A 56759-nucleotide genomic window follows, 5' to 3' on the forward strand; every position below is an offset into this window, starting at 1 on the left:
GTAGACGATCAGGCGCACGCCGTTGCGCGCCACGGTCACCGGCACCGCGTGGTCGGGGTCGGTCAGCAACAGCACGGTGGAGCTGCCCGCAGTCACGTTGATCACCTGGCCCATCAGGCCGCCGGAATCGATCACCGCCTGGCCGACGTGCACGCCTTCGCGGCTGCCGGCGTCCAGCACCAGGCGCTGTTTGACCGGGTCCAGGTCGATGTCCAGGATCGGCGCCAGCTGTACGTCCAGGCCGCTGCGCTCGGCCACGTTCAGCAGTTCGCGCAGCTGGGCGTTGTCCAGCGCGGCGGTCTGCAGACGGGTCAGGCGGGCGTTGGCCAGCAGCAGCTGGTTGCGCAGCTCGCGGTTCTCGGTCACCAGCTGGCCGTGGCTGGCGGCGGTGTCGCGCACCTGCCCGCCGAGCTTGCCGGGCAGGCCGGCCAGGGCCCACACCGGCTGCACCAGGCTGTTGGCCTGCTCGCGCAGACGCGCCAGCCAGCCGGCCTGGTCGTCGAGGACGATCAAGGTGATTGCCAGTGCGAGATAGGCCAGCAGCCGCAGCGGGCTGGCGGCATCACCGGATCGGGAAGCGACGGGAGGTCCGGCGTAGGGCGGCACGGCAGCGATTCAACTGGCAGAAGGCGGAAGGGAAACACGCGGGCGCCCCGCCGGTGCCGACCCGCCGATGTGGCGGGCCGCACCCCGGAGGGGCGCTGCGGGCGCAGGCAGCCGGGACGGCTTATTCCGGCGCAAAGAACTCGTTGCCGTGCATGTCGACCAGTTCCAGCGCACGACCGCCACCGCGGGCCACGCAGGTCAGCGGGTCGTCAGCCACCTGCACGTGCAGACCGGTTTCCTCGGAAATCAGGCGGTCCATGTCGCGCAGCAGGGCGCCACCACCGGTCAGCACGATGCCGCGCTCGGCGACGTCGGCGCACAGTTCCGGCGGGGTCTGTTCCAGTGCCAGCTTGACCGCGCTGACAATGCCCGACAGCGGCTCGTGCAGCGCTTCAAGCACTTCGTTGGAGCTGATCTTGATCATCTTCGGCACGCCCTCGGCGAGGTTGCGGCCGGAGATTTCCATCTCGATCGCTTCCGCCTGCGGGTAGGCACAGCCCAGTTCGACCTTGATGCGCTCGGCGGTGGCTTCACCGATCAGCATGCCGTGGTTGCGGCGCACGTAGTTGGTGATCGATTCGTCGAAGCGGTCGCCGCCGATGCGCACCGAGGCGGAATAGACGATGCCGTTGAGCGAGATCACCGCTACTTCGGTGGTGCCGCCGCCGATGTCGATGACCATCGAGCCACGGGCTTCGGTGACCGGCATGCCGGCGCCGATCGCGGCCGCCATCGGCTCTTCGATCAGGAACACGTCACGGGCACCGGCCTCCTCGGCCGATTCCTTGATCGCGCGGCGCTCGACCTGGGTCGAGCCGGCCGGCACGCAGACCAGCACGCGCGGGCTCGGGCGCAGGAAGCGCGACTTGTGCACCTTCTTGATGAAGTGCTTGAGCATCGCCTCGGTGTAGGTGAAGTCGGCGATGACGCCGTCTTTCATCGGGCGGATGGTGGTGATGTGGCCCGGGGTACGGCCGAGCATCTGCTTGGCCTCGGCGCCAACGGCTGCCACCGACCGGGTACCACCAATGGCGCGATCCTGGCGCACCGCGACCACGGACGGCTCGTTCAGCACGATTCCCTGCCCACGCACATAGATGAGGGTGTTGGCCGTGCCCAGGTCGATGGACAGGTCATTGGAGAACATGCCGCGCAGTTTCTTGAACATCTGGGAGTTGATCCTGAGGGGTGTCGCGCCCAACGCGGGATGGCGAAAAAATGGGCAGAAATCGAGGTCGACAAGCCTAGCAACCTGCCTGCCGCCGAGCAAGGAGAAATCCAGCTGAACCCGCGCCTTCACAGGCTTTCGGCCTGATCGGGCATCACCCGGTTCTGGCCCTGAGCGGCACCAGCGGGTAACCTTTGCGCCGTCGGGCGCCCAAGGGCGCCGTTTGCTTGCCTGCCGAAGTGGGCCGGCCCATCCCAAAATTCACCGCATAGGCTTACATCGATGTCCGCTCTGATCTGTGGTTCTCTTGCCTTCGACACCATCATGGTGTTCCCGGACCAGTTCAAGAATCACATCCTGCCGGACAAGGTGCACATCCTGAACGTGTCGTTCCTGGTGCCGCGCATGCGCCGCGAGTTCGGCGGCTGCGCCGGCAACATCGCCTACAACCTGCACCTGCTGGGTGGCGATCCGATCCCGATGGGCACGGTGGGTTCGGACTTCGGCCCGTACCGCGAGCACTTCGATGCACTGGGCATCGACCTCACCCGCGTGCGCGTGATCGACGAGCTGTTCACCCCGCAGGCGTTCATCACCACCGACCACGACAACAACCAGATCACCGCCTTCCACCCGGGCGCGATGATGCGTTCCTACGAAAACCACGTGCGCGACGTGCCGGGCGTCAGCCTGGGCCTGGTCGGCCCGGACGGCCGCGAAGGCATGATCCAGAACGCGCTGGAATTCCACGAAGACGGCGTGCCGTTCATCTTCGACCCGGGCCAGGCGATGCCGCTGTTCAACGGCCCGGAACTGCGCGAGTTCATCGAGCAGGCCGATTACGTGGTGGTCAACGACTATGAGTCGAACCTGCTGCAGGAACGCACCGGCTGGAACGAAAAAGAGATCGTCAGCCGGGTCAAGGCCTACATCACCACCCGCGGCCCGAAGGGCGCGGTGATCCACACCCCGGAAAAGAGCTACGACATCCCGCCGGCGCACGAGCGCCGCGTGGTCGATCCGACCGGCTGTGGCGACGCCTTCCGCGCCGGCCTGATCTACGGCATCCAGAAGGGCTTCGACTGGCTGACCATCGGCCGCATGGGCAACCTGATGGGCGCGCTGAAGGTCGAGCACCCGGGCACCCAGAACCAGCGCTTCACCTTCGATGAGTTCAACGAGCAGTTCAAGCAGCAGTTCGGTTACGCGTTGAGCGTGTAACCAAACTGCCCGCGCACCCGCTCGGTGGGTGTCGACCTTGGTCGACACGCTGCGCCCTGGTAGGTGTCGACCTTGGTCGACACTGCCGGCCAGCGGCCGGCACCGCTCTGGTAGCGCCGGCTCAGGGCTTGGCCTTCTCCGGCAAGCGGTACAGCTCTTTTTCGTAGGCCAGCGTGCCCCACATCGCGTAGGCATGTGCGCGTCGTGCCAGTTCCGGCCGCAGCGGCTGCGGCTGCAGCTGGTCGCTGGCCGGGTCATAGCGGAAGCCCTGCGCGGGCTTGTCCGGCTGCAGGATGGCCACATCGTTGCCCTCCATCCACGCCAGGTTGCGGTCGTATTGCATCAGCGCGCGCCCCGGCTGCAGCCGCTGCAGGTCGGTCAGGTCCTGTCCCACCGCCGGCGTGGGATCGGCAATGCCCAGCAGTGACAGCAGGGTCGGCGGCAGATCGATCTGGCTGACGATGCGGGTATCGCGGCGTGCCTCGATGCCGCCGCCGAGGATCAACCCGGGAATATGGAAGTTGCCGATCGGCACCATGTTCTTGCCGAACACCCGCGAATCGTGGTCAGCCACCACCAGGAACACGGTGTCCTCCCAGTACGGTGAGGCCATCGCCTTGCGGAAGAACTCGCCCAGCGCGTAGTCGGCGTACTTGGCAGCGTTGTCGCGGGTCTGTTTCGGCTGCTCGTACAGGTCGATGCGGCCGTCCGGGAACTCGAACGGATCGTGGTTGCTGGAGGTGAACACCAGGCCGAAGAACGGCTTGCCCTGCGCTTTCAGCTGCCGGAACTGCTGGTCGGCGCGGCCGAACAGGTCTTCATCCGACGCGCCCCAGGAGCCGACAAATGCCGGCTTGCGGTAATCCTTGCGGTCCACGATGCGGGTGAAGCCGTTGGCGAGGAAGAACTCGCGCATGTTGTCGAAGTGGCTTTCGCCGCCGTAATAGAAGCCGGTGTCGTAGCCATGCCGCCCCAGCACATCGGCCAGGGTGAAGAATCGCTGGCGGCTGGCGGGCAGCTTGACCACCGATTCGGCCGGCGTCGGCGGAAATCCGGTCAGTACCGCCTCGATGCCGCGTACCGAACGCGTGCCGGTCGCATACAGACGCTCGAACGCCCAGCCCTGTGTGCTCAGGCGGTCGTAATTGGGCGACAACGGCCGTCCGCCAAGACTGCCGATGAACTGCGCGCCCAGGCTTTCTTCCAGCACGATCACCAGATTGCGCGGCTTGCCCTGGTACTGCGGCGGACGCAGCGCCAGGCTCGGCAATGCGTCGGAGACATACGCCGATACCGGCAGGCCGCTGCTGGCGCGCAGTTCGCTGACCACTTCGGCCAGCGGCAGGTCACCGTAGACGCGCGAGGTTTCGCTGCGGGTCGCCAGTTGCCGCGCGGCATAGCCGACGGTGTACAGCGAATTCAGCGGCAAGGCGTTGATGGTCGGGTCGGTCGAGAACGCCACCAATGCAGGATTCAAGGGCCGATGACCCAGGCTGGAGCGCACGCCCAGCGCCGCCAGCAGCAGCACCAGGAACGCCAACGGCAGCCGCCACAGCCATCCCGCTTCGACTGCGACCATCGGGCTGTTGCCGACCCAGCGCCGCGACCCGCGAAGCAATGCCCAGAACAGCACGACCACCGCGGCAACTTCGATCACCACGGCCAGCAGATGGCCGCGCAACAGCGTCATCCCGACTTCTTCGGGATAGATCAGATATTCCAGGAACAGGCGATTGGGGCGCAGGCCGTACTCGGCCATGAAGCTCGGCGTGGCCAGCTCCATGAACACCAGCAGCACGCTGGCCAGGATCAGCCACCACCGCAGCAGATGGCGCCACGCGCGTCCCACGCGTCCTTCCAGCGGCAACAGCAGCGCCAGCACCGCCGGGATGCCGTACAGCAGGCACAGGGTCGACACATCCACCCGCAGCCCCTGCAGGAACACCGTGGCCCAGCCATCAGCAGCACTGACCCGCGCGGCGTGCCACAGCGCCAATCCCAGTCGCGACAACGACAGGGCGACCAGGCCAAACAGGAAGAAGGCGGCAATCGGACACAGACGCCGGTACAGCGACACCCACACAGCTCGGAGCATGAAAGGAATCCAGAAATGGAGCAAAGGACACCCATGCCCCATCCTTGGCAGCGGGCCACACCGTACAACGTGCAACCCGACACAACAGCCAGCGCAGCGAAACCATCCGCCGGCACCTTCAACGCCTACTGCGGCTTCGATCAGGCCTCAGCAGTGAGCGGCGACGGCTCCCCAAGCGCCTGCGCTTCAATCCCTGCCGGGCATTCGAAGCGCGTCCAGCCGGCCTCGCACAATACACTGTGATGACAGTCGAGAGTTGACCGCCGGCGCGGTCCCCAGGTTCCCGCCACAACGCGTACAGGGCGCCGCGCTAGCCTCGCCAGCGCTCCAGCACTGCCGCGCAATCGGCCAGGTGCCAACAGGCCATGCCGGGCCACGGGTTGTCCGGGGCATTGACCAGCAGCGTGCGACTGCCCGCCGCGCGGCCGCATTCCAGATCGAAGCGGTAGTCGCCCACCATCACCACCTGCGAAGGTTCCACCTGCCAGCGCCGCAGGAAGTACTGCAGCCCGGCAGGTGAAGGCTTCGGCTCGGCCTCGTCGCGACCGATGATGTCGTCTTCGGCAAATACGTCGCCCAACCCGATCGCCTGCAGGGTGACCTGCGCGAGGCTGCGCACGTTGCGGGTCAGGATGCCCAGACGGCAACCGGTGCCCTGCAGCGCGCGCACCAGCGCTACCGCCCCCGTCGCCGGCTGGGACGCAGCGGCCAGCGCACGCTCGTGCGCCAGCAGCCAGGCATGCTTGGCGCTGGCCTCCGCGGCCGGCAGCCCGGCCAGGTGGGTGAGGATGTCATCCTCCTGCGGAATCGCCAGTTCGCGCTTGATCCGCGCGAAATCATGCGCTGCCACGGTCAGCGTGCCATCCATGTCGAACACCCAGTGGCGGATCGTCGACAGCGCCGGCGCCGCCACCCGTGCATCCACGGTCAATGCCACCACGCCGGCATGCGGCTGGCATCCACGCCACCGGTCTCGAACACGGCCGTGCGCGTGCCACCGGCTTTGACCGGGAATTCGATGCTGATCGACTTGCCCTTGGCTGCCAGCTTCCACAGCGCCTTCTGGTCGGTGATGAACAGGGCGATCGCCTCGTCGGTCTTCGGCCGCCATGCCGCCATGGAGATCGGCTTGCCACCGTCCACCGTGACCTTCACCGTGCACTGCGGGCAGCGGAAATCGCCGGCCTGCAGCACCAGGTAGGCATGACGCTTCCATTCGGGATGATCGCGGAACACCAGCTGCACCGGCTTGGCGCCGCTGCCATCCACATCCACCCGTTCCTTGCTGAAGATCTGTGCCGACACCTGGTTGCCCTTGCTGCCGACCCGAATCTGGTTGTACTGCCACAGCCCCTGCATGCGGCGCAGATCACGCGCGGCATCACCCTTGGCCTTGACCTCGTCGAAGCCGGCGGCGATGCGCTCGGCGGCGGCGGTGTCCTTGTACTGGTCCAGCAGCGAGGCGCCATGCAGGCGCGCGCGCTCCCAGTCCTGCGCGGCCACGGCCATGTCGTACTGCTTGGCAACGTCTTCGGCCTTGGCTTCCTTCTGCGCCTGCACGGCGGCAGCGGCAGCCTCCTGCGCCTTGCGTTCTTCCTCGGGGTTGCTGCAGGCGGCCAGGGCCAGGGTGCAGGCGGTGAGCAGGATCAGTCGTTTCATGGCGGAGTCCTTTACGGGTGCATGCCGATTCTATCGGCAGCGAAAAGCGGATACAGCAACGGCGGGTTTCCCCGCCGTTGCTGGTGAAGCAGTGTCTGGGTTGCCGGCCAGCGACCGGCACTCCCGTTTACTTCGCTTCAGCCTTGGCCAGCATGTCCTGCACCGAGGCGGTGGTGATCGGGTGGTAGCCCGGCTTGGCCTTCTCGAACGCCTGCTTGGCCAGTTCCAGCCCCTTCGGGGTCTTCACCAGTTCGGCGTAGATCGGCAGGATCAGCTTGCGACGACCGACACGCTCGATGAACGCAGCCGCCGCTTCATTGGCCTGCTCGTAACCGCTGCGGATGGTCAGCGGGTACCAGCGCATGGCGATCTCGCCATTCGGGGTGCCGGTGAAGTGGAAAGCCTTGTCCAGCGTGGCCAGCTTGTCCAGCGGCTGGGTGGCGCCCAGGCCGTCGATGAAGCGCACCCACTCCTGGGTGCTCCACTCAGCGATCACCTGGCTGCTTGGCACGGTGCCGGCGCTGGCGAAGGCGATGCGCGCGGTATCGACGCTGCTGAAGTTGCGCGACTGCGCCTTGGCCGCGAACGCCGGAATGCCCGGCTCGTCCAGCCACGCCTTCAGTTCGGCCTCGGTGACCGCCGACGGATTCTTCGGCAGCAGGTTCTTCTTCAGGTACTCGACGAACTGGTCGGTGTTGGCGCTCTGGAAGGCGTGGTCATCGAACCAGCCGCGCAGGAACGGATCGAAGGTTTCGCGGCCGAAACGCTGTTCCAGGAATTCCAGGAACCACGAACCCTTGACGTAGGCCACTTGGCTCAGGGCTTCGTCCGGGTCACGTTCGTTCAGCGGCGGCAGCGCCAGCGCCTGGTCGGCCGGGCTCATGTCCTTCACTTCGGCCAGCAGATCGGTCTGGTCGATCTGCTTTTCCATCTCGGCCATCTCCTTGCCGTACAGGGCTTCGGTGATGCGGCCCTGGACGTAGGTGGTGAAGCCTTCGTTGAGCCAGATGTCCTTCCAGCTGGCGTTGGTCACCAGGTTGCCAGACCAGCTGTGTGCCAGTTCATGGGCGACCAGCGAGACCAGCGACTTGTCGCCGACGATCACGGTCGGAGTGGCGAAGGTCAGGCGCGGATTTTCCATGCCGCCGAACGGGAACGACGGCGGCAGCACCAGCATGTCGTAGCGGCCCCAGCGGTATTCGCCGTACAGCTTTTCGGCGGCACCGATCATCTTCTCGGTGTCTTCGAATTCCTTGGCGGCCTTGTTGACCATGGTCGGCTCGGCCCAGACGCCGGAACGGCCGGAGATCGGCTCGAACACCAGGTCGCCGGCCGCGATGGCCAGCAGGTAGGACGGAATCGGCTGCGGCATCTTGAAGGTGTAATCACCGTCACGCGCGGCCTTGGGATCGTTGTCGGCGCTCATCAGCACCATCACGTCCGGGCGCGAGACCACGTGCGCGCTGTAGGTGAAGCGCACGCTCGGGGTGTCCTGCAGCGGCACCCAGGAACGGGCGTGGATCGCCTGCGACTGGCTGAACATGAAGGGCAGCTTCTTGCCCTCGGTCATCGACGGCGCCAGCCACTGCAGGCCCGACGCGGTCGGTGCGGTGTGGTAGGTCACCTCGACCTTGGCCGGCTGGTCCGGGGTTTCGATGGTCAGCTTGCTGCCGAACACCTTGTCCACCGGGGCCAGCACGAACTGCAGCGGGCTGCGCGCGCCGTCGGCGGCGATCGCTTCGACCTTGGCGATGCTCAGCTCGCGGGTGTCCAGCACCAGCTGCTTGGCATCCTTCTGCTTCCATTCCAGGGTGTAGGTGGCGGTGCCGCCGATCTGCTTCTGGTCGAAGTCCAGCTTCAGATCCAGCGCGATGTCCTTGACGACGACCTTGTCCGGCTCGGCGTACGAGCTTTCATCGTGGCTGCGGTTTTCGGCGTTCACGGGGGCGGCGGGAGCCTTCTGGGCAGTCGGGGCGGCGGCGGGTGCGGCCGCCTCCTGGGAGCAGCCGGCGGCCAGGGCCACGGCCAGCGGAAGGAGCATCAGCGGATTGCGCATGAATCGGGACCGTTACGGGGATCAAACCCCAATGGTACCTCTCCCCCGGCCGGGAAGCGTTGCGCGGTGCGGGGTAATGGCGGCGGGCGCGCGGTGGGGGCCCATGCCGACCAAGGTCGGCATCTACAGGTAGGTGCCAACCTTGGTTGGCACGGATACATCATCGCTCGCGGCGGGCGTGTGCCAACCAAGGTTGGCACCTACCAAAGCGAGGCTTACAGCTTGTAGCCGGAGTGGATCGAGACGATGCCGCCGGTCAGGTTCTTGTAGTGGCAGCGCTCGAAGCCCGCCTGCCCCATCATCGCCTTCAGCTCTTCCTGCGGCGGATGCTTGCGGATGCTCTCGGCGAGATACTGGTAGCTGTCCGAATCGTTGGCGAACAGCTTGCCCAGCTTCGGCAGGATCTTGAACGAGTGGAAGTCGTAGATCGGCTTGAACCAGTCCGCGGTGACTTCGGAGAACTCCAGCACGCGGGCCTGGCCGCCCACCTTCAGCACGCGGTACATCTCGCGCAGGCCGGCGTCCTTGTCGGTCACGTTGCGCAGACCAAAGGCGATGGTCACCAGGTCGAAGCTGTTGTCCGGGAACGGCAGGGCTTCGGCGTTGCACTGCACGTAGTCCAGGCCGAGCACCAGGCCGCGGTTGGTCAGGCGGTCACGGCCGACCGACAGCATGCCGGCGTTGATGTCGCCCAGCACCACCGAACCCTCGGCACCGACCCGCTCCTTCAGCAGCGCGGCGATATCGCCGGTGCCCCCGGCCAGGTCGAGCACGCGGTCACCCGGCTTCACCTGCGCGGTGGCTACGTAGTAGCGCTTCCATGCCCGGTGCACGCCCATGCTCATCAGGTCGTTCATCAGGTCGTAGTTGCGCGCGACCGACGTGAACACCTGGCCGACCAGCTTCTGCTTGTCCTTGGCGTCAACGTCGCGGAACCCGAAATGGGTGGTACCGGATTTGTAGGGGGATTCGCTCATGCCCCCGATTATCGCACCGCCGGGCCCCTGCGGGGAACGCTGGCCGTATCATGGCGCCCCACGACCTACCGGAGCCCCGCATGATCACCACGCCCGACTACCAGGCCCTGCTGCAGACCGCCATCGCCGAAGCCCGCCAGGGCTTGGCCGAAGGCGGCGTGCCGATCGGCGCGGCGCTGTACCACAACGACGGCCGCCTGCTCGGCTGCGGCCACAACCGCCGCGTGCAGGAAGGCGACCCGTCCGTGCATGGCGAGACCGATGCCTTCCGCAAGGCCGGCCGCCAGCGCCGCTACCAGGACACCATCATGGTCACCACCCTGGCTCCGTGCTGGTACTGCTCGGGCCTGGTGCGGCAGTTCAACATCGGCACGGTGGTGGTCGGCGAGTCGCGCACCTTCCAGGGCGGCATCGACTGGCTGCGCGAAAACGGCGTCAACGTGATCGACCTGGACAGCCAGGAATGCGTCGACCTGCTGGGCGGTTTCATTGCGCAACATCCGGAAATCTGGAACGAAGACATCGGCGAATGAGCATCCGCCACGGCTGATGAGCCCGCCTTGATGAACGCTTCAGTGCCGGCACAGCCTTGTGCCGGCAGCGTCTGCACGCTTCAACGTGAACTGCTGCGCAGTCAGCTGCGTGTAGTCAACACGCGCCACTAACATCCTGCTGCGCAGCCACGTCTAGGGTGGAATGCAAGCGGGGCCCCCGCCCCGGCTTGGAGACGACCATGCAAGCGCATGCCGTACGTCCTCCCAGCGACCCGGCCCTGGCCGTGATCTGGGACCGACTGCAGCAGCAATACGCACTGCACCAGCGCAGTGCCCCGTTCTGGAGCGCCTACCAGGACATGCAGCAGGATCTGCTGCTCGACCATCCCCGCGACCTGGTGCGCCTGTGCAATGCGATGGCCGCCATGGCCGAACGCCTGGGTGCGGTTGAACATGCACAACTGCTGCGCCATCGCCACGCTGGCTGCACATCGCGCTGACGCGGCATGCACCACCGTCCGGGCCAGACTGTAACGGGCCCCACTCCCTTTCACCTTCAACCGATTGGATCGTCATGCACGCTGAAGTTCCCGCCATTCCCCCGGTCATCAATGTCGATGCGGAGCTGGATTACTGGCGCCGCCAGCACGCCGATGGCGCACTCGCGCACACCTCGTTCGGCACCTATGTGCCGTGGATCAAGTTCGCCTGTGATTCGCTGATCACCCAACCACGCGCCAGCAATGCGCAGCGCGATGAGCTGTTCCAGACCCAGTACGCCCTGCAGATCATGCCGCGCATGACCGAAGCGCAGGCCCGCGAATTCGTCGAACGCTGCTGGCAGCACGTCTACCTGGCCAGCCCGGTGCGCAGCCAGGAAGCACCGCGCCTGCGCGCCTGAGCCCACGCTCGACTGCACGGCACCTGCACGGCCACGTGCCGATGATCGTCATCATTCCAGTGGAACGATGACGATGAGCGCAAGGAACCTGTTCAATACGATCGCCAAGAAGGCCGCGGCCGCCACCGGCTCGCCGTGGACCTTCCTGGCTGCGGTGTCGATCGTCGTGCTGTGGGGCATCAGCGGCCCGATATTCAAGTTCAACGATACCTGGCAGCTGGTGATCAACACCGGCACCACGATCATCACCTTCCTGATGGTGTTCCTGATCCAGCACACGCAGAACTCGGACACGGCGGCAATGCAGATCAAGCTGGATGAACTGATCCGCGCCACCGCCGAAGCCAACAACGAGCTGTTGGACCTGGAAGAGCTGGACGAAGAGCGCCTGGAAGAGATCCGCGCCGAGTACGAGAGGATGGCGCGCGAAGCCGGCGACGCGCTGACCCGGGTGCGCTCCTGCCGCAGCGAGCGGCGGGACGACGAAGCGGTGTGACCGGTGGTGCTTGCCCTGAAAGGCCCACGCCAATCCTGATCTGCTCCGGTAGGTGCCAACCTTGGTTGGCACGGATGCGTCAGCGCAGTCGGCTGGCCCTGTGCCAACCAAGGTTGGCACCTACCAGAGGCGCGGCAGGTTGGCACCCACCAGAGGCGCGGCTTACCCGCGCTCGTGCCAGCCGCCGCCCAGCACCTTGTACAGCGTGATGCGGTTGGACTGCTGCGCCAGCTGCGTCTGCAGCTGTGTCTGCTGCGCGTTGTAGGCGGTACGACGTGCATCCAGCAGGGTGACGAAGCTGTCCAGGCCAGCGTCATAGCGTGCCTGCGACAAGCGGTTGGCCTGCTCGGCCGCTTCCACCAGGCGCTGCTGCGAGGCGGCCTGCTCATCCAGGCTGACATTCAATGCCAGCGCATCGGCGGTTTCGCGGAAACCGCTCTGGATCGACTTTTCGTACTGCGCCAGCGCGATATCGCGATCGGCGTTGGCCACTGCCAGGTTCGCGCGCAGCTTGCCGCCCTGGAAGATCGGCAAGGTGATCTTCGGCAGGAAGCTCCACACCCGCGTGCCGCTGTCGAACAGGCCCGACAGTTCACCCGAGCCACTGCCGATGCTGCCGGTCAACGAGATGCTGGGGAAGAAGGCGGCGCGTGCGGCACCGATGTTGGCATTGGCGGCCAGCAGCTGATGCTCCGCCGCCATGATGTCCGGCCGCTGCAGCAGCACGTCACTGGGCAGGCCGGCTGGCGGCGGTGCCAGCGCAAGCACCTGCGGCGCGATGCTGTCCGGCAGCAGCGCCGGATCCAACTGGCCGCCGGCCAGCAGCGCCAGCGCGTTGCGGTCCTGGGCCAGCTGCCCACGCAAGCGTGCGGCATCGGTGCGCGCGGTCTCGACCAGGGTGCGGGTCTGGGTCAGTTCCAGCGCCGAACTGCCGCCACGCTCATGGCGTGCTTCGGCCAGACGCAGCGAATCCTCATAGGTCTTCACCGTGGCTTCGGCGATCGCCAGGCGCTGTTGGTCGGCACCGTAGGTCAACCACGCGGTGGCGGTCTCGGCCACCAGGCTCAGCTGTGCATTGCGACGGTTGGCGGCTACAGCGAAGTACTGCTGCAGCGCGGCTTCACTCAGGTTGCGCACGCGACCGAACAGGTCCAGTTCGAACTCGGCCACGCCGACGCCCGCGCTGAACTGCTCGGTCACCGGCACGTCGCCGCCGCGGCGGTCCATCTGCCCGGTCACGGCAACGCCCGGCACGCGGTCAGCGCGCTGCACGCGGTACTGGCCGCGCGCCTTTTCGACGTTGAGCACGGCCACGCGCAGGTCGCGGTTGTTGTCCAGCGCCTGGCCGATCACCTGTTGCAGGCGCTCATCGGTGAAGAAGTCGCGCCAGCCGACCGCGGCCGCATCGGCCACTTCACCCTGTGCGGCTTCCGCCGGCCACTGCGACGGAATGGCCGGGGCCACTGCGGTGTTCTTCGGCGCGAGGGTGCCGCACGCGCTGAGCGCCAGCGCGGTGGCAAGGGATACTGCAAGAGAAGAGAATTTCATAGCGACACCTTGGGGGTCACGGTGGTAGCGCCGGGCCGGGCCCGGCGACTATGCGGTGAGGCATCCGCCGGGCACGGCCCGGCGCTACCGGTTGTCATCACTCGGTGGCGTTGCGCTTCTTGAACACGCGCTGCACCACGACGAAGAACAGCGGTACGAAGAACACGCCGAGCACGGTGCCGACCACCATGCCGCCGAGCACGCCGGTGCCGATCGCCTGCTTGGCGCCGGAGCCGGCACCGCTGGAGATCGCCAGCGGCAGCACGCCCATGCCGAAGGCCAGCGAGGTCATGATGATCGGGCGCAGACGGTCGCGCACTGCATGCATCGTCGCTTCGATCAGCCCTGCGCCCTTCTCAAGATGCTCCTTGGCGAACTCGACGATCAGGATCGCGTTCTTGCTGGTCAGGCCCACCGTGGTCAGCATCGCCACCTGGAAATAGATGTCGCGCTCCATGCCGCGGAAGGTATTGGCCAGCACCGCACCGAGGATGCCCAGCGGCGCCACCAGCAGCACCGAGGTCGGCACGCTCCAGCTTTCGTACAACGCAGCAAGGCACAGGAACACGATCATCAGCGACAGCGTGTACAGCAGCGGCGTCTGCGAGCCCGCCTGGCGTTCCTGGTAGGACATCGCCGTCCACTCGACGCCGAAGCCCGCCGGCAACTGCTTGGCCAGCTGTTCGATCTCGGCCATGGCATCACCGGAGGCCACGCCCGGGGCCGGTTCGCCCTGGATTTCGGTGGCCGACACGCCGTTGTAGCGTTCCAGGCGCGGCGAACCGTAATCCCAATGCTTGCTGGCGAAGGCGCTGAACGGAACCATCTCGCCCTTGTCGTTCTTCACCGACCAGAGATCGAAGTCCTCCGGCACCATGCGGAACGGCTGGTCAGCCTGCACGAACACGCGCTTGACGCGGCCGCGATCGATGAAGTCATCGATGTACGAGCTGCCCCACGCGGTGGCCAGGGTGGTGTTGACCTGGTCGATCGACAGGCCCAGCGAGCTGGCCTTGGCCACATCGATATCGATGCGGAACTGCGGGGTGTCTTCCTGGCCGTTCGGACGCACGTTGGCCAGCTTCTTGCTGCCGGCCGCCAAGCCAAGCAGCTGGTTGCGGGCCGCCAGCAGTGCCTCATGGCCCTGGCCGCTGTTGTCCTTCAGGAAGAAGGTGTAGCCCGAAGCCGTACCCAGCTCTGGAATGGCCGGCGGCGGGAAGGCAAAGATGAAGGCATCCTTGATCTGCCCCAGTGCAGCCATCGCACGTCCGGTGATCGGCATCACACCGTTGTCGGCGTCACGATCCTTCCAGTCCTTCAGCTTGACGAACGCCATGCCCGCGTTCTGGCCCATGCCGGCGAAGCTGAAGCCCTGCACCGAGAACACCGATTCGACGGCACCCTTCTCGTTTTCCATGAAGTGCTTTTCGAGCGCGGCGATCGATTCCAGCGTGCGCTCCTGGGTTGCGCCCACCGGCGCCTGCACCAGCGCCATCAGCACGCCCTGGTCTTCATTGGGCAGGAACGAGCTGGGCAGGCGCACGAACAGCACGCCCATCAGCAGGAACAGTGCGGCCACGATGCCCATGAACCGCCACGGGCGATGCAGGATGCCGCGCACGCCGCGCTGGTAGCTTTCGCTGGTACGGTCGAAGCCGCGGTTGAAGCCGTTGAAGAAGCGACCGGCAAAACCGCGGTGGGCGACATGGTGCTCGCCCTTCTTCAGCGGCTTGAGCATGGTCGCGCACAGCGCCGGGGTCAGCACGATCGCCACCAGTACCGACAACGCCATCGCCGACACGATCGTCGCCGAGAACTGCCGGTAGATCACACCGGTGGAGCCACTCATGAAGGCCATCGGCACGAACACCGCCGACAGCACCAGGCCGATACCCACCAGCGCACCGGTGATCTGGCTCATCGACTTGCGGGTGGCTTCCAGCGGCGACAGGCCCTCTTCGGACATGATGCGCTCGACGTTCTCCACCACCACGATGGCATCGTCCACCAGCAGGCCGATGGCCAGCACCATCGCGAACATGGTCAGCATGTTCACCGAGAAGCCCAGCACCGACAGCACGCCGAAGGTACCCAGCAGCACCACCGGCACGGCGATGGTCGGGATCAGGGTGGCGCGGAAGTTCTGCAGGAACAGGTACATCACCACGAACACCAGCACGATCGCTTCGAGCAGGGTCTGCACCACGCCCTTGATCGACACGCGCACGAACGGGGTGGTGTCGTACGGGATCTCGGCCTTCAGGCCGGCCGGGAAGAAGCCTTCCAGTTCCTTCAGGGTTTCATCGACACCGGCCGCGGTATCCAGCGCGTTGGCGCCGGTGGCCAGGGTGACCGCCAGGCCGCTGGCCGGCTGGCCGTTGTAGCGGGTGACGAAGTCGTACGACTCGGCGCCCAGCTCGACGCGGGCAACGTCGCCCAGGCGCAGTTCGGCACCGTCCTGCGCGCCGCGCACGATGATGTTGCGGAACTGTTCCGGGGTCTGCAGGCGCGACTGCGCGTTGATGGTGGCGTTGAGCTGCTGGCCCTTCACCGACGGCGCACCACCCAGCTGGCCGATGGCCACCTGCGCGTTCTGTGCCTTCACCGCGGCAACCACTTCCGGCACCGACATGCCGTAGGTGTGCAGCTTGTTCGGGTCCAGCCAGATGCGCATGGCGTACTTGCCACCGAACACCTGGATGTTGCCCACGCCCGGCACGCGGCTGAGACGGTCCACGACATTGGAGCCGACGTAGTCGGCGATGTCGTTGGCATCCATGCTGCCGTCTTCAGACACGAACGCGATGACGTTCAGGAAGCCCGAGCTGGACTTGGCCACGTTGATGCCCTGCCGCTGCACTTCCTGCGGCAGCAGTGGCATCGCCAGCTGCAGCTTGTTCTGCACCTGCACCTGGGCGATGTCGGGGTTGGTACCGCTCTCGAAGGTCAGGGTGATGGTGGCCTGGCCGTTGGACGAGCTGTTGGAGGAGAAGTAGATCAGGCCATCAAGGCCCTTCATGTTCTGCTCGATGATCTGCGTCACCGAGTCTTCGACCACCTTGGCCGAAGCACCCGGGTAGCTGGCGCTGATTTCCACCGCTGGCGGTGCGACGTTGGGGTACATCGAGATCGGCAGCTTGAACAGGGCCAGGCCGCCGGCGAGCATGATGATGATCGCGATGACCCACGCGAAGATGGGTCGATCGATGAAGAAACGTGCCATGGGGTTCTCCGCTTACTTCGCGCCTGCGGCCGCAGCTGCAGGTTGGGCGGCGGCCGGCTTGGCCGGGGCGGCGCCCTGTTCGGTGGCGTTCACGGGCATGCCCGGGCCGATCTTCTGCAGGCCTTCGACGATGACCTTGTCACCGGCCTTCAGACCGTCCTCAACCAGCCACTTGTCGCCGACGGTGCGGCTGACCTTGACCGGGCGCACTTCGACCTTGTTGTCCTTGCCGACCACCATCGCGCTGGTATCACCCTTCGGATCGCGGGCGATGCCCTGCATCGGCACCAGCACCGCGTCGCTGCGCACGCCGCCGCCGATCACCGCACGCACGTACATGCCCGGCATCAACAGGCCGTCGGGGTTGTCGACCTTGACCCGCAGCGCGAAGCTGCCGGTGGCCGGATCGACGCTGACTTCGGAGAACTCCAGCGTGCCCTTGTGTTCGAAGGTGCTGCCGTCTTCCATCAGGATGCTGACCGGCGTCTGCTGGTTGTCCTGCAGGCGGCCGGCGGCCAGTTCGCGGCGCAGCTGCAGCAGCTCGGCCGAGGACTGGGTGAGGTCGACGTAGATCGGGTCCAGCTGCTGCACGGTCGCCAGCGCAGTTGCCTGGCCGGCGCTGACCAGCGCGCCCTGGGTGACGCTGGACTTGCCGATGCGGCCGCTGATCGGCGCGGTGATGCGCGCATAACCGAGGGTCACGTTGGCGGCATCCAGTGATGCCTTGGCGGCGCCGACATCGGCCTCGGCCTGCTTCTGCGCGGCCACGGCGTTTTCCAGATCCTGCTGGCTGACCGCGTCGACCTTGGCCAGCTCGGTGATGCGCTTGGCGCTCAGGCGCGCCGCATTGGCGGTGGCTTCGGCGCGGGCCAGCTGTGCACGCGCACTGTTGGCCTGGGCGCGATAGCTGGCGTCCTCGATCTGGTACAGCGGCTCGCCGGCCTTGACCATCCCACCCTCGGTGAACAGCCGCTTGGCGACGATGCCGTTGACCTGCGGGCGCACTTCGGCCACCAGGAAGGCATTGGTGCGGCCCGGCAGCTCACGGGTCAGGCCGACGGTTTCGGACTTCAGCGTGACCACGCTGACCTGGCCCGGCCCCTGTTCGGGCGCCTGGGGTTGGCCGCCGCAGGCAGCGACGGTGGCAGCGATCGCCAGCGACAACGCGAAGGGTCGGATTCGGCTCAGCAACATGATGGGAATGGCTCTTGAAGGGAGGGATCTCAGCAGGCGCTGATACGACGGACCCTCCCCTTGCAGGAGCGGAGACCGCGCGGACAGCGCCCACCCGGGTGGAGTGGGAGCCAGGACAGGCCTGCCACGCACACGACGGGAATGATGGGAGGGAAATATACATACATGCGTGTTTGTTTGTAAACCGGTACAATTCAGCCACGTTTCACGCTAACTCGTACCCACTCATGGCCCGCAAGACCAAAGAGGACACCCAGGCGACCCGGGAAGGCATCCTGGACGCCGCCGAAACCTGCTTCCACGAGCATGGCGTCGCCCGCACCACGCTGGAGATGATCGGCGCCCGCGCCGGCTATACGCGCGGTGCGGTGTACTGGCACTTCAAGAACAAGGGCGAAGTGCTGGCGGCGATGATCGAACGGGTACACCTGCCTTTCATGCAGGAACTGGAGCGCACCTCCAGCGACCAGCGCGATACCCCGGTGCACGATCTGCGCGCGGTGATGATCCACTCGTTCATCGAGCTGTCCGAGGACGAGCGCCTGCGCAAGACCATGGAGATCATGCTGCGCAGCGATGCCTCGGCTGATACCAGGGTACTGACCGAACTGCAGCAGGCCGGCTTCCGCGATGCCCTCGACCGGATGGAACGCGCCCTGCGCCGTGCCCAGGACCTCGGCCAGCTGCGCGACGGCGCCGACCCGAAGATCGCAGCGCGCATGCTGCACGCCACCGTGCTCGGCGTACTGCATGGGGCGATGGTCGAGCCGGACCTGATGGACCTCAAGCGCGATGGCATGCTGGCGCTGGACATGACCCTGGCCGCCTACGTGAAGGAAGGCGTGTTCGTACCGGGTTCGGTACCGGAGCCGCTGCCGGAGCGGTAGATGCCGACCTTGGTCGGCGAGCCATTTGTATGCCGACCAAGGTCGGCTACTACCAGAGCAACGCACCTCAAAGAAAAGGCCGCCTTTCGGCGGCCTTTTCGCATTCCCGGTTACAGGATGTAACGGCTCAGGTCCGGGTCCTGCACCAGCTCACCCAGATGCGCATCGACATAGGCTCTGTCGATGGCCAGGGTTTCACCATCGCGGTCCGGTGCTTCGTAGCTGAGCGAATCCAGCAGTCGCTCCAGCACGGTGTGCAGACGGCGCGCACCGATGTTCTCCTGGCGCTCGTTCACCTGGAACGCGATCTCGGCCAGGCGATCGATGGCATCGGTGGTGAAGCTGACCTTGACGCCTTCGGTGGCCAGCAGCGCTTCGTACTGCTTGGTCAGCGCAGCCTTCGGTTCAGTCAGGATGCGCACGAAATCGGCCTTGCTCAGCGCACCCAGCTCCACGCGGATCGGGAAGCGGCCCTGCAGCTCGGGGATCAGGTCGCTGGGCTTGGCCAGGTGGAAGGCGCCCGATGCGATGAACAGGATGTGGTCGGTCTTGATCGTGCCGTACTTGGTGGACACGTTGGACCCTTCCACCAGCGGCAGCAGATCGCGCTGCACGCCTTCGCGCGAGACATCACCGCCAGACGAGCCTGCATCACCCCGCTTGGCGACCTTGTCGATCTCGTCGATGAACACGATGCCGTGCTGTTCGCAGGCTTCGATCGCGGCGGTGCGGATATCGTCCTCGTTGACCAGCTTGCCGGCTTCTTCTTCCTGCAGCAGCGGGCGCGCGGCCTTGATGGTCAGCGTACGCTTGTGCGCCTTGGCGCCACCGCCGAGGTTGGCGAACATCGACTTCAGCTGCTGGCCCATTTCCTCCATGCCCGGCGGGGTCATGATGTCCATGCTGACGTTGGCGGTCAGGTCCAGCTCGATCTCGCGATCGTCCAGCTCGCCGTTGCGCAGCATCTTGCGGAACTTGATGCGGGTCTCGTTGTCCTGGGCCGACGGTTCGTTGCGCGCCGCCTCCGGGTCGAAGCCGATGCCACCGCTGCGGCGCGGCAGCAGCGCATCGAGGATGCGGTCTTCGGCGCGCTCTTCGGCCTGCGTGCGCACGCGCACCTTGGCCTGCTCGCGGTACAGCTTGACGGCGGTATCGGCGAGGTCGCGGATGATCTGCTCAACGTCCTTGCCGACGTAGCCGACTTCGGTGAAGCGGGTCGCTTCGACCTTGACGAACGGCGCGTTGGCCAGCGTGGCCAGGCGGCGCGCGATCTCGGTCTTGCCGACGCCGGTCGGGCCGATCATCAGGATGTTCTTGGGCATGACCTCGTTGCGCAGCTCGGGCTGCAGCTGCATGCGGCGCCAGCGGTTGCGCAGGGCGATGGCGACTGCGCGCTTGGCGTCATGCTGGCCGACGATGTGCCGGTCCAGTTCCTGCACGATCTCGCGCGGGGTCATGGTGGCGGAGGAAACTTCGATCTTGTGCGGCATGGGTGTGCTCACGAATTCGTTGTCGGTAGCGCCGGGCCATGCCCGGCGGATCGGGAATGCCTGTGACGGTTCCCCGTCACAGCTCCTCGACCACCACGTTGCGGTTGGTGTAGATGCAGATGTCGCCGGCGATGTTGATCGCTTCACTGGCGATGGTGCGTGCGTCCAGTTCGGTGTGCGCCATCAGCGCGCGTGCAGCGGACAGTGCATACGAACCACCGGAACCGATGGCGATGATGCCGTCCTCCGGCTCGATCACATCGCCGGTGCCGCTGATGATCAGCGAGGTTTCCTTGTCGGCCACGGCCAGCAGGGCTTCAAGCTTGCCGAGGCGACGCTCGGTGCGCCAATCCTTGGCCAGTTCCACCGCAGCGCGCTGCAGCTGGCCGTGTTTTTCCAGCTTGGCTTCGAACAGCTCGAACAGGGTGAAGGCATCGGCGGCGGCACCGGCGAAGCCGGCCAGCACCTGCCCATCGCGGCCGAGGCGGCGGACCTTGCGTGCGTTGCCCTTCATCACCGTGTGGCCGAGGGTGACCTGGCCGTCGCCGGCAATGGCCACGTGCTCGCCGCGACGAACGCAGACGATGGTGGTGGCGTGGAAAACGGTGGGATTCTGACTGGGGTCCATGATGCCTCCGGGGTGACAGAACCAGAGGTGGGGACTGCCCTGCGCCCTTCAAGCCACCCGCGACCGGCTGCCGCAGGGGCAGCGTTCAGCTTTGTTCGCCGCTGCCGGTGTCACTGCGGCGCTTCGCGCGCGGATGCGCCGCATCGTAGACCTTGGCCAGGTGCTGGAAATCCAGGTGCGTGTAGATCTGCGTGGTGGCGATGTCGGCATGGCCGAGCAGTTCCTGCACACCGCGCAGGTCGCCGGAGGATTCCAGGATGTGGCTGGCGAAACTGTGCCGCAGCATGTGCGGGTGTACGTGCTTGAACAGGCCTTGGCGCTGCGCCAGCTGGCGGATGCGGATCTGCACCGCACGCTGGCTGATCGGCCCGTTGCGGCCGGGAAAAACCGGTGTAGTGGCACCGCCGCCGCTTTCGCTGCGCCAGGTCAACAGCGCCTCGCGTGCCGGCTTTCCGAAGGGAACGCGACGTTGCCGGTTGCCCTTGCCCATCACGTTGACCAGGCCACTGGCGAAATCCAGGTCGCGCCAGGTCAGCGCGCAGACTTCGCTCAAGCGCAGGCCGGAGGAATAGAACAGTTCCAGCAGCGCGCGGTCACGACGACCCAACTCGCCTTCCGGTTCCAGTTCAACCAGCTGCACGGCTTCGTCGGCGTCGAGTACCTGCGGCAATCGTCTCGGTGCGCGCGGTGCCTTCAGCGTCGCTGCGGGGCTGGCCTCGATACGGCCATGCTTGAGCAGCCAGGCGTAGAAGCTGCGGCAGGCCGACAGCCTGCGCTGCAGGCTCTTGGCCGACAGGCCACGGCGGTGTTCGTCGGCAACGAACTGGCGCACCGCGTCGATATCCAGCGCCTCCACGGCCACGCCGCGGGGTTCGGCCCACACCGACAATGCGTCCAGGTCACGGCGGTAGGCATCGAGCGTATGCGCCGACATCCGCCGCTCCACCTGCAGGTGCTGCAGGAACGCCTGCACCGCGCTCATCGTCGTCGTTTCCCGCTCAATCCGCGAAGCGCTTGAGCCCGGTCACCAGCGCCTCGCCCATCATCCGCAGGAACAGCGTGCCCATGCCGGGATAGAAACGGTTCGGATCATGGCTGCCCACCGCGATCAGGCCAACGCCCGGCAACGGCAGCAGCGCGGTGGTCTGCACTTCCTCGCTGCGCGCGCCGTACAGCACCGCGTTCTTGTCGCTGTGCAGGCGGCCACAGATCGGCTCGCCATCCTTCAGGCAATCGCGGAACGGGCCCAGCTGCGCATCATCGGCAGCCAGCACCTGCAGCCACTCGGCCTGCTCCAGCCCGGCCACCGGCGCATGCACCACCAGCCGCACCAGATCGCCGGCGAAGTCTTCCTGCAGCGACGCCGCCATCGCGCGCAGCGTGTCGGCGGCGTTGTCCTGCTTCATCAGGGCCAGGGTGAGCTGATGCGTGCGCACCGCCAGCCGCTCGTTGACCTGCGCGGTCGCGCCCAGGTCGGCCAACCGTCGCGCCAGCTCGCGGTTCTTCTCGCGCAGCACTTCCAGCTGGTAGCTGGCCAGCGATGCGGTCGGGCCGTCATCGCGTGGCACCACCAGGGTCAGCGCCAGGTCCGGGAACTGCTTGAGGAAGCCCGGATGACGCCGCAACCAGGCGGCGACTTCATGGGCACCGAGCTTGTCGACGGTCTCAGTCATGCGATCCACTCCCCTTCGAAGACGAATGCGGTCGGGCCCGCCATCACCACAGGCTGGCCATCGCCCGGCCACTGGATGCGCAGGTCGCCACCGGGCAGGCTGATGCGCGCATCGCGCTGCAGGCGGCCGCGATGCATCAGGGTCACCGCAGCCGCGCAGGCGCCACTGCCGCAGGCCAGGGTTTCACCCACGCCGCGCTCGAACACGCGCAGGCGCACATGTTCCGGGCCCATCACCTGCGCGAAGCCCACGTTCACCGACTTCGGGAACGAGGCATGCTGCTGCAGCAGTCCGCCCACGCGCTCGACCGGTGCGGCGTCGACCAGGCCCACCTCGATCACCGCGTGCGGATTGCCCATCGACACCGCCGCGAAGCGCACGGTCTCACCCTGCAGTGGCAGCAGGTATTCCTCGCGCGGGTGGGCGAAGCCGATCAGCGGCACCTGCGCCGGTTCGAACAGCGGCACGCCCATTGCCACCGCGTACTGGCCATCGCCGAGGACTTCCACGGCGTGGCTGGCCAGCGGGCTGTCGATCACGAAGCGATCACCCTGCGCACTGCCCTCGCGCACCAGCCAGGCCGCGACGCAGCGCGCGCCGTTGCCGCACTGCTCGGAATTGGAACCATCGGCGTTCCAGATGCGGTACGAGGCGACCGAGCCTTCGGCGCGCGGCGGCTCGATGGTCAGGATCTGATCGCAGCCGACGCCGGTATGGCGGTCGGCCAGGCGTGCGGCCAGTTCCGGGGTGGGCGGCGGGGTGCCGTCGCGCAGGTCGATCACTACGAAATCGTTGCCCGCGCCGTGCATCTTGCTGAAGCGCAGGCCATTGCTACCGGCCTTACTCATTCCCGTCGTCCACCTTCTTGGCCGGGTCCGGGGTTACCGACGGACTGCCGTCACCGGTGCTCTGGGTGGCAGCGGGCGTGGTGTCGGCATCAGCGGCCGGTTCGACGGTTTCTTCCACCGGCACCGGCTTCTGCGGCAGCACCAGCGGGCCCTTGTTGCCGCATGCGGCGAGGAACAGCAGCGAGGCCGCTGCCAGCGGAATCAGGATGACATTGCGATGGGGGATGTTCATGCCCCGAGTATAGCCATTGGCGGCTGAGCGGTTGGTGCAGGGTGCCGCGCCACGCATCCGCCGGGCATGGCCCGGCGCTACCGCAATCCGGCACCCGTGGTAGCGCCGGGCCATGCCCGGCGGGAGAGATCAATCGGCCGGCGGCAGCGGCCGGGTCCACAGCCAGATCGCCACCACGGTCATGCTGCCGATGGAGAACCACTTCACCCAGGCCACCGGCACACACCACAGCATGATGCCGGCACACACGGCCATGGTGATCGTGGCCATCCATTTGCCGTAGCGGCTGACCGCACCATGTGCCTGCCAGTTGGCGATGGCCGGGCCGAAGCGCGGGTGCTGCAGCAGCCAGCCGTGCAGGCGCTCGGAGCCGCGCGAGGCGGCCCAGGCCGAGATCAGGATGAATACGGTGGTCGGCAGCCCCGGCACGAAGATGCCGACGATGCCGGTGCCCAGGCTGGCATAGGCCAGCAGCCACCACGCCCAACGGAACCGCACCGGCCGGGTGGGCGCAGGCAGATCCTGGGTGGCGGGCGGTTCGGGCAGATTCATCGCGCAAGGATACCCAGCGCAGGTGGCGGCGGCGATATCACCGCCGCCACGATGCGTCATTCCGTCGCAGCGCCGGCAGCCGGCGTTTCGATGCCCAGCTGCTGCAGCACGAACGCATACGACTCGGACAGTTCGCGGTAACGCTGGAAGCGCCCGGACTTGCCGCCGTGGCCGGCTTCCATGTTGGTGCGGAACAGGATCGGGAAGTGGCCGGTGTTGTCATCACGCAGCTTGGCCACCCACTTGGCCGGCTCCCAGTACTGCACCTGCGAATCCCACAGGCCGGTACCCACGAACAGCGACGGATAGGCCTGCTTTTTCACGTTGTCGTAGGGCGAGTAGGACAGCATGTACTCGTAGTACGGCTTCTGCTCGGGGTTGCCCCACTCGTCGTACTCGTTGGTGGTCAGCGGGATGGTCGGGTCGAGCATGGTGGTGACCACGTCCACGAACGGCACCTGCGCCACCAGTACACGGTAGTCCTGCGGCGCCTGGTTGGCGATGGCGCCCATCAGCAGGCCACCGGCGCTGCCACCGGAGGCGGCGACACGATCCTTCGCCGCCCAGCCCTGTGCCACCAGGCCACGGGTGACGTCGATGAAGTCGTTGAAGGTATTCTGCTTGTGCAGCAGCTTGCCGTTCTCGTACCAGTCGCGGCCCATTTCCTGGCCGCCACGGATGTGGGCGATGGCATACACCACGCCACGATCGAGCAGGCTCACCGCGGTCTGGTTGAAGTACGGGTCCATCGACATGCCGTAGCTGCCGTAGGCGTACTGGAACAGCGCGCCGGTGCCGTCCTTCTTGTAGCCCTTGCGATAGACCAGCGACACCGGCACCTTCACCCCGTCGCGCGCGGTGATCCACACCCGGTCGGTCTCGTACTTCGAGGCGTCATAGCCGATCACCGGCTGCTGCTTCAGCTGGCGACGCTCGCCGTTGGTGGTGTTCAGTTCGTACACCGTGGTCGGCGTGGTCATCGACGTGTAGACGTAGCGCAGCCACGTGGTGTCAGCCTCGGTGTTGTCGCCCAGGCCCATCGAATAGGCCGGTTCGTCAGCCTTCACGTAGTCGCTGCGACCGTCCTTGAACAGCAGGCGGATGCGCTCCAGGCCTTCGGAACGTTCGGCGATGGCGGTGTAGGTATCGAACAGTTCGAAGCCTTCGATGAACACCGTATCGTCGTGGGCGATCCAGTCCTTCCACTGCGCGCGCGAGGTGGCGTCGGTCGGTGCGGTCACCAGCTTGAAGTTCTTCGCACCATCGTTGGTGCGGATCACCCAGCGGCCATCGTAGTGGTCGGCGTCGTACTCCACGTCGCGCTGGCGCGGGGCGAGCACGGTGAACGTGGTCGGGTCGCTGGCCGGCGCGTAGCGCTCTTCGGAGGACACGGTGCTGTGCACGCCGATGGTGATGAAGCGATCGTCGCGGGTGCGGCCGATGCCCATGTAGAAGCTGTCGTCCTTTTCTTCGTAGACGACGGTGTCGGCGCTGACCGGGGTGCCCAGCACGTGCTTCTTCACCCGTACGGTCAGAAGGGTTTCCGGATCGTTCTCGACGTACAGCACGGTGCGGTTGTCATCGGCCCAGACCAGGTCGCCGGAGGTGCCGGTGATCGTGTCCGGCAGCACCGCGCCGGTGCGCAGGTCCTTGAAGCGGATGACGTACTGGCGGCGGCCCACGTCATCATCGGCCCAGGCCAGCAGCTGGTTGTCCTGGCTGACCTCCATCGAGCCGACGCTGAAATAGCCCTTGCCGGCAGCCATCGTGTTGACGTTGAGCAGGACTTCCTCCGGTGCGTCCATGCTGGCCTTGCGGCGCGCATGGATGGGATAGTCCTGGCCGGTTTCGTAGCGGCTGTAGTACCAGTAGCCGCGCTCGCGCGCCGGCACACTGGCATCGTCCTGCTTGATGCGGCCGACGATCTCGCCGTAAAGCGCATCCTCCAGCGGCTTCAGCGGTGCCAGCAGCTGGTCGGCGTAGGCGTTCTCGGCCTGCAGGTAGGCCAGCATGGCCTTGTCCTCGCGCTTGTCGTCGCGCAGCCAGTAATAGTCATCGTTGCGGGTCGCGCCGAACGGCGCCTTGACCACGTGCGGACGCTTCTCAACATCCGGCGGAACGGGCGGGGTGGCGGCGGTAGCGGTGCTGGTCATCAGGCTCGCAAGCAACAGGCAGAGAGTGGATTTCATGAAATAAGGCTCCTTGATCGGCAATGCAATGGCGTCCTTGCGCCTGAGTCTGGGTTGCAGGGGGGCTGCGGGCAACCCTGCGGATCGTCATGGTGCGCGCCGGTAGTGCCGGCCGCTGGCCGGCAACCTCGGGATAAACAGCCCCATGCGGTTGCCGGCCAGCGGCCGGCACTACCTGGACCGGCGGCGTACCATGTGGGCATGAGTACCCTGCCCCACACGCCGGGCTACAGCCGGCGCAGCCACGAAATCGCTCCCTTCCATGTGATGTCCCTGCTGGCCCGCGCGCAGGCGCTGGAACAGGCCGGTCACGATGTGATCCATCTGGAGATCGGCGAACCGGACTTCACCACTGCCGAGCCGGTCGTGCGTGCCGGCCAGGCGGCGCTGACCGCCGGCCACACCCGCTACACCGCCGCACGCGGCCTGCCTGCCCTGCGCCAGGCGATCAGCGCCTTCTATCGCAGCCACTACGGCCTGGACATCGACCCCGAACGCATCCTGGTCACGCCGGGCGGCTCCGGCGCGCTGCTGCTGGCCAGCAGCCTGCTGGTCGACCCGGGCCGCCACTGGTTGCTGGCCGATCCCGGCTATCCGTGCAACCGCCACTTCCTGCGACTGGTGGAAGGCGGTGCGCAACTGGTACCGGTGGGCCCCGAAACGGCCTACCAGCTGACCCCTTCGCTGGTGCAGCAGCACTGGAACGGCGACAGCGTCGGCGCGCTGGTGGCATCACCGGCCAATCCCACCGGCACCGTGCTGTCCGCCGATGAACTGGCGGCACTGTCGGCGTCGCTGCATGCGCGCGGCGGCCACCTGGTGGTCGACGAGATCTATCACGGCCTGACCTATGGCCTGGATGCAGCGAGCGTGCTGCAGGTGGACGACAGCGCGTTCGTGCTGAACAGCTTCTCCAAATACTTCGGCATGACCGGCTGGCGACTGGGTTGGCTGGTAGCGCCGCCGGCGGCAGTACCCGACCTGGAGAAGCTGGCGCAGAACCTGTACATCAGCGCATCGAGCATCGCCCAGCATGCAGCCCTTGCCTGTTTCAGCGAAGAGGCGATGGCGATCTTCGAACAGCGCCGCCAGGCCTTCCAGCAGCGCCGCGACTTCCTGCTGCCGGCATTGCGCGAACTGGGCTTCCGCATCGAAGTGGAGCCGCAGGGTGCGTTCTACCTGTACGCCGACGTCAGCGCGTTCACCGATGACGCGCAGGCGTTCTGTGCGCATTTCCTGGAGACCGAGCACGTGGCATTCACCCCGGGCCTGGATTTCGGCTTCCATCGCTCGAACCAGCACGTGCGCCTGGCCTATACCCAGGAAGTGCCGCGGTTGCAGGACGCGGTGGACCGTATCGCGCGTGGGTTGAAAAGCTGGGGCGGGTCGCGCTGACGGCATTGCCGGCCAGCGGCCGGCACTACCCATGAAAAAAAAACGCCGCCCGAGGGCGGCGTTTTTCATTTCATCATTTACCGCCCAACCGCTCCCACAGGAAGCTGTAGGCCAGTGCCGACATGTGCGCGGCCTGCGCGTTGTTGGCCGCACCGCCATGACCGCCTTCGATGTTCTCGTAGTAGGTCACGTCCTTGCCGGCATCGATCATCTTCGCGGCCATCTTGCGGGCGTGGCCCGGATGTACGCGGTCATCGCGGGTGGAGGTGGTGAACAGCACCGGCGGGTAGCTCTTCTTCGCGTCGAACAGGTGGTACGGCGAGAAGGTCTTGATGAACTCCCAGTCACTGGTGTCCGGGTTGCCGTACTCGGCCATCCACGAAGCACCGGCCAGCAGGTGGCTGTAGCGCTTCATGTCCAGCAGCGGAACCTGCACCACCACCGCACCGAACAGCTCCGGGTACTGGGTCAGCATGTTGCCGGTGAGCAGGCCACCGTTGCTGCCGCCCTGCACGCCCAGGTGCTTGGCCGAGGTGATCTTGCGGGTGACCAGGTCCTGGGCAACCGCGGCCATGTCTTCATAGGCCTTGTGGCGGTTCTGCTTCAGCGCCGCCTGGTGCCAGCGCGGGCCGTACTCGCCACCACCGCGGATGTTGGCGACCACGTACACGCCGCCCTTCTCCAGCCAGGCGCGGCCCATGCCACCGGAATACGACGGGGTCAGCGAGATCTCGAAGCCACCGTAGCCGTACAGCAGGGTCGGGTTGGAGCCGTCGAGCTTCATCGCCTTGTCGTGCACCACGAAGTACGGCACGCGGGTGCCGTCCTTGCTGGTGGCGAAGTGCTGTTCGATGACCTTGCCGTCGGCATCGAAGAACGCCGGCATGGTCTTCAGCACTTCCGGCGCCTTGCCGATGTCGGCGATGGCCAGGGTGGTCGGGGTCAGGTAGTCGGTGGCGGTCAGCCACACTGCATCGCTGTCATTGCTGTCGACCGCACTGACGCCGAGGGTGCCGAAGGCCGGCGCGCCGACGAAGTCGCTCTTCTGCCAGCCCTTGGCGGTCGGGGTCAGCACCGACAGGCGGTTCTTGACGTCGTCCAGCACGTTCAGCACCAGGTGGTTCCTGGTCCACGAGGCGCTGGCCAGCGAGGTGGTCGCGGTCGGGGTGAACAGCACCTCGAAGTCGCGCTTGCCAGCCAGGAAATCATCCAGCTTGGTCACCAGCAGTGCGCCGGAGGCGTAGGTCTTGCCACCCACGGTCCACGGATCGCGCAGTTCCAGGGTCAGCCACTGCTTGTGCAGGCCCTTCTCGGCCGAGTTCGGCGCATCGATCCGGGTCAGCTTGCCATCGTCGCCGCGCAGGTAGATCTCGTTGTTGTAGAAGGCCAGCGTGCGGCTGACCAGGTTGCGCTCGAAGCCCGGGGTGTCATCGTGCATCGCCGCGATGTACATGTCTTCCGGCTTGCCTTCATACACCACGCTGGCCGCGGACATCGGCGTGCCACGCTTCCACAGCTTGGCCACGCGCGGGTAACCGGAGGTGGTCATCGAACCGCTGCCGAAGTCGGTGTAGACGAACACGGTGTCGCGGTCGATCCAGCTCAGGCCGCCCTTCGATTCGGGACGGAAGAAGCCGTCCTTGATCCAGCTCTTGCTGGCCAGGTCGAATTCGCGGGTGACATCGGCGTCGGCACCGCCGCGCGACAGCGCGATCAGGCAGCGGCTGTAGTCCGGACGCAGGCAGTCGGCGCCGTGCCAGACCCAGTTTTCGTTCTCGGCCTTGTTCAGCGCATCCAGGTCGAGCACGGTCTCCCAGGTCGGCGAGGCCTTGCGGTACTCGGCCAGGGTGGTGCGGCGCCACAGGCCGCGCTCGTGCTGCTTGTCCTTCCAGAAGTTGTAGTAGTAGTCGCCGATCTTCTGCACGCCGGGAATCTTGGCGTCCGAGTCGAGCACCTCGCGGATGCTGGTCTCCATCTGCTTGAAGGCCGGGGTCTGCGCCAGGCGCGCCTCGGACTTGGCGTTCTGTTCCTTGACCCAGGACAACGGCTTGTCGCCGGTGACGTCCTCCAGCCAGGCGTAACGGTCGGTGTCTTCAGCGGCCACGGCGGTACCCACCGAGGCAGCGGTCATCATGCCGGCCAGCAGGCAGGCGGAAGCGAATCGTGACATTGCAGCTCCAGGCAGTCATTAGCCGTGGAACGCTAGCATGGATGACCGGGGCCGCCCCCGTGTCGAAGGTCAGGCCGTGGCGGAGTGCGCCTTGCGCGTACGTGGCTGGGAGCGGCGCCGGGCCTGCCCAGTGTCGCGTCGCAACCAGCGCAGCGCTCCCCGCGTCGGCAACGGGCAGCGCAGCAGGGCCCACCAGGCCGCCAACGGCATGCCGACCAGCCACAGCGGCAACCAACCCAGCCAGGCACTGCTGCCGCGCGCGGCCGGCCACACCAGCACCACGGCCAGCCCGGCCAAGGCGAGCTGCGGCACCACCCGCAGAAGTCGGGGATCAGCACGTTCGCTGACGCGTTCAGCTGGAAGGCGGTGGCGGGGACGTGTGCGCATGCGGATTCTCCGGTGGTCGATGCGGGCCAGCTTGGCTGCGCGGCTTCTCACTGGCTGCGACACCATTGACGGATGGCGTGCACACAGTGACCATGCGCGGGCAAGCCCACTGGAGCCCGCTCCCGCATGACCTCGATCCGCCCGTTCTGCGCTGTGTTGCTGGCCCTGTCCCTGGGCGGTCCGGCAGTGGCTGCCAATTCCCCACCGCCGTCCCGCAACAGCGCCGCGGAAGCCTCTGCAGACGGGGCGATCGACCTGCAGCGCTTCATGGGGACCTGGTACGTGATCGGCCGCGTGCCGAACTTCATCGAACGCGGCCACGTCGCCAGCGTCAACCAGTACGAGCTGCGCGAGGACCACAAGGTCGCCATCACCTATCGCTACCGCGATGGCTTCGGCGAGCCCCTGCAGGAAATCCGCGCGCGTGCCAGTGTCGATCCCGACAGTGGCAACCACGGCTGGCGCACCTGGTTCTACCGGGTCGTGCCGACCCATTCGCGGGTGCTGGAAGTGGCGCCGGATTATTCCTGGGCGCTGATCGGCTACCCGGGGCGCGAGATGGCCTGGATCTTCGCCCGCACGCCTGACATGGACAAGGCCCTGTACAAGGACCTGGCCGAACGCCTGCGCGACGAGTACGGGGTGAACACCGACAAGCTCAAGCGCGTGCCGCAGCACGCCGATCAGGTGGGCAAGCTGGGCTACGAAGTGCCGAACGTGCGTTGAGACGCCGCCGCCGGGCATGGCCCGGCGCTGCCGCGCGAACGTTCCGGTAGCGCCGGGCCATGCCCGGCGGAAGCCCCAGTTATCTGCGGCTGTAATGCGCGACCAGGCGGTCGCCCAGCATCTGCAGCAGCTGCACCAGCACCAGCAGCAGGACCACGGTGACCAGTGCCACGTCGGTATGTGAGCGCTGGTAGCCATCGCGGAACGCCAGGTCACCGAGGCCACCGGAACCGATCGCACCGCCCATCGCCGTGAAACCGATCAGGGCCACGGTGGTCACCGTCGCACCGGCAATCAGGCCCGGCCGTGCTTCGGGCAACAGCACCCGGGTGACCAGCTGCCAGGTGGTGGCGCCCATGGCCTGGGTCGCCTCGATCACCCCGCGATCCACTTCACGCAGCGCGGTTTCCACCAGGCGCGCATAGAACGGCGCAGCGCCGATGACCAGCGGCACGATCGCGCCACGCACACCCAGCGAGGTCCCCATCATGAACAGGGTCACCGGGATCAGCACGATCATCAGGATGATGAAGGGCACCGAGCGCAGCAGGTTCACCACCAGCGCGAGCACGCCGTAGGCGAACGGCCGGCGCTTCAGCTGTGGCGCACCGAACAGGTACAGCAGCACGCCCAGCGGCAGGCCGATGGCCAGGGTCAGTGGCAGCGAACCGGCCAGCATCAGCAGAGTGTCGATGGTGGCCTGGCCGATGTCGGCCCACTTGCCTGCATCCAGGTGGCGGAAGAAGCCGCCGGCAGTGGCGATGATCATCGACGCAGTTCCTCAACGTGCACGCCGGCAGCCACGAATGCGGCCTGCGCGGCGGACTGGTCACCGCCCACCAGGGCGACGATCAGCTGGCCATACGGGGTGTCCTTGATCCGGTCGATACGGCCGGACAGGATGTTGTAGTCGACCCCGGTCTGCCGCGCGACGCTGCCGAGCAGGGGTTCGTAGGTGTCGGCACCGAGGAAGGTCAGACGTACGACACGGCCACCGACAGCGTCGAAATCGCGGTGCAATGTGCCCTCGTCCACCTGCTCCGATTCGCTGACGAAACGGCGGGTGGTCGGGTGCTGCGGATGCAGGAACACCTTGGTCACCGGGCCGGTCTCGACCAGCTGGCCGGCATCGAGCACAGCCACGCGGTCGCAGACGCGACGGATCACGTCCATCTCGTGGGTGATCAGCACGATGGTCAGGCCCAGTTCGCGGTTGATCTTCGACAGCAGCGCCAGCACCGAAGCGGTGGTCTGCGGATCGAGTGCGCTGGTGGCCTCATCGCACAGCAGGATCTGCGGCCGGGTGGCCAGTGCCCGGGCGATGCCCACACGCTGCTTCTGCCCGCCCGACAGCTGCGCCGGGTACTTGTCCGCATGCGCCTGCAGGCCGACGGTCTGCAGCAGTTCGGCCACGCGCGCGTCGATCTCGGCCTTCGGCGTACCGGCCAGTTCCAGCGGGAAAGCGACGTTGCCGGCCACCGTGCGCGAGGACAGCAGGTTGAAGTGCTGGAAGATCATGCCGATCCGGCGGCGCAGCGCGCGCAGGCCCTCCGGCTCCAGCGCGGTTACGTCTTCACCGGCGATCAGCAGACGACCACCGCTGGGCTCTTCCAGGCGGTTGATCATGCGGATCAGCGTCGATTTGCCCGCTCCGGAATGGCCGATGATGCCGAAAACCTCACCAGCCTCGATGGTCAGGTCCAGCGGCTGCAGCGCGCTGACCGCGCGGCCGGCAACGGCATAGGATTTGTGCAGGCGCTGGAACTCGATCACGGGATCAGCTCACCGGGAGGGCGATGGAAGGGGGCGTGCAGCCTACCAGCGCCGGCGCTCGCGCGCCCGCGCCATGGGCCAGAATGTTATTCCTTTTGGTTCTAAGGCGCCCGCACCGGCGCATTGGCCGGGGTCAGAGACCCTGCAGGGATCTGACCCATTCCCCGGCCACACCGGTTCAGGGATGGTCCAACGGTTTCGGCGGCTCCTGCCGGTTCACCCGTTCGCGGTGCAACAGGTACAGGCCCGAGGCGACGATGATCGCCGCGCCCGCCCAAGTGTAGCCGTCCGGCAGCTGCCCCCAGAAGGCCAGGTCCCAGCCGATCACCCAGACCAGGCCGCTGTACTCCAGCGGCGCGATCATCGAGGCCTCGCCCAGCTGGAAGGCCTTGGTCAGCGCGATCTGGCCCAGCGCTCCGGCCAGGCCCATGCCGGCGATCAACGGCGCATGCGCCATCTGCAGCGGCACCCAGCCGGGGATCGCCAGCAGCCCGGCGCCGATGGCCATGATGACCAGGAACCAGACCACCATCGACTGCGAGGTATCGGTGCGGGTCAGCAGGCTGACGGTGATCGCGGCGATGGCATAGGCGGTGGCAGCGGCCAGCACCATCAGCCCCGGCACCGAGATGAAACCGCCCACGCCCGGCCGCAGCACCACCAGCACGCCGACCAGGCCGATGCCGATGGCGACCCAGCGCCGCGGCCCGACCCGCTCGCCCAGCAGCGGCACCGACAAGGCAGCAATCAGCAGCGGCGCGACGAAATAGATGGTGTAGGCGGTGGACAGCGGCAGGTCGCGCAGGGCGAACACGAAGCAGCCGATCATCGCCATGCCCAGCCCGCCGCGCAGCAGGTGCAGGCCCCAGCGGCGCGGAATGAGCGAGCGTGGCCCGGCACTGGCCAGTACCCAGACCAGCACGAAGGGCAGCGACGCCACACCCCGCAGGAAGGTCACCTCCAGCGAGGGATAGCTGGCCGAAAGCTGCTTCATGCCGGCGTCCATCAGCGAGAAACAGGCGACAGCCGCGACCATCCAGGCCACGGCGCGCGAAGGGGAGCGTTGCAGGTTCATGGCCCATTATCACCGACCGCGGACGTTGCCGCCGCGACCGGCGCGATAGAATGAGCGTCACTGATTTCTGCGGAGTAACGCCCATGCCTTCCTTCGACGTTGTGTCCGAAGTCGACACCCACGAACTGACCAATGCGCTCGACCAGGCCAACCGCGAGCTTGCCACCCGCTTCGACTTCAAGGGCGTGGACGCCAGGTTCGAGCGCGACGGTGAAGTGATCACCCAGTCCGCGCCGAGCGAGTTCCAGCTCAAGCAGATGAACGACATCCTGCGCGCACGCCTGGCCGCCCGCAGCATCGACGTGCTCAGCCTGGAATATGGCGACGTGGAAACCAACCTGGCGCAGGCCCGGCAGAAGATCACCGTCAAGCAGGGCATCGAGCAGAAGATCGCCAAAAAGATCGCTGCGGCGCTGAAGGAAGCCAAGCTGAAGGTGGAAACCCAGATCAACGGCGACAAGCTGCGGGTGATGGGCAAGAAGCGCGACGACCTGCAGGACGCCATCGCCGTGCTGAAGGCCGGCAAGTTCGAACTGCCGCTGCAGTTCAACAACTTCCGCGATTGATCGACGCCTGGGTGTAGCGCCGGCTCCGATCGCCGGCCTCACTCGCGCAGCAGTCTGTACAGCGTTGTCCGCGAGATTCCGAGCTGGCGTGCAGCGAGGCTGAGGTTGCCGTCGGCGGCACGTGCGGCGCGGCGCGCTGCATCGCGCTGCTGGTCACGCAGTGGCGCCGCCTGCACGGGCGCCGCGGCCATAGCCGGCGAGCGCGTCCGTGCGGCGCGCGGTGCCTGCAGATGCTGCAGATGGACCGCGCTGCCTTCGCCCAACCGCACCCGATGCGCAGGACCAGGCTGCAGCAGTCGGCGGCGCTGTGCGGCGCTGGCGCCGGCAAACAGCGTATCCAGCGAAAGCAGCGGCAGCGGCCCGCGCCGTGGCAGTCCGAGCAGACGCCGGGCGACGCGGTTGGCGGCAAGTAACTGGCCGTCTTCCTGCACCGCCAACAGGCCCTGCAGCGGTGATGCCAGCCAGCGCGGATCATGCTGCACCGCCAGCAGATGCGCATCGCTGAGCGTGTGCATCAAGCGGTTCTCGATGGCCAGCGCTGCCTGCCGGAAATAGCCCTGCAGCAATGCCGGGTCGCGTTCCCCCAAGCCGGTGATGTCGATCGCACCGCAGACCTGCCCCTGCAGGTCATGCAGCGGCTCACTCAGGCAGAACACGGGGGCAAACCGCTGCAGATAGTGTTCGTTGCCGCGCACCAGGGCGGGCATGTCGTCGGCCAGGCTGACCGCAGGCGCGGTGGTGCCGATCTCGGCCTCGCCCAGCCGCCGGCCCACCTGGATCGGCCGCAGCAGCGGCGCATCTTCCAGGCCATGGGCGCGATGCACGATCACCATGCCCTCGCGGTTGGCGCAGAACATCGTCCATCCCCGCGCACCGAACGCAGACCACAACTGCTCCAGCTCGGGCTGCACGCAACGTGCCAGGCGACGATCGTCGCGGGATTCCAGGTGGTGCCCGTTGCCCTGCAATGGCGGGTAGTACGGCTCCTGGTCGGGGCGCACACCGGCCGCATGCGAACGCTGCCAGGACTGCTGCAACGGCAAGGGCAGCATCGCCAGCGACTGCACGTCGCCCTCGGCAAAGGCGGCACGCGCCGCCACCAACTGCTGTTGCCCGACTGTCGTGGCCATCATGGACGCAGAGTACACCCACACACGCCACGCCCGCGCTACATCCCAACAACGGAGCGTTTCCATTTTCGTCGGGCATTCATCCACGCATGGCGTGGATCCATGTGTCGACCAAGGTCGACACCCACCAACAGCAGCGGAGATCTGTCGAAGGCGGGGTGGGTCCGGTTGCGGGGGTGTCCGCGGCATGGATGCCGCGGCCAAGCCCCCAGGGATGGGTTCACGGCGTCCCCCGCAACCGGACCCACCCCGCCATCCCACGGAATGCCCGCTTTTGCCGTTGCCGTTGCCGTTGCCGTTGCCGTCGATTCGGCGGTTGCAGGGCGCAGCCCTGCAAACCCTCACCTCACGCCGCGATCCGCAGAATCGGCTTCAGGGTAATGCCCCGCGTACTGTCCTCGGCCGCCTGGTTGATCTGCTCCAGCGGATAGAACTTCACCAGCCTGTCGAACGGGAAGCGCCCCTGCTGGTACAGCGTCACCAGCTGCGGAATGAACACCTGCGGCACGCTGTCGCCCTCGACGATGCCGCGGATGCTGCGACCACCCAGCAGCAGGTTGTTCACATCGAAGCTGGCGGTGGTGCCCAATTTCGGCGCGCCAACCACGCCCATCATGCCCAGCCCGCCCAGCGCTTCGATACCTGCGGAGAGAACCTCCGGACGACCAGTGGATTCCAGCGCGAAATCGGCGCCGCCACCGGTGATCGCACGCACGGCCTCGATCACATCGGTCTCGCGGCTGTTGACCACGTGGGTAGCACCCAGCTCCATGGCCAGCTGCAACCGCGAGGGCACCACGTCGATGGCGATGATGGTGGTGGCACCGGCGACCTTGGCCGCCATCACCGCGCTCAGGCCGACCGCACCGGCGCCATAGCTGGCGAAGCTGCTGCCCGATCGCACCTGCAGCGAGTTGAGCACCGCACCGGCACCGGTCTGGATACCGCAGCCCAGCGGGCCGAGCAGCTCCAGCGGCGCATCCTCAGGCACCTTGATCGCGTTGATCTCGCGCGCCAACGCAAACGTGGCAAACGATGACTGTGCAAAGAAGTGATCGTGCAACGGCTGGCCCTGTGCATCGGTGATGGCGGTATGGCCGTGGCCATCAACGCCACCGAAGTTCAGCGCGAAGAAATCGCGGCAATACGCACCATGTCCACCACGACAGGGATTGCAGTGGCCGCACTGGCCGTAGGTCAGCACCACGTGGTCGCCGGCCTTCAGTTCACGCACGTTGGAGCCGACCGCCTCGACGATGCCCGCGCCCTCATGGCCCAGCACCGCCGGCAGCGGCACCGGATAGTACTGGTCACGCACGATCAGGTCGGTGTGGCACAGGCCGGTCGCCACGATCTTCACCAGCACTTCGTCGTCCTGCGGGCCGCGCAGGCGCGCCTGCTCGATGACGAAGGGCTGTTCCTTGCCGCGCACCACGGCGGCGGTGATGTCACGCGATCCACTGTTGCTGCTCATCGTTGCGTTCTCCTCGATCAGATGGGATAGGCCGGGGCTTCCCCCTTGACCGTCATCCATTGCCACTGGGTGAATTCCTCCACGTTGGCCGGGCCGCCGATGCTGGTGCCGTTGCCGGACGCCCCGACCCCGCCGAAGGGATTGATGACCTCATCGTTCACGGTCTGGTCGTTGATGTGCAGCAGCCCGGTACGCAGGCGCTCGCCCAGCTTCAGCGCGCGGCCGACATTGCGGGAGACGATCGCCATCGACAGGCCGTACTCGCTGTCATTGGCCAGGCGCACGGCTTCGTCGTCGTCATCGAACGGCACCACCACCGCTACCGGCGCGAAGATCTCTTCGTTGAAGGCCGGATTGTCCGCGCTGACGTTGCCGAGCACGGTCGGTGCGAAGAACAGGTCCTGGTAGGTGCCGCCGGTTTCGAGGGACGCACCGGCCTTCACTGCGTCGTCGACCACGCGCGCCGCATGGTCGCGTTGCGCGGCATTGATCAGTGGCCCCAGCGCCACGTCCTCGCGTGCCGGGTCGCCCACCTTCAGCGACTTCGCCTTGGCCACCAGCTTCTGCAGGAACGCCTGATGGATGCTTCGCTGTACCAGCACACGGCCGGTGGCCATGCAGATCTGACCCTGGTGCAGGTACACGCCCCAGGCGGTATTGGCCACGGCCAGATCCAGATCGGCATCGTCGAGGATGATCAGCGCGTTCTTGCCGCCCAACTCCAGTGACACTTTTTTCAGATGCTTGCCGGCGGCTTCGCCGACCTTGCGTCCCGCCGCCGTCGAGCCGGTGAACTGGATCATCGCCACATGCGGATCACTGGTCAGCGCGGCACCAGCGGCGCCGTCGCCGGGCAACATGTGCAGCACACCCTGCGGAAGACCGGCCTGTTCGAACAGGCGTGCGATCACCGCACCACCGCACACCGCCGTGCGCGGGTCGGGCTTGAGCACCACGGCATTGCCGAGAGCGATGGCCGGGGCCACTGCGCGCATCGCCAGGTACAGCGGGAAATTGAACGGTGAGATCACCCCCACCACACCCAACGGACGGCGCCGTGCCAGATTCAGCCGCCCGGGCTCGGACGGCAGGATCTCACCCACACTGCGCGAGGGCAGTGCAGCGGCCTCATGCAGCGCCTTGATGGTCACCTTGGCCTCGAAACCGGCCTTCAGGCGGGTGGAGCCGCTTTCGCGGACCATCCAGTCGACCAGCGTGTCGATGTTTTCCTCGGCCAGGCGTGCAGCCTTGCGCAGCACCTCGGCGCGCTGTTCGTATGGCGCCGCCGCCCATGCCTGTTGTGCCTGCGCCGCAGCGGCAGCCGAACGCGCGACCTGCGCCGCGTCGGCCAGGCCGATCTCGCCAAGCGACTGCCCGGTGGCGGGCTCGATCACCGGCTGGCGCTGCTCAGCGGCGCTCCATTGACCATCGAAGAAGGCGCCTGACCAGAGTGCGTCCGGCAGCCATGGGGAAGATGCAGTCATGTGAAGTCCTCCTGTGTCGTGCCGCCATTGCACGCCTGGCCCGCAGCGCCGGCAATCGGCCATTGGCGTGATATCGGCAAGGGATTGAATCAAAGGGAATTTCCAGCATCGCCGTTGTCCAGTTCCTGCACAGTGAACGGCGCCCCCGCACCGGCACGCCTACAATGGCCACCCACGCCAGCCGATGCGCCCGCCATGACCGACACCCCCCTGCCCACCGATGACCCGATCGCCGCCACCCGCCTGTGGCTGGAGCGCATCGTCATCGGCCTGAACCTGTGCCCGTTCGCCAAGGCGGTGTACGTGAAAGACCAGGTCCGCATCGTGCTGAGCGACGCGACCACACCGGAAGCCCTGGTGGAAGAACTGGCCGAAGAACTGGTGCTGCTGCGCGACACGCCGGCCGAGCAGATCGATACCACCCTGATCGTGCACCCGCAGGTGCTGACCGACTTCCTCGACTACAACGACTTCCTCGACAACGCCGATGCGGCGATCGAGGCGCTGGACCTGCAGGGCATCCTGCAGGTGGCCAGCTTCCATCCGGATTATCAGTTCGATGGTGTCGCCGCCGATGACGCCAGCAACTACACCAACCGCGCGCCCTACCCCACCCTGCACCTGCTGCGCGAAGACAGCGTGGAACGCGCGGTGGATGTCTACCCGGACCCGGACGTGATCGTCGAGCGCAACATCCAGACCCTGGACCGGATCGGTGTTGAGGGCTGGCACCGTCGCCTGCGCGGTGAAGACCTGTCATGAGCACGGTGCCGCCGATTGCCACCTGGCCGGTTGCGCCGCTGCGCGGCAGGGTCGTGCTGGTGACCGGTGGAGCCAACGGCATCGGCCGCGGCATCGCCCAGGCGGTGCTCGGGGCCGGCGGCCGCGTGCTGATCGGCGATCTGGATGTGGAGGCAGGCCAGGCCTGCCTTGCCGAATGGCAGCGCGGCGATGATGCGGCGTTCCAGCGGCTGGACATCACCGACGAAACCAGTGTGCGCGGCTTCATCGCGGTGGCCCTGCAACGCTTCGGCCGCATCGATGGCCTGGTCAACAATGCCGGCATCGCCGGGCCGCACGGCACCCTGCTGCAGGACATGGACTGGGAAGAATGGCAACGTCGGCTTTCGTCGCTGCATGGTGCGTTCCTGTGCAGCAAGCATGCGTTGCCGGCGCTGTCGGTCGATGCAGGCGCGATCATCAACATCGCATCGACGCGCGCCTGGCAGTCCGAACCGCACAGCGAAGCCTACGCAGCGGCCAAGGGTGGCTTGGTGGCCTTCACCCATGCGCTTGCGATCAGTGCTGGACCGGCGGTGCGGGTGAACAGCATCAGCCCCGGCTGGATCAGCACCGATGCCTGGCAGGCGCCGTCGCGCCGGCACGTACCGCAGTATTCGGCCAGCGATCATGCCCAGCATCCGGTGGGCCGGGTCGGGCAACCGGAGGATATCGGCGCGCTGGCGGTGTACCTGCTGTCCTCGTTGTCCGGATTCAGCACCGGCCAGGATTTCATCGTCGACGGCGGCATGACCCGGAAGATGATCTACGCCGAGTGATCCCGGGCCACGACACCCGGTAGATGCCAACCTTGGTTGGCATGGTTCCTGTGCCAACCAAGGTTGGCACCTACCAAGGCATCACGCATCGATTTCCAGTAGATCCACGCCATGCGTGGATGGCGGTAGCCTGCTTACGCCATGCCGGAATGCCGCAGCAGCGCGTCGATCTGCGGCGCGCGGCCGCGGAAGGCCTTGAAGTTTTCGGCGGCCGGACGACTACCACCGCGTGACAGCACTTCGTCGCGGAAACGCGCGCCGGTTGCGGCCAGCGCCTGCGGCGCTTCCTCGAACGCGGCATACGCATCGGCGCTCAGCACTTCGGCCCACTTGTAGCTGTAGTAACCGGCAGCGTAGCCACCGGCGAAGATGTGGCTGAACTGATGCGGGAAGCGATTCCAGCTCGGCGGATGGTTCACCGCCACCTCCGCACGCACGCGCTCAAGCAGTGCCAGCACGCTGTCCTGCGCGGCTTCGAACTGACTGTGCAGCAGCATGTCGAACAGGCCGAATTCGAGCTGGCGCACGGTCGCCATGCCGCTGTGGAAATTGCGTGCGGCCAGCATGCGCTCGTACAGCGCGCGCGGCAGCGGCTCGCCGCTGTCCACATGCGCGGTCATGCCCTGCAGGTGGTCCCATTCCCAGCAGAAGTTCTCCATGAACTGGCTCGGCAGCTCGACCGCATCCCACTCCACGCCGTTGATGCCGGCCACGCCCAGCTCGCCGATACGGGTCAGCAACTGATGCAGGCCGTGGCCCATTTCATGGAACAGCGTGGTCACTTCGTTATGGCTGAAGGTCGCCGGCTTGCCGTCGGCACCACGGCCGAAGTTGCACACCAGGTACACCAGCGGCGTCTGCACGCTGCCATCGGCGCGCTCGCGGCGGTTGCGGCAATCGTCCATCCACGCACCACCGCGCTTGCCTTCGCGCGCGTAGAGGTCCAGGTAGAACTGGCCCACCAGCTTGCCCTGCGCGTCCACCAGGCGGAAGAAGCGCACGTCCTCGTGCCAGACCGGCGCGCTGTCTTCCTGCACGCGCAGGCCGTACAGCTGTTCGATCACCGAGAACAGGCCGCCCAGCACCTTGGGTTCGGTGAAGTACTGCTTCACTTCCTGCTCGGAATAGCTGTAACGCGCCTGCTTCAGCCGGTCGGCGGCGAACGCCAGATCCCAGGCCTGCAGGCTGTCGATACCGAGATGCTCGCGGGCGAACTGCTCCAGCTCGGCACGGTCCTTGGCCGCGAACGGCTTGGCGCGCGCAGCCAAGTCACGCAGGAAGCCCAGCACTTCGGCGGGGTCCTTGGCCATCTTGGTGGCTACCGAATAGTCGGCGTAGGAATCAAAGCCCAGCAACGCAGCCAACTCGGCACGCAGTGCAAGGATGCGATCGATGTTGCCGCCGTTGTCCAGTGCATCGTCGCCGAACTCGGAAGCGCGCTGCGCGCTGGCGCGGTACAGGATCTCGCGCAGGTCCCGGTCTTCGCCCCAAGTCTGCACCGGCAGGTAGCACGGCATCTGCAGGGTCAGCTTCCAGCCCGCCTTGCCGTCTTTTTCCGCAGCGGCGCGTGCAGCAGCCTTCACGTCGTCCGGCACGCCAGCCAGGCGCGCCGGGTCTTCGACGATCAGCGACCACGCATCGGTGGCATCGAGCACGTTCTGCGAGAACTTCGCCGACAGCGCCGACAGTTCTTCCTTGATCGCCGCGAAACGCTGCTGCGCGTCCGCATCCAGTTCCGCACCGCCCAGGCGGAAATCACGCAGGGTGTTTTCCAGCACCTTGCGGCGCGCCTCGTCGAAACCGGCCGCTTCGGTGCTGGCAGCCAGGGCCTGATACTGGCGGTACAACGCCAGGTTCTGGCCCAGCGCACTGGCGAAGCGGGTCACCCGCGGCAGGTTGCTGTTGTACGCCTCGCGCAGCTCGGGGGTGTTGATCACGCCCTGCAGGTGGCCGACCAGGCCCCAGGCGCGCCACAGGCGTTCGGTGGCATCGTCCAGCGGGGTAACGAAGGTCTGCCAGCTGACCGGCTGCACCTGCTCGGCAGCGCTGACCGCCGCCTCGGCCTGCGCCAGCAGCACGTCCAGCGCCGGCGCCACATGCTCGGGGCGGATCGCCTCGAAGCGCGGCAGGCCGGAAAAATCGAGCAGGGGGTTGGCAACGGTCACGGCAGGTCTCCAGAGTACGGGCCCGGCAGCGCGGGCAGCCAGATCGATATGGCGCTTGCCGGGCTGGCAGACAAGGGGCGGCAGGCCATTGTTCACGTCGGCCTTACGGCCGTCGGCTGAAGCTTGCGGCGCGGGGGAGACCGCAGCGGAACGTGTCGAGGAGGCCCCACATGGAAGGTCTGGCTCCAGCTCCATCCGCAGTACGTTCACCATCGCTGGCGCTGTCGGCCAGCCCGACCGAACTGGCCTGGATCGCCGCGCTGTGCGATGCGGGCGACGATGCGCCGCGCCACCTGCAGCAGCTGCAGGCACTGCAACACCAGGGCGGCAGGTTCAGCGACGAGCAGGAATGGTATCCGTTCGAGGTGATCGAACGCGGTGCCAGCCAGGTGCGGCTGGGCCACGAGCGCGAGTTCGTCATCTGCGTGCTGCTGTGGCTGCAGGCCCTGGCCCAGGGCCGGGCCAGCAGCCTGGACCCGCGCCTGCACCTGGACGACCGCGCCGTGGAGATCGAGGCCCTGCCCGATGCCCTGCGCGATGCGGTACTGGATGCCTTCATGGCCGCGGGGTATTGAGCGCGATCCAATGCGCCGCTGCGCTCGCCGGGCATGGCCCGGCGCTGCCGACCTGTCCTGGTAGCGCCGGGCCATGCCCGGCGGATGCCTGACGGGCTTACAGCGCTTCCAGACTGCACCACGGCAATCCAGGCAGGCCCTGCCCGGCCGCTGCCGCCGCCACCTGCGCGTCGGCGGTTTCCACATCGATTCCCTGCCGCACATACCAGGCAGGGTCGTAATAGCTGTGCGCGTAGCGATCGCCGCTGTCGCACAGGATGCTGACGATGCTGCCTTGGCGGCCAGCCTCGCGCATCCACTGCGCGGCCTGCAGCACGCCGATGAAATTGGTACCGGTGGAGCCACCGACGCGGCGCCCCAGCTGGCGGCTGACGTGGCGCATCGCGGCAAGGCTCAGGGCATCGGGCACCTTCACCATGGCGTCGACACTGGTCGGAATGAAGCTCGACTCCACCCGCGGCCGGCCAATGCCTTCCACCCGCGAACCGCCGTTGCAGGTCATGCTGCGCCACTCGTTGCCACCGGCCAGGGCGGCCTGATAGCCGTCGAAGAACACCGAGACTTCCGGGTCCGCACACAGGATGCGGGTGTCGTGCCGGCGATAGCTGACGTAGCGCCCGAGCGTTGCGGCCGTACCGCCGGTGCCGGGGCTGCACACGATCCAGTCCGGAATCGGGCTGGGCTCCTCGGCCATCTGCTTGAAGATGGATTCGGCGATGTTGTTGTTGGCACGCCAGTCGGTGGCGCGCTCGGCATAGGTGAACTGGTCCATGAAGTGGCCGCCGGTTTCGCGGGCCAGCTTTTCCGAATCGCAGTTGAGGTCGCAGGCGCGCTCGACCAGATGGCAGCGGCCACCGTGGAACTCGATCGCCGCGATCTTCTCCGGCGACGTCGTGGCCGGCATCACCGCGATGAACGGCAGGCCCAGCAGTCGCGCGAAGTAGGCCTCCGACACGGCAGTGGAGCCGCTGGAGGCCTCGATCACCGGCCGCCCTTCGCGCAACCAGCCGTTGGCCAGCGCGTACAGGAACAGCGAGCGCGCCAGCCGATGCTTGAGGCTGCCGGTGGGATGGCTCGATTCATCCTTCAGGTATACCTCGATGCCATCGAACCCGGGCAAGGCCAGCGGGATCAGGTGGGTATCGGCGGAACGGTTGAAATCGGCTTCGATCTTGCGGATGGCGGCGGCCACCCATTCACGCTGCGACATGGCGGGCAATGGTCATCAGGACGGAACGGTGCGATCCGGCCATTGTACGTCGCGGTGCCGTCAGCTGCCGGCCCGTAGAATGACGCCCATCCGGCCGGCAACGGCCTTGTCTGAAGGACCTCCCCCATGACCATTCCCGCCCTGCGCGATGTCCCCGGCGTCGCCGCCCAGGCCCCGGCCGAAACCACCGGTTTCGTCTTCAACCACACCATGCTGCGGGTCAAGGACGCCACTGCCTCGCTGGACTTCTACACCCGCGTGCTCGGCTACCAGCTGATCGACAAGCGCGACTTCGCCGAAGCCCAGTTCAGCCTGTACTTCCTGGCCTACGTTCCGGCCGGCGCCACGGTGCCGGAAGATGACAACACCCGCCGCCTGTGGATGGCCGGCCTGCCGGGCGTGCTGGAACTGACCCACAACCATGGCACCGAGAACCAGGACGGCGCGGTCTACCATGACGGCAACAGCGACCCGCGCGGCTTCGGCCACATCTGCGTGTCGGTGCCGGACATCGAAGCGGCCTGCCAGCGCTTCGAAGCCCTGGGCGTCACCTTCCAGAAGCGCCTGACCGACGGCCGCATGAAGAACCTCGCCTTCATCAAGGACCCGGACGGCTACTGGGTCGAGATCATCTCCAACGCCTGACCCAGAAAGGGGCACAATTCCGGTAGCGCCGGGCCATGCCCGGCGGCCTTGAGCAGGCCGCGCTGCGCGCTCGCCGGGTACGGCCCGGCGCTACCGACTCCGCCCCCCTTTTTTGCGAGGTTCGTATGGAAACGATGGAACTGCACCGTGGCCGCCTGATCGACCACATCCAGCTGGTCGTGCGCGATCTGGCCGCCAGCCGCCGCTTCTACCAGGCGGTGTTCGACACGATCGGCATCCCGGTGGCCGGTGAAGGCGATGACTACTTCTGGGCCGACGAACTGTTCATTTCCAGCGCCAGCAGCGAGGCCGCCGCCGGCCAGTTGACCGGCCGCCACCACCTGGCGTTCCAGGCTCGCGATACCGCCACCGTCGATGCTTTCCACAGCGCTGCGCTGGCTGCTGGCGGCAAGGACAACGGCGCGCCCGGCGAGCGCCCTTACCATCCCGGCTACTACGGCGCCTTCGTGCTCGATCCAGATAGCAACAACATCGAGGTCGTCTACCACGGCCCGGCGAACTACAGCGCCGACTCGGTCAAGGTCAGTTTCTGATTCCTGCGCTACGCGCTCGCCGGGCATGGCCCGGCGTTACCAACGAAGAAGCCGGGCAATGCCCGGCTTCGTCTCATCGCACTGCGCAGGCCTCAGTGGGCCGCCATGTAGATGTCCTGCAGCACGGCCTTTTCCAGCTCCAGCTCGCCCAGCAGGTTCTTCACGATGTCACCCAGGCTGAGGATGCCGACCAGCTGGTTGCCATCGGTGACCATCAGGTGGCGACGACGCGAGTAGGTCATCAGGGACATGGCCTGCTTCAACGTGGCGTCCGGCGCGATGCCTTCCAGGCCGGTGGACGGTAGGCTGGAAATCACCCGTCGGCCAGCCTGCGGACCATCATCGGCCAGGCTGCGGACGATGTCCTTTTCGGAAATGATGCCGACCGGGGCATCATCCTTCATCACTACCAGTGCGGCGATTTTATTCGCGCTCATCTTGTGCGCGGCGGCACCGATCGTGTCTTCCGTGTCGATGGTGATGACAGCTTCTTTCTTGGATTGCAGGAGCTCGCGGACGTTCATTCTTGTTTCCTGGTGCAGGTCACTCAAGTCAAAAAAGTGTGCTCTGCCGATTCGCCCCCTCCCCGGGAACAGACCCTTCAGCGCACGTCTGGCGCACTTTGCCGGATCTGGCATTTCGCCAGCAGGCGGGCTAGGTGCTGCAACGCGAACGAGGCGGATTCAACGGCTCAACCCGGATCTCGGTCAACTTGATTCTACGACTGCGTCCATCGGTCACTAGCGGCATCGATGGGACAGTACGTCGTAGGAACCTTCGACACTTCCGAGAATCGCACCCGGCCTGAAACCGGCGCTGAATGCAGTGGGTGCCCCGCCCTCAAGTTCGCACGGGGATGGCCGACGCCGGTTCAACCGCCCGACCCTGCAAAGTCAGGCGGTCAGACCCGGCCCGTCGCGGGAGGTACCGATGCCAGAACCCGTAGCGCGCCGACAACACCGGTGCGTAGCATGCGCTGCGGCATGTACGGATGCGCCGGTTCACCACCGGCGCATCCTGCCCGATGCTATCGGGAGCATTGCCCCTTCTGGGCCAGCTTCAACTGCGCCACCTGGCGCCGCCCCTCCGCCTCTGGAACGACAGTGAGTTTGGCGCCACCAACGAACACCCCCATCTTGATGGTCTGCTCGATGAAGTAGTTCTTTCCCGCCTCGACAAGCAGCTTGATGTCATTGGGCGAGAACTCCGATTCCGTCGAGATCGCATGTTCCTGGTTGCCGGACAACAGGGTGTAGAAGAACACCTTGTTCGCGGTCTCACCCAGGCATTCGCCATCGATCCAGAGATCCTTCTTCAGTGCCTGGCCGACAAAACTGTTGCGATAGATATAGACACCTGCCTTGCCTTCCTCCGGCACCGGGAAGGTCTTGGCCAGCTCCATCTGACCCTTGTCCGCTGCCGGGACACTCGCACACGCAGACAACATCGCAATTGACGTTGCCAGTGCAACCACCTGCCACTTCTTCATCTACCGCCCCCTGTTATGCGCGTCGATGCGCGCGGATTGAATCTTCCATGGACCGTGCGGACAGAGGCTCAAGCAGCCTCGCACGGACGTATTGATGAAGCACCGCCTATCCCCCGACATGCGCCGCGTGTACTCCCTTGCCGCCTCGATGCTGACGAACGCCCCCCCTGCGCCTCGTCCGGATCTGCGGCGACTGTTGCGCAGTTGATCACCCCATCGAACACGTCAAGGTGGCGCATGCATCCTCCGTGATGCGTCAGGCCCAGTGGCCGCATCCTGCCACACGGAAACGAAAAAGGGTGGCCGCGATGGGCCACCCTTGCATGCATCACCCGCCAGCCACGTCCGGCCTTACTCCACCGTCACGCTCTTGGCCAGGTTGCGCGGCTTGTCCACGTCGGTGCCGCGCGCCAATGCGGTGTGGTACGCCAGCAACTGCACCGGGATGGTGTGCACCACCGGGCTGAGCACGCCGGCATGGCGCGGGGTGCGGATCACGTGCACGCCTTCGGACTCGTTGAAATTGCTGTCCTGGTCGGCGAACACGAACAGCTCGCCGCCACGCGCACGCACTTCCTGCATGTTGGATTTGACCTTCTCCAGCAGGCTGTCGTTGGGCGCGATCACCACCACCGGCATGTCCTCGTCCACCAGCGCCAGCGGCCCGTGCTTGAGTTCGCCGGCCGGGTAGGCCTCGGCGTGGATGTACGAGATTTCCTTCAGTTTCAGCGCGCCTTCCAGGGCGATCGGATAATGCAGGCCACGGCCCAGGAACAGCGCGCTGCTCTTGCGTGCGAAGCGCTCGGCCCATGCGGCGATCTGCGGCTCCATGTTCAATGCGTGCTGCACGCTGCCCGGCAGGAAACGCAGCTGCTCCAGGTAGTCCGCTTCCTGTGCGGCATCAACGCGGCCGTGCAGCTTGCCCAGCACCACGGTCAGCTGGAACAGCGCGGCCAGCTGGGTGGTGAAGGCCTTGGTCGAGGCCACGCCGATCTCGGCGCCGGCGCGGGTGTAGCAGACCAGTTCGCTGGCGCGCGGAATCGCGCTTTCCGGCACGTTGCAGATCGACAGCGTGTGCTTGTGGCCCAGCGACTTGGCGTACTTCAGCGCTTCCATCGTATCCAGCGTTTCGCCGGACTGGGAGATGGTCACGATCAGGTGCTTGGGATTGGCATACGCGGCGCGATAGCGGTACTCGCTGGCGATCTCCACGCTGCACGGCAAGCCGGCGATGGCCTCGATCCAGTAGCGCGCGGTCAGGCCCGAGTAATAACTGGTACCACAGGCCAGGATCTGCACGCCTTCGATGCCCGACAGCACCGTTTCGGCATTCTTGCCGAACAGTTCAGCCGGGAAGCCACCGGCGTCGATCGCCGCTTCGATGGTGTCGCCCAGTGCGCGCGGCTGCTCGTGGATTTCCTTCTGCATGAAGTGGCGGTACGGGCCCAGTTCCAGCGAGGCCAGCGAGACATCGGAGAGATGCACATCGCGCTCGATCGGCTGATCGTTGCCGTCGAAGATGCTCACCCCATCACGGCGGATCTCGGCGGTGTCACCCTCTTCCAGGAAGATCACCTTGCGTGTGGCCGACAGTACGGCCGACACATCGGACGCCACGAAGTTCTCGCCCTCGCCCAGACCGACCAGCAGCGGGCAGCCCATGCGCGCGCAGACGAAACGTTCCGGCTCGGCACGGCTGATCACGGCCAGTGCATAGGCACCGGTCAGTTCCTTGACCGTGTGCTGCAGCGCGACCAGCAGGTCATCGCCGTTCTTCAGATGGTGATGAATCAGATGGGCGATCACTTCGGTATCGGTCTGCGACTCGAAGGTGTAGCCCAGCGCGCGCAGCTTCTCGCGCTGTTCTTCATGGTTTTCGATGATGCCGTTGTGCACCAGCGCCACGCCATGGCTGATGTGCGGATGCGCGTTCGCCTCGGTGACACCGCCATGGGTGGCCCACCGCGTGTGGCCGATGCCCAGGCTGGCAGTGAAGCCTTCGGCCTCGGCAGCGGTGGCCATTTCAGAGACACGTCCGGTGCGGCGCACGCGGCGCACGTCAGCGCGCTCGGCATGGTCGATCACGGCGATACCGGAGGAATCGTAACCACGGTATTCCAGTCGCTTCAGTCCTTCGATCAGGACCGGCACCACATCCCGTTGGGCGATCGCACCTACGATTCCACACATGTCACGCATTTCCTTGAAGACGGTCGGCGCATTCTAGCCTGCGTGTCCGCCAGCCCCCCCTCCTGTCCGCTTAATGAAAGTGTCCGGAAAGGTGTCCGCGGACACCCGGACAGTAGTGACACCTCTGCAAATCATTGATGGAGAAGGAAATAAAGTTGGCACGCTGTGTGCTTTGTGTAGGGCACCACTCTGGCACCACCGACAGGCACGAACCCGATGATCCGCGACACCTCCGCCCAGGACCAGATCGTTTCCTCCGCTTCGGCCAGTGCTCCCAAGGCCGCATGGCACCGTTACCGCTGGCCGGCGCTGGCTGGCATCGCCCTGCTCGCCGGCATCGGCTGGGCCGTACATGCCTGGTCCAACGCCAGCCGCTCGTTCGACAGCAGCCGGGTACGCGTGGCCGAAGTGCAGCGCGGCGACCTGGTGCGCGACATCGCCGCCGACGGCCGCGTGATCGCCGCCAACAGCCCGGTGCTGTATGCGATCTCCGCCGGCACCGTCGACCTGAAGGTCGTGGCAGGTGACGTGGTCAAGAAGGGCCAGGAGCTGGCGATCATCGACAGCCCCGAGCTGCGCAGCAAGCTCGCCCAGGAGGAGGCCACCCTGGCCGGTCTGGAAGCCGAGGCCAGCCGTGCCAACCTCGATGCCACCCTGGCCCGTGCCAAGTCGCGCAAGGAAACCGACCAGGCCAGCATCGAGCGCCAGGCCGCCGACCGCGACCTGCAGCGCTACCAGCGCGGCTTCGATGGCGGTGCGGTGCCGCAGATCGATCTGGCCAAGGCCCAGGACACCCTCAAGAAGGCCGACATCAGCCTGGCCAATGCCACCACCGATGCGCGCCTGCAGAGCCAGGGCGCGGATCTGGACGCACGCAACAAGCGCTTGCTGGCCGACCGCCAGAAGGCCGTGGTGGCCGAAGTGCAGCGCCAGGTCGATGCGCTGACCCTGCGCGCACCGTTCGATGGCCAGGTCGGCCAGGTGCAGGCTGTGCAGTCCACCAACCTGGCCGCCAACGCGCCGGTGCTGGGCGTGGTCGACCTGTCCAAGTTCGAAGTCGAAATCAAGGTGCCGGAAAGCTTCGCGCGCGATCTGGCGATCGGCATGCCGGCGCAGTTGACCGGTGGTAATGGCCAGCCGTTCCCGGGCGAGATCAGTGCGGTGTCGCCGGAAGTGGTCAATGGCGAGGTCAACGCGCGCGTCCGCTTCGCCGCAGCCCAGCCGGAAGGCCTGCGCCAGAGCCAGCGGATGTCGGTGCGGGTGCTGCTGGATACCCGCAGGAATGTCATGAAGGTCGAGCGTGGCCCGTTCGTGGAACAGGGCAACGGCGTGGCGTACGTGATGGATGGCCGCACTGCGGTGCGCCGTCCGATCGAACTGGGCGTCAGCAGCCTGGGCGAAGTGGAAATCAAGTCGGGCGTGCAGCCGGGGGACCGCATCGTGGTCTCGGGCAGCGACCTGTTCAAGGACGCCGAACGCGTCTCCGTCAACTGACAACCCATACATCCTGGAGAGAGGACACCCCATGTACATGCTCGAAATGCGTTCGGTCGCCAAGGTCTTCCGTACCGAACAGGTGGAAACCCACGCGCTGCGTTCACTGGAACTGCAGGTCAAGGAAGGCGAGTTCGTCGCCGTCACCGGTCCGTCCGGCTCCGGCAAGACCACTTTCCTCAACATCGCCGGCCTGCTGGAAACCTTCACCAGCGGCACCTACATGCTGGATGGCCAGGACGTCAGCAAGCTTGGCGATGATGCGCGCAGCCGCCTGCGCAACCAGAAGATCGGCTTCATCTTCCAGGGCTTCAACCTGATTCCGGACCTCAACCTGTTCGACAACGTGGACGTGCCGCTGCGCTACCGCAAGATGAGTGCCGGCGAGCGCCGCGAGCGCATCGAGAAGGCGCTGAGCCAGGTGGGTCTGGGCTCGCGCATGAAGCACTACCCGAACGAACTCTCCGGCGGCCAGCAGCAGCGCGCGGCGATTGCCCGTGCCCTGGCCGGCAGCCCGCGCCTGCTGCTGGCCGACGAACCGACCGGCAACCTGGACACGCAGATGGCGCGCGGGGTGATGGAACTGCTGGAGGAGATCAACGCCGCCGGCACCACCATCGTGATGGTCACCCACGACCCGGAACTGGCCGCACGCGCGCAGCGCAACGTACACATCGTCGACGGCCAGGTCACCGACCTGGTGCGCGAGCCGGTGCTGGCCACCCCGCGTCGCATCGTCGCCGTCAACGAGTGAGGGCACGACCATGTTCGCCTACTACGCCCGACTGGCGGTGCGCAGCTTCCGCCGCAACAAGGTACTGACCGCACTGATGGTGGTGGCCATCGCGCTGGGCATCGGTGCTTCGATGACCACGCTGACCGTGTTCCATGTGCTGTCCGGCGATCCGATCCCGGACAAGAGCGACCGCCTGTTCTACGTACAGGTCGATCCGCGCCCGCGCTCGGGTTACCTGACCGGCGAAGAGCCGGAAACCCAGATGACCCGTTTCGATGCCGAAACGCTGCTGCGCGAGAAGCGTGGTGAGCGCCAGGCGATGATGAGTGCCGGCGATGTGACCGTCGAGCCGGAAGGCAGCACGTTGAAGCCGTTCAACATCGATACGCGCTGGACCTCGGCCGATTTCTTCCCGATGTTCAACGTGCCGATGCTGTATGGCCGCGCCTGGACGGCCAGCGACGATGACGGCCGCGCCCGCGTGGTGGTGCTGTCCAAGGTGATCAACGACAAGCTGTTCCAGGGTGCGGACAGTGTCGGCCGCCAGGTCCGTGTCGATGGCCATTCCCTGCGCGTGATCGGCGTGATGGACACCTGGAATCCGGAACCGCACTTCTTCGACCTGACCGTGGGCAACTACGGCCGCGAAGAGGATCTGATGATGCCGCTGTCCACCGCGATGGACCTGAAGTTCGGCAGCAACGGCAACATGAACTGCTTCCGCGACGGCGCCCCCGACGACGACAGCAATTCGATCAACGCTCCGTGTACCTGGATCCAGTACTGGGTGGAGCTTGACCCGTCCAAGGCCGAGGACTACCGCCGCTATCTGGTCAACTATTCCGACCAGCAGCGGGCTGCCGGCCGTTTCGAACGCCCTGCCAACGTGCGCCTGCGTAGCGTGATGGAGTGGCTGACCTTCAACAATGCAGTGCCCAGCGACGTGCGCCTGCAGATGTGGCTGGCGCTGGGTTTCCTCGGTGTCTGTCTGGTCAACACCGTCGGCCTGCTGCTGGCCAAGTTCCTGCGCCGCAGCGGTGAAATCGGTGTGCGTCGCGCACTGGGCGCCAGCCGCGGGCAGATCTTCCTGCAGTGCCTGGTCGAAGCGGGTGCGGTGGGCGTGGTCGGTGGCGTGCTCGGCATCGGGCTGGCGCTGCTGGGCCTGTACGCGGTACGCCAGCAGCCGGTGGACTACGCCAAGCTGGCCCACCTGGACGGCAGCATGCTGCTGCTCTCCCTCGGCCTGACCCTGCTCGCCAGCATCGCTGCCGGCTTCCTGCCCGCCTGGCGCGCGATGCAGGTCACCCCGGCCATCCAGCTCAAGTCGCAGTAAGCACGAGAACGAGGACTTCCCATGGACATCCGCCCCATCCTCAGCACCCTGCGCCGGCACAAGACCGCAGCCGCATTGATCGTGCTGGAAATCGCCCTGACCTGCGCCATCGTCTGCAATGCGCTTTTCCTGGTCACCCAGCGCGTGGAAAAGATCAGCCAGCCCAGCGGCCTGGTCGAGAACGAACTGGTGATGGTCCGGGTCAACGGCATCGGCAAGCAGACCAACGCCATGGCCCGCACCAACGAAGACCTCGCGTCGCTGCGCGCGATCCCCGGCGTGACCAACGTGACCAAGGTCAACCAGCTGCCGTTCCGCCGCAACTCGAGCAACACCAGCATCTCGCGCGAACGTGACCAGGAACGCCCCACCGCCTTCGTTTCGCTGTACATGTTCAGCGAGAACGCTTTGCCGACGCTGGGCCTGCAGCTGGTCGCCGGCCGCGATTTCCTGCCCAGCGAGTACATCGACTACGAGGAAGCGCAGAAGAATCCCAAGCCGGACCGCGCCGCGCCGGTGATCATCAACCAGCAGGTCGCTGCAAAGATGTATCCGGACCAGAGCGCGCTGGGCAAGACGTTCTACATGGGCAACCAGGCGCTGCATGTGGTCGGCGTGGTCGCCCACCTGGCCACTCCGACCGACTACAACGACAACAGCACCCTGTCGATGATGCTGCCGGTGCGTACCGACTTCACCCGCGGGCCGTACATGCTGCGGACCTCACCGGAGCGCCGCGATGAAGTGTTGAAGGGCGCGCTGGCTGCATTGGAGCACAACGACCCCAACCGCCTGGTGCGCGAGAAGCTGACCTACCAGGAACAGCGCGCCGACTACTTCAAGAACGACCGCTCCATGGTTGGCCTGCTGGTTACCGTGTGCATCGCGCTGCTGGTGGTCACCGCACTGGGCATCGTCGGCCTGGCCAGCTTCTGGGTGCAGCAGCGCAGCAAGCAGATCGGCATCCGCCGCGCATTGGGCGCCACCCGTGGGCAGATCCTGCGCTACTTCCAGACCGAGAACTTCCTGCTGGCTACGTTGGGCATCGTGCTGGGCATGCTGGCGGCCTACGCCATCAACCTGGCGCTGATGAACATGTACGAGCTGCCGCGCATGCCGCTGCTGTACCTGCCGCTGGGCGCGGTACTGCTGTGGATGCTGGGCCAGATCGCGGTGTTCGGCCCGGCCCGCCGTGCCGCTGCCGTGCCGCCTGCCGTCGCCACGCGGGGGGCGTGAGATGCGCGCCGGCCTGCTGCTGGTGTTGTTGGCCCTGCCGCTGCCGGTACTCGCCGGCAGCAGCAGCGCGCAGACGCTGGAGTGGCGCCAGGACGATGCGCGGCTGGCGCTGCGCTCGACCGAGGGCGTGGTGCGGGTGGATGTGGCCAGCCCGGAAGCCCGCTTCGGTGTGCGCAGCGGCGACCGCATCCTGCGCGTGGACGATTCGCCGGTGCGGCAGATCGAGCAGCTCGCCGATGCCATGCAGGCGGCATCGACGGCCACCGTCTACCTGCTGCTGCGGCGCGATGGGCGGATGCTCACCGTGCCGGTGAACGTGGCCCAGTGGAGCCCGGCGCTGGCGCCGCCACCACCACCGCCGGCTCCCCCGCCTCCGCCTCCGCCACGGCGCTGAGGCCCGGCGGCTCCTGCGCCGCCATCGGTTTGGCTATGCTTGGTGGGTGGCGCCGAAAGCTCCGGCGTCATCCACCCTTTTCCGTGCGCGGCGCCGACGCTTTCCGGCGCTTCCCTGCCCTCCCAGAAGCCGCCGAATGCCCGCGATCCTCATCATCGACGACAACGCCAGCGTGGGAACCGCGCTGGACGTGCTGTTCTCCCTGCACGACATCGACACCCTGCTGGCGCAGAGCCCGGCCGAAGGGCTGGCGCTGCTGGAGTCGCAGGCGGTCGACCTGGTCATCCAGGACATGAACTTCAGCGAGGACACCACCTCCGGCGAAGAAGGCGAGGCGCTGTTCGCGCAGATCCGCGAACGCCACCCCGATCTGCCGGTGATCCTGCTGACGGCCTGGACCCACCTGAGCAGCGCGGTGGACCTGGTCAAGGCCGGTGCCGCCGATTACCTGGCCAAACCCTGGGATGACCGTAAGCTGCTGACCACGGTCAACAACCTGCTGGAACTGTCCGAAGCGCGGCGCGAACTGGACCAGCGACGCCAGCGCGAGCAACGCCAGCGCCATGCACTGGAAGACAAGTACGCGTTGTGCGGCGCGGTGTTCGCCGACCCCGCCAGCGAACGGGTGATCGCCCTGGCCTGCCAGGTCGCGCGTTCGGAGCTGCCCGTGCTGATCACCGGCCCCAATGGCGCGGGCAAGGAGAAGATCGCGCAGATCATCCAGGCCAACTCGCTGGTGGCCAAAGGCCCGTTCGTTGCGGTGAACTGCGGCGCCCTGCCCTCCGAACTGATCGAGGCCGAACTGTTCGGTGCCGAGGCCGGCGCCTATACCGGCGCCAACAAGGCGCGCGAAGGCAAGTTCGAGGCGGCCGACGGCGGCACGCTGTTCCTGGATGAAATCGGCAACCTGTCGCTGGGCGGGCAGATGAAGCTGCTACGCGTGCTGGAGACCGGGCGCTTCGAACGCCTGGGCTCCAACCGTGAACGCCAGGTCAAGGTGCGCGTGGTCAGCGCGACCAATGCCGATCTGCCGGCGATGATCCGCGAAGGTACGTTCCGCGAAGACCTCTACTACCGGCTCAACACGGTGGAACTGGCGCTGCCGCCGCTGGCCGACCGCCCCGGCGACATCGTGCCGTTGGCCGAGCATTTCCTCAGCATCGGCAAGCCGCTGTCCAGTACGGCGGCCGCTGCGCTGCAGCGCCACCTGTGGCCGGGCAACGTGCGCGAGCTGCGCAATGTGATCCAGCGTGCCGAACTGCTGGCCACCGGCAACCGCATCGAAGTTGCCGATCTCAACCTGCCACGCGCGCCTGCTGCGCCGCGCCCGACGCCAAGCGCCGGCAATGATCCCGACCGCGCACGCATCGAAGAAGTGCTGGCGCGCAACCACGGGGTCATCGCCCAGGCGGCCAACGAACTTGGCCTGAGCCGGCAGGCGCTGTACCGGCGCATGGACCGTCACGGCATCCCCCGCGAATGAAACGACGCTCCTTCACCTTCCGCCTGTTCCTGCGCCTGCTGCCGGTGCTGGCGCTGTCTGCTGCGCTGCCGTGGCTGCTGGCCTACTGGATGGACCATGGCTGGGTGGTGACCACGGTCTCTACGATCGTCCTGCTGTCATTGATGTGGTGGACGCTGCGCCGCGCCACCGCACCGGTGCGCTCGTTGATGCGGGCGCTGTCCGGAACCACCAGCAGCTACCGCGACGGTGAGTACAACTTCGGCATCTACTGGCCCGGCAATGACGAACTGGGTGATCTGGTGCAGGCACACCGCGAACTGGGCGAGGTGCTGCGCGCACAGCGCCAGGGCCTGGTGCAGCGTGAACTGCTGCTGGACACCATGGTGCAGAACACACCTGTGGCAATGCTGCTGATCGCTGCCGGTGGCGATGGCATTTCCCGCGTGGTGTTCTCCAACCTGGCGGCGCGCAAGCTGCTGCACGGCGGCTGGAAGCTGGAAGGCCAGCGCATGGAAGACGTGCTCGAGCACCTGCCGGTTGAGCTGCGCGATGCCATCGGCCGCGGCGGCGACAGTCTGTTCGCGGTGAAGTCGGAACACGAAGACGGCGTGGAGGGAGACGAGGACGACGAACAGGTCTATCACCTCTCGCGCCGCGCGTTCCAGCTCAACGGCCGTCCGCATGACCTGCTGCTGGTACGCCAGCTCACTGCCGAACTGCGCCGGCAGGAAGTGCAGACCTGGAAGAAGGTGATCCGGGTGATCAGCCACGAGCTCAACAACTCGCTGGCGCCGATCGCATCGCTGGCACACTCCGGCGGCGAACTGGTCAAGCGCGAACGCTTCGACCGGCTGCCGGAGATCTTCACCACCATTGAAGACCGCGCACGGCATCTGGAAGGCTTCATCCGGGGCTACGCACGTTTCGCCAAGCTGCCGCAGCCGCAGCTGCAGACCGTGCACTGGGCGCCGTTCCTGTCCAGCCTGTGCCAGCAGATTCCGTTCACGATGGAGCGTGAACTCGACGAGGAGCTGAGCAGCCGGATCGACATCGCCCAGTTCGGCCAGGCCCTGCTCAACCTGCTGAAGAACGCGCACGAGGCCTGCGCCGAAGCAGATCCGCCGAACGACGAGGTGCAGGTGCAGCTGACCCGGCTGCCGCAGTGGTTGCGGCTGGATGTGCTGGACCGGGGCAAGGGCATGAACGAGCAGGTGCTGCAGAATGCGCTGATGCCGTTCTATTCGACCAAGCGCAATGGCACCGGGCTGGGGCTGGCACTCACCCGCGAGATCGTCGAGGCGCATGGTGGCCGCGTGTCACTGCAGAACCGCACCGACGGCGGGCTGTGCGTGTCGATCCTGTTGCCGGTGGGGTAGGTTTGTTCTTCCTTCTTCTGT

The 56759-nt window shown here is 66.4% G+C and carries 52 protein-coding genes (1 of these 52 running past the window's edge); 21 read left to right on the forward strand and 31 right to left on the reverse strand.

Going from position 1 to position 56759, the window contains the following annotated elements:
• Both mreC and QP457_RS18555 read right to left on the reverse strand, forming a co-directional pair.
• Positions 1 to 606 carry the 5' portion of a rod shape-determining protein MreC gene (gene mreC / locus QP457_RS18550; RefSeq protein WP_205405498.1) on the reverse strand. 549 nt of this gene lie to the left of the window's left edge, so 606 of the gene's 1155 nt are visible here — the first part of the coding sequence; it begins with the start codon at positions 604 to 606; its stop codon lies beyond the left edge, outside the window.
• Positions 607 to 727: 121 nt separating this feature from the next.
• Entirely contained in the window at positions 728 to 1774 is a 1047-nt protein-coding gene (locus QP457_RS18555; protein WP_025877255.1) for a rod shape-determining protein, read from the reverse strand.
• A gap of 282 nt (positions 1775 to 2056) precedes the next feature.
• Between QP457_RS18555 and QP457_RS18560 the strand changes: the two genes are divergently transcribed.
• On the forward strand, positions 2057 to 2995 hold the full coding sequence (locus QP457_RS18560) for a carbohydrate kinase family protein (RefSeq protein WP_049463859.1): 939 nt from the start codon (positions 2057 to 2059) through the stop codon (positions 2993 to 2995).
• A gap of 121 nt (positions 2996 to 3116) precedes the next feature.
• Here QP457_RS18560 and QP457_RS18565 read toward each other — a convergent pair whose 3' ends face one another.
• The 5 genes from QP457_RS18565 to ubiE form a co-directional block, all read right to left on the reverse strand.
• Positions 3117 to 5090, reverse strand: coding sequence for an LTA synthase family protein (locus tag QP457_RS18565; RefSeq protein WP_205405499.1), 1974 nt, complete (start codon positions 5088 to 5090; stop codon positions 3117 to 3119).
• Between the two features lie 310 nt (positions 5091 to 5400).
• Entirely contained in the window at positions 5401 to 5958 is a 558-nt protein-coding gene (locus QP457_RS18570; protein ID WP_205405578.1) for an HAD family hydrolase, read from the reverse strand.
• A 59-nt stretch (positions 5959 to 6017) separates the two neighbouring features.
• Positions 6018 to 6749 carry a hypothetical protein gene (locus QP457_RS18575; RefSeq protein ID WP_205405500.1) on the reverse strand — a complete coding sequence of 244 codons (732 nt, stop codon included), beginning with the start codon at positions 6747 to 6749 and terminating at the stop codon, positions 6018 to 6020.
• Between the two features lie 127 nt (positions 6750 to 6876).
• Positions 6877 to 8805 carry a M1 family metallopeptidase gene (locus tag QP457_RS18580; RefSeq protein WP_100553587.1) on the reverse strand — a complete coding sequence of 643 codons (1929 nt, stop codon included), beginning with the start codon at positions 8803 to 8805 and terminating at the stop codon, positions 6877 to 6879.
• Positions 8806 to 9020: 215 nt separating this feature from the next.
• Entirely contained in the window at positions 9021 to 9782 is a 762-nt protein-coding gene (ubiE, locus tag QP457_RS18585) for a bifunctional demethylmenaquinone methyltransferase/2-methoxy-6-polyprenyl-1,4-benzoquinol methylase UbiE (RefSeq protein ID WP_032976541.1), read from the reverse strand.
• Between the two features lie 80 nt (positions 9783 to 9862).
• Here ubiE and QP457_RS18590 point away from each other — a divergent pair, with 80 nt between their 5' ends.
• From QP457_RS18590 to QP457_RS18605, 4 genes are all read left to right on the forward strand, one after another.
• On the forward strand, positions 9863 to 10315 hold the full coding sequence (locus QP457_RS18590) for a nucleoside deaminase (RefSeq protein WP_005411083.1): 453 nt from the start codon (positions 9863 to 9865) through the stop codon (positions 10313 to 10315).
• 200 nt (positions 10316 to 10515) lie between these two features.
• A complete protein-coding gene (locus QP457_RS18595; protein WP_180165590.1) occupies positions 10516 to 10776 on the forward strand; it encodes a hypothetical protein in 261 nt (86 codons plus the stop codon).
• A 74-nt stretch (positions 10777 to 10850) separates the two neighbouring features.
• Positions 10851 to 11177 (forward strand): hypothetical protein, encoded by a 327-nt coding sequence (locus QP457_RS18600; RefSeq protein WP_099820615.1) that lies wholly within the window; start codon positions 10851 to 10853, stop codon positions 11175 to 11177.
• Between the two features lie 73 nt (positions 11178 to 11250).
• The gene (locus QP457_RS18605; protein ID WP_099820614.1) at positions 11251 to 11673 is read left to right on the forward strand and encodes a low affinity iron permease family protein; all 423 of its coding nucleotides are present in this window, start codon (positions 11251 to 11253) and stop codon (positions 11671 to 11673) included.
• Positions 11674 to 11835: 162 nt separating this feature from the next.
• Here QP457_RS18605 and smeF read toward each other — a convergent pair whose 3' ends face one another.
• The 3 genes from smeF to smeD form a co-directional block, all read right to left on the reverse strand.
• The gene (gene smeF, locus QP457_RS18610) at positions 11836 to 13221 is read right to left on the reverse strand and encodes a multidrug efflux RND transporter outer membrane subunit SmeF (RefSeq protein ID WP_100553589.1); all 1386 of its coding nucleotides are present in this window, start codon (positions 13219 to 13221) and stop codon (positions 11836 to 11838) included.
• A 97-nt stretch (positions 13222 to 13318) separates the two neighbouring features.
• Positions 13319 to 16444 carry a multidrug efflux RND transporter permease subunit SmeE gene (gene smeE / locus QP457_RS18615; protein ID WP_032976546.1) on the reverse strand — a complete coding sequence of 1042 codons (3126 nt, stop codon included), beginning with the start codon at positions 16442 to 16444 and terminating at the stop codon, positions 13319 to 13321.
• A gap of 12 nt (positions 16445 to 16456) precedes the next feature.
• The gene (gene smeD, locus QP457_RS18620) at positions 16457 to 17638 is read right to left on the reverse strand and encodes a multidrug efflux RND transporter periplasmic adaptor subunit SmeD (protein ID WP_099820612.1); all 1182 of its coding nucleotides are present in this window, start codon (positions 17636 to 17638) and stop codon (positions 16457 to 16459) included.
• 227 nt (positions 17639 to 17865) lie between these two features.
• On the opposite strand from smeD, the gene smeT reads away from it, so the two are divergent.
• On the forward strand, positions 17866 to 18525 hold the full coding sequence (gene smeT / locus QP457_RS18625; RefSeq protein WP_180165584.1) for an efflux transporter SmeDEF transcriptional repressor SmeT: 660 nt from the start codon (positions 17866 to 17868) through the stop codon (positions 18523 to 18525).
• A 110-nt stretch (positions 18526 to 18635) separates the two neighbouring features.
• Here smeT and hslU read toward each other — a convergent pair whose 3' ends face one another.
• From hslU to QP457_RS18665, 8 genes are all read right to left on the reverse strand, one after another.
• The gene (gene hslU / locus QP457_RS18630) at positions 18636 to 20015 is read right to left on the reverse strand and encodes an ATP-dependent protease ATPase subunit HslU (RefSeq protein ID WP_205405501.1); all 1380 of its coding nucleotides are present in this window, start codon (positions 20013 to 20015) and stop codon (positions 18636 to 18638) included.
• 76 nt (positions 20016 to 20091) lie between these two features.
• Positions 20092 to 20643 (reverse strand): ATP-dependent protease subunit HslV, encoded by a 552-nt coding sequence (hslV, locus tag QP457_RS18635; RefSeq protein ID WP_025877284.1) that lies wholly within the window; start codon positions 20641 to 20643, stop codon positions 20092 to 20094.
• 85 nt (positions 20644 to 20728) lie between these two features.
• The gene (xerC, locus tag QP457_RS18640; protein WP_205405502.1) at positions 20729 to 21625 is read right to left on the reverse strand and encodes a tyrosine recombinase XerC; all 897 of its coding nucleotides are present in this window, start codon (positions 21623 to 21625) and stop codon (positions 20729 to 20731) included.
• Positions 21626 to 21641: 16 nt separating this feature from the next.
• The gene (locus QP457_RS18645) at positions 21642 to 22316 is read right to left on the reverse strand and encodes a DUF484 family protein (protein ID WP_025877290.1); all 675 of its coding nucleotides are present in this window, start codon (positions 22314 to 22316) and stop codon (positions 21642 to 21644) included.
• Positions 22313 to 23164: a diaminopimelate epimerase gene (dapF, locus tag QP457_RS18650; RefSeq protein ID WP_205405503.1), complete on the reverse strand. Its 852-nt coding sequence runs from the start codon at positions 23162 to 23164 to the stop codon at positions 22313 to 22315. The genes QP457_RS18645 and dapF overlap by 4 nt, the downstream gene beginning before the upstream one ends.
• Entirely contained in the window at positions 23157 to 23396 is a 240-nt protein-coding gene (locus QP457_RS18655) for a lipoprotein (RefSeq protein WP_100553596.1), read from the reverse strand. The genes dapF and QP457_RS18655 overlap by 8 nt, the downstream gene beginning before the upstream one ends.
• Before the next feature lie 129 nt (positions 23397 to 23525).
• Positions 23526 to 23948 (reverse strand): YbaN family protein, encoded by a 423-nt coding sequence (locus QP457_RS18660; protein WP_180165578.1) that lies wholly within the window; start codon positions 23946 to 23948, stop codon positions 23526 to 23528.
• Between the two features lie 56 nt (positions 23949 to 24004).
• Entirely contained in the window at positions 24005 to 26137 is a 2133-nt protein-coding gene (locus tag QP457_RS18665) for a S9 family peptidase (RefSeq protein WP_205405504.1), read from the reverse strand.
• Positions 26138 to 26338: 201 nt separating this feature from the next.
• On the opposite strand from QP457_RS18665, the gene QP457_RS18670 reads away from it, so the two are divergent.
• Entirely contained in the window at positions 26339 to 27532 is a 1194-nt protein-coding gene (locus QP457_RS18670) for a pyridoxal phosphate-dependent aminotransferase (RefSeq protein WP_205405505.1), read from the forward strand.
• A 73-nt stretch (positions 27533 to 27605) separates the two neighbouring features.
• Here the strand turns inward: QP457_RS18670 and QP457_RS18675 are convergent, their stop codons facing one another.
• Both QP457_RS18675 and QP457_RS18680 read right to left on the reverse strand, forming a co-directional pair.
• Positions 27606 to 29702 carry a prolyl oligopeptidase family serine peptidase gene (locus QP457_RS18675; protein WP_099820605.1) on the reverse strand — a complete coding sequence of 699 codons (2097 nt, stop codon included), beginning with the start codon at positions 29700 to 29702 and terminating at the stop codon, positions 27606 to 27608.
• Between the two features lie 69 nt (positions 29703 to 29771).
• Positions 29772 to 30089, reverse strand: a complete 318-nt coding sequence (locus QP457_RS18680) for a hypothetical protein (protein WP_205405506.1) — start codon at positions 30087 to 30089, stop codon at positions 29772 to 29774.
• A gap of 126 nt (positions 30090 to 30215) precedes the next feature.
• On the opposite strand from QP457_RS18680, the gene QP457_RS18685 reads away from it, so the two are divergent.
• Positions 30216 to 30815: a lipocalin family protein gene (locus tag QP457_RS18685; protein WP_180165568.1), complete on the forward strand. Its 600-nt coding sequence runs from the start codon at positions 30216 to 30218 to the stop codon at positions 30813 to 30815.
• Positions 30816 to 30894: 79 nt separating this feature from the next.
• Here QP457_RS18685 and QP457_RS18690 read toward each other — a convergent pair whose 3' ends face one another.
• From QP457_RS18690 to QP457_RS18700, 3 genes are all read right to left on the reverse strand, one after another.
• Positions 30895 to 31584, reverse strand: a complete 690-nt coding sequence (locus QP457_RS18690; protein ID WP_100553603.1) for a methionine ABC transporter permease — start codon at positions 31582 to 31584, stop codon at positions 30895 to 30897.
• Positions 31581 to 32588 (reverse strand): methionine ABC transporter ATP-binding protein, encoded by a 1008-nt coding sequence (locus QP457_RS18695; RefSeq protein ID WP_205405507.1) that lies wholly within the window; start codon positions 32586 to 32588, stop codon positions 31581 to 31583. The genes QP457_RS18690 and QP457_RS18695 overlap by 4 nt, the downstream gene beginning before the upstream one ends.
• A gap of 178 nt (positions 32589 to 32766) precedes the next feature.
• Positions 32767 to 33663, reverse strand: a complete 897-nt coding sequence (locus QP457_RS18700) for a DMT family transporter (protein WP_089236991.1) — start codon at positions 33661 to 33663, stop codon at positions 32767 to 32769.
• Between the two features lie 83 nt (positions 33664 to 33746).
• On the opposite strand from QP457_RS18700, the gene QP457_RS18705 reads away from it, so the two are divergent.
• Positions 33747 to 34229 carry a YajQ family cyclic di-GMP-binding protein gene (locus tag QP457_RS18705; protein ID WP_099820599.1) on the forward strand — a complete coding sequence of 161 codons (483 nt, stop codon included), beginning with the start codon at positions 33747 to 33749 and terminating at the stop codon, positions 34227 to 34229.
• Positions 34230 to 34267: 38 nt separating this feature from the next.
• Here QP457_RS18705 and QP457_RS18710 read toward each other — a convergent pair whose 3' ends face one another.
• The 3 genes from QP457_RS18710 to QP457_RS18720 form a co-directional block, all read right to left on the reverse strand.
• The gene (locus QP457_RS18710; protein ID WP_205405508.1) at positions 34268 to 35362 is read right to left on the reverse strand and encodes a helix-turn-helix domain-containing protein; all 1095 of its coding nucleotides are present in this window, start codon (positions 35360 to 35362) and stop codon (positions 34268 to 34270) included.
• A gap of 343 nt (positions 35363 to 35705) precedes the next feature.
• A complete protein-coding gene (locus QP457_RS18715; RefSeq protein ID WP_205405509.1) occupies positions 35706 to 36833 on the reverse strand; it encodes an NAD(P)-dependent alcohol dehydrogenase in 1128 nt (375 codons plus the stop codon).
• A gap of 17 nt (positions 36834 to 36850) precedes the next feature.
• Complete coding sequence (locus QP457_RS18720) at positions 36851 to 38317, reverse strand: benzaldehyde dehydrogenase (RefSeq protein WP_180165562.1); 1467 nt, start codon at positions 38315 to 38317, stop codon at positions 36851 to 36853.
• Positions 38318 to 38512: 195 nt separating this feature from the next.
• On the opposite strand from QP457_RS18720, the gene QP457_RS18725 reads away from it, so the two are divergent.
• Both QP457_RS18725 and QP457_RS18730 read left to right on the forward strand, forming a co-directional pair.
• On the forward strand, positions 38513 to 39079 hold the full coding sequence (locus QP457_RS18725) for a DUF1415 domain-containing protein (RefSeq protein ID WP_205405510.1): 567 nt from the start codon (positions 38513 to 38515) through the stop codon (positions 39077 to 39079).
• Entirely contained in the window at positions 39076 to 39876 is an 801-nt protein-coding gene (locus QP457_RS18730; protein WP_180165558.1) for an SDR family oxidoreductase, read from the forward strand. The genes QP457_RS18725 and QP457_RS18730 overlap by 4 nt, the downstream gene beginning before the upstream one ends.
• Before the next feature lie 134 nt (positions 39877 to 40010).
• Here QP457_RS18730 and QP457_RS18735 read toward each other — a convergent pair whose 3' ends face one another.
• On the reverse strand, positions 40011 to 42041 hold the full coding sequence (locus QP457_RS18735; RefSeq protein ID WP_205405511.1) for a M3 family metallopeptidase: 2031 nt from the start codon (positions 42039 to 42041) through the stop codon (positions 40011 to 40013).
• A gap of 170 nt (positions 42042 to 42211) precedes the next feature.
• On the opposite strand from QP457_RS18735, the gene QP457_RS18740 reads away from it, so the two are divergent.
• Entirely contained in the window at positions 42212 to 42616 is a 405-nt protein-coding gene (locus QP457_RS18740; RefSeq protein ID WP_180165554.1) for a hypothetical protein, read from the forward strand.
• Between the two features lie 97 nt (positions 42617 to 42713).
• On the opposite strand, the gene QP457_RS18745 is transcribed toward QP457_RS18740, so the two are convergent.
• Positions 42714 to 43826: a PLP-dependent cysteine synthase family protein gene (locus QP457_RS18745; RefSeq protein ID WP_205405512.1), complete on the reverse strand. Its 1113-nt coding sequence runs from the start codon at positions 43824 to 43826 to the stop codon at positions 42714 to 42716.
• 126 nt (positions 43827 to 43952) lie between these two features.
• Here QP457_RS18745 and gloA point away from each other — a divergent pair, with 126 nt between their 5' ends.
• Together gloA and QP457_RS18755 are read left to right on the forward strand one after the other, a co-directional pair.
• Positions 43953 to 44471 (forward strand): lactoylglutathione lyase, encoded by a 519-nt coding sequence (gloA, locus tag QP457_RS18750; RefSeq protein ID WP_180165550.1) that lies wholly within the window; start codon positions 43953 to 43955, stop codon positions 44469 to 44471.
• A 125-nt stretch (positions 44472 to 44596) separates the two neighbouring features.
• On the forward strand, positions 44597 to 45025 hold the full coding sequence (locus QP457_RS18755; protein ID WP_205405513.1) for a VOC family protein: 429 nt from the start codon (positions 44597 to 44599) through the stop codon (positions 45023 to 45025).
• A 92-nt stretch (positions 45026 to 45117) separates the two neighbouring features.
• Here the strand turns inward: QP457_RS18755 and QP457_RS18760 are convergent, their stop codons facing one another.
• The 3 genes from QP457_RS18760 to glmS all read right to left on the reverse strand — a co-directional run bounded on the left by QP457_RS18760 (position 45118) and on the right by glmS (position 48704).
• Positions 45118 to 45549 (reverse strand): CBS domain-containing protein, encoded by a 432-nt coding sequence (locus tag QP457_RS18760; protein ID WP_049467102.1) that lies wholly within the window; start codon positions 45547 to 45549, stop codon positions 45118 to 45120.
• 503 nt (positions 45550 to 46052) lie between these two features.
• Positions 46053 to 46514 carry a DUF2846 domain-containing protein gene (locus QP457_RS18765; RefSeq protein ID WP_205405514.1) on the reverse strand — a complete coding sequence of 154 codons (462 nt, stop codon included), beginning with the start codon at positions 46512 to 46514 and terminating at the stop codon, positions 46053 to 46055.
• Positions 46515 to 46865: 351 nt separating this feature from the next.
• On the reverse strand, positions 46866 to 48704 hold the full coding sequence (gene glmS / locus QP457_RS18770; RefSeq protein WP_205405515.1) for a glutamine--fructose-6-phosphate transaminase (isomerizing): 1839 nt from the start codon (positions 48702 to 48704) through the stop codon (positions 46866 to 46868).
• 216 nt (positions 48705 to 48920) lie between these two features.
• On the opposite strand from glmS, the gene QP457_RS18775 reads away from it, so the two are divergent.
• The 7 genes from QP457_RS18775 (at position 48921) to QP457_RS18805 (ending at position 56738) form a co-directional block, all read left to right on the forward strand.
• Positions 48921 to 50198, forward strand: coding sequence for an efflux RND transporter periplasmic adaptor subunit (locus QP457_RS18775; RefSeq protein WP_205405516.1), 1278 nt, complete (start codon positions 48921 to 48923; stop codon positions 50196 to 50198).
• Positions 50199 to 50229: 31 nt separating this feature from the next.
• Entirely contained in the window at positions 50230 to 50952 is a 723-nt protein-coding gene (locus QP457_RS18780; protein WP_032976565.1) for an ABC transporter ATP-binding protein, read from the forward strand.
• A 10-nt stretch (positions 50953 to 50962) separates the two neighbouring features.
• Positions 50963 to 52267, forward strand: a complete 1305-nt coding sequence (locus QP457_RS18785) for an ABC transporter permease (protein WP_180165527.1) — start codon at positions 50963 to 50965, stop codon at positions 52265 to 52267.
• A 21-nt stretch (positions 52268 to 52288) separates the two neighbouring features.
• Positions 52289 to 53503: an FtsX-like permease family protein gene (locus tag QP457_RS18790; protein WP_180165525.1), complete on the forward strand. Its 1215-nt coding sequence runs from the start codon at positions 52289 to 52291 to the stop codon at positions 53501 to 53503.
• 1 nt (position 53504) lies between these two features.
• Positions 53505 to 53897, forward strand: a complete 393-nt coding sequence (locus QP457_RS18795) for a PDZ domain-containing protein (protein ID WP_205405517.1) — start codon at positions 53505 to 53507, stop codon at positions 53895 to 53897.
• A gap of 136 nt (positions 53898 to 54033) precedes the next feature.
• A complete protein-coding gene (locus QP457_RS18800) occupies positions 54034 to 55380 on the forward strand; it encodes a sigma-54 dependent transcriptional regulator (protein WP_205405518.1) in 1347 nt (448 codons plus the stop codon).
• Positions 55377 to 56738, forward strand: coding sequence for an ATP-binding protein (locus QP457_RS18805; protein WP_205405519.1), 1362 nt, complete (start codon positions 55377 to 55379; stop codon positions 56736 to 56738). The genes QP457_RS18800 and QP457_RS18805 overlap by 4 nt, the downstream gene beginning before the upstream one ends.
• Positions 56739 to 56759 lie beyond the last annotated feature (21 nt).

Origin of the sequence: Stenotrophomonas sp. As-7, assembly GCF_030291015.1 — a bacterium.
GTDB lineage: Bacteria > Pseudomonadota > Gammaproteobacteria > Xanthomonadales > Xanthomonadaceae > Stenotrophomonas > Stenotrophomonas lactitubi.

Bases quoted from the DNA above. Each gene is read 5' to 3' on its own strand.
- QP457_RS18555 (WP_025877255.1), bottom strand. From the start codon at position 1,774: ATGTTCAAGAAACTGCGCGGCATGTTCTCCAATGACCTGTCCATCGAC.
- QP457_RS18560 (WP_049463859.1), top strand. From the start codon at position 2,057: ATGTCCGCTCTGATCTGTGGTTCTCTTGCCTTCGACACCATCATGGTG.
- QP457_RS18565 (WP_205405499.1), bottom strand. From the start codon at position 5,090: ATGCTCCGAGCTGTGTGGGTGTCGCTGTACCGGCGTCTGTGTCCGATT.
- QP457_RS18570 (WP_205405578.1), bottom strand. From the start codon at position 5,958: ATGGATGGCACGCTGACCGTGGCAGCGCATGATTTCGCGCGGATCAAG.
- QP457_RS18575 (WP_205405500.1), bottom strand. From the start codon at position 6,749: ATGAAACGACTGATCCTGCTCACCGCCTGCACCCTGGCCCTGGCCGCC.
- QP457_RS18580 (WP_100553587.1), bottom strand. From the start codon at position 8,805: ATGCGCAATCCGCTGATGCTCCTTCCGCTGGCCGTGGCCCTGGCCGCC.
- ubiE (WP_032976541.1), bottom strand. From the start codon at position 9,782: ATGAGCGAATCCCCCTACAAATCCGGTACCACCCATTTCGGGTTCCGC.
- QP457_RS18590 (WP_005411083.1), top strand. From the start codon at position 9,863: ATGATCACCACGCCCGACTACCAGGCCCTGCTGCAGACCGCCATCGCC.
- QP457_RS18595 (WP_180165590.1), top strand. From the start codon at position 10,516: ATGCAAGCGCATGCCGTACGTCCTCCCAGCGACCCGGCCCTGGCCGTG.
- QP457_RS18600 (WP_099820615.1), top strand. From the start codon at position 10,851: ATGCACGCTGAAGTTCCCGCCATTCCCCCGGTCATCAATGTCGATGCG.
- QP457_RS18605 (WP_099820614.1), top strand. From the start codon at position 11,251: ATGAGCGCAAGGAACCTGTTCAATACGATCGCCAAGAAGGCCGCGGCC.
- smeF (WP_100553589.1), bottom strand. From the start codon at position 13,221: ATGAAATTCTCTTCTCTTGCAGTATCCCTTGCCACCGCGCTGGCGCTC.
- smeE (WP_032976546.1), bottom strand. From the start codon at position 16,444: ATGGCACGTTTCTTCATCGATCGACCCATCTTCGCGTGGGTCATCGCG.
- smeD (WP_099820612.1), bottom strand. From the start codon at position 17,638: ATGTTGCTGAGCCGAATCCGACCCTTCGCGTTGTCGCTGGCGATCGCT.
- smeT (WP_180165584.1), top strand. From the start codon at position 17,866: ATGGCCCGCAAGACCAAAGAGGACACCCAGGCGACCCGGGAAGGCATC.
- hslU (WP_205405501.1), bottom strand. From the start codon at position 20,015: ATGCCGCACAAGATCGAAGTTTCCTCCGCCACCATGACCCCGCGCGAG.
- hslV (WP_025877284.1), bottom strand. From the start codon at position 20,643: ATGGACCCCAGTCAGAATCCCACCGTTTTCCACGCCACCACCATCGTC.
- xerC (WP_205405502.1), bottom strand. From the start codon at position 21,625: ATGAGCGCGGTGCAGGCGTTCCTGCAGCACCTGCAGGTGGAGCGGCGG.
- QP457_RS18645 (WP_025877290.1), bottom strand. From the start codon at position 22,316: ATGACTGAGACCGTCGACAAGCTCGGTGCCCATGAAGTCGCCGCCTGG.
- dapF (WP_205405503.1), bottom strand. From the start codon at position 23,164: ATGAGTAAGGCCGGTAGCAATGGCCTGCGCTTCAGCAAGATGCACGGC.
- QP457_RS18655 (WP_100553596.1), bottom strand. From the start codon at position 23,396: ATGAACATCCCCCATCGCAATGTCATCCTGATTCCGCTGGCAGCGGCC.
- QP457_RS18660 (WP_180165578.1), bottom strand. From the start codon at position 23,948: ATGAATCTGCCCGAACCGCCCGCCACCCAGGATCTGCCTGCGCCCACC.
- QP457_RS18665 (WP_205405504.1), bottom strand. From the start codon at position 26,137: ATGAAATCCACTCTCTGCCTGTTGCTTGCGAGCCTGATGACCAGCACC.
- QP457_RS18670 (WP_205405505.1), top strand. From the start codon at position 26,339: ATGAGTACCCTGCCCCACACGCCGGGCTACAGCCGGCGCAGCCACGAA.
- QP457_RS18675 (WP_099820605.1), bottom strand. From the start codon at position 29,702: ATGTCACGATTCGCTTCCGCCTGCCTGCTGGCCGGCATGATGACCGCT.
- QP457_RS18680 (WP_205405506.1), bottom strand. From the start codon at position 30,089: ATGCGCACACGTCCCCGCCACCGCCTTCCAGCTGAACGCGTCAGCGAA.
- QP457_RS18685 (WP_180165568.1), top strand. From the start codon at position 30,216: ATGACCTCGATCCGCCCGTTCTGCGCTGTGTTGCTGGCCCTGTCCCTG.
- QP457_RS18690 (WP_100553603.1), bottom strand. From the start codon at position 31,584: ATGATCATCGCCACTGCCGGCGGCTTCTTCCGCCACCTGGATGCAGGC.
- QP457_RS18700 (WP_089236991.1), bottom strand. From the start codon at position 33,663: ATGAACCTGCAACGCTCCCCTTCGCGCGCCGTGGCCTGGATGGTCGCG.
- QP457_RS18705 (WP_099820599.1), top strand. From the start codon at position 33,747: ATGCCTTCCTTCGACGTTGTGTCCGAAGTCGACACCCACGAACTGACC.
- QP457_RS18710 (WP_205405508.1), bottom strand. From the start codon at position 35,362: ATGATGGCCACGACAGTCGGGCAACAGCAGTTGGTGGCGGCGCGTGCC.
- QP457_RS18715 (WP_205405509.1), bottom strand. From the start codon at position 36,833: ATGAGCAGCAACAGTGGATCGCGTGACATCACCGCCGCCGTGGTGCGC.
- QP457_RS18720 (WP_180165562.1), bottom strand. From the start codon at position 38,317: ATGACTGCATCTTCCCCATGGCTGCCGGACGCACTCTGGTCAGGCGCC.
- QP457_RS18725 (WP_205405510.1), top strand. From the start codon at position 38,513: ATGACCGACACCCCCCTGCCCACCGATGACCCGATCGCCGCCACCCGC.
- QP457_RS18730 (WP_180165558.1), top strand. From the start codon at position 39,076: ATGAGCACGGTGCCGCCGATTGCCACCTGGCCGGTTGCGCCGCTGCGC.
- QP457_RS18740 (WP_180165554.1), top strand. From the start codon at position 42,212: ATGGAAGGTCTGGCTCCAGCTCCATCCGCAGTACGTTCACCATCGCTG.
- QP457_RS18745 (WP_205405512.1), bottom strand. From the start codon at position 43,826: ATGTCGCAGCGTGAATGGGTGGCCGCCGCCATCCGCAAGATCGAAGCC.
- gloA (WP_180165550.1), top strand. From the start codon at position 43,953: ATGACCATTCCCGCCCTGCGCGATGTCCCCGGCGTCGCCGCCCAGGCC.
- QP457_RS18755 (WP_205405513.1), top strand. From the start codon at position 44,597: ATGGAAACGATGGAACTGCACCGTGGCCGCCTGATCGACCACATCCAG.
- QP457_RS18760 (WP_049467102.1), bottom strand. From the start codon at position 45,549: ATGAACGTCCGCGAGCTCCTGCAATCCAAGAAAGAAGCTGTCATCACC.
- QP457_RS18765 (WP_205405514.1), bottom strand. From the start codon at position 46,514: ATGAAGAAGTGGCAGGTGGTTGCACTGGCAACGTCAATTGCGATGTTG.
- glmS (WP_205405515.1), bottom strand. From the start codon at position 48,704: ATGTGTGGAATCGTAGGTGCGATCGCCCAACGGGATGTGGTGCCGGTC.
- QP457_RS18775 (WP_205405516.1), top strand. From the start codon at position 48,921: ATGATCCGCGACACCTCCGCCCAGGACCAGATCGTTTCCTCCGCTTCG.
- QP457_RS18780 (WP_032976565.1), top strand. From the start codon at position 50,230: ATGTACATGCTCGAAATGCGTTCGGTCGCCAAGGTCTTCCGTACCGAA.
- QP457_RS18785 (WP_180165527.1), top strand. From the start codon at position 50,963: ATGTTCGCCTACTACGCCCGACTGGCGGTGCGCAGCTTCCGCCGCAAC.
- QP457_RS18790 (WP_180165525.1), top strand. From the start codon at position 52,289: ATGGACATCCGCCCCATCCTCAGCACCCTGCGCCGGCACAAGACCGCA.
- QP457_RS18795 (WP_205405517.1), top strand. From the start codon at position 53,505: ATGCGCGCCGGCCTGCTGCTGGTGTTGTTGGCCCTGCCGCTGCCGGTA.
- QP457_RS18800 (WP_205405518.1), top strand. From the start codon at position 54,034: ATGCCCGCGATCCTCATCATCGACGACAACGCCAGCGTGGGAACCGCG.
- QP457_RS18805 (WP_205405519.1), top strand. From the start codon at position 55,377: ATGAAACGACGCTCCTTCACCTTCCGCCTGTTCCTGCGCCTGCTGCCG.